General features: G+C 65.7%; 58 protein-coding genes and 2 pseudogenes. 32 read left to right on the top strand and 28 right to left on the bottom strand.

The features are described from left to right. Positions 1-130: 130 nt before the first annotated feature. A complete protein-coding gene (locus G3T14_RS04840) occupies positions 131-1,267 on the top strand; it encodes an Mrp/NBP35 family ATP-binding protein (protein WP_163640596.1) in 1,137 nt (378 codons plus the stop codon). Between the two features lie 15 nt (positions 1,268-1,282). Further along, complete coding sequence (gene mobA / locus G3T14_RS04835; protein WP_163640594.1) at positions 1,283-1,906, top strand: molybdenum cofactor guanylyltransferase MobA; 624 nt, start codon at positions 1,283-1,285, stop codon at positions 1,904-1,906. A gap of 70 nt (positions 1,907-1,976) precedes the next feature. Here mobA and G3T14_RS04830 read toward each other — a convergent pair whose 3' ends face one another. From G3T14_RS04830 to gyrA, 6 genes are all read right to left on the bottom strand, one after another. After that, positions 1,977-2,435, bottom strand: a complete 459-nt coding sequence (locus G3T14_RS04830) for a peptidylprolyl isomerase (RefSeq protein WP_163640592.1) — start codon at positions 2,433-2,435, stop codon at positions 1,977-1,979. Between the two features lie 3 nt (positions 2,436-2,438). Further along, positions 2,439-2,903, bottom strand: a complete 465-nt coding sequence (locus tag G3T14_RS04825) for a hypothetical protein (RefSeq protein WP_246732923.1) — start codon at positions 2,901-2,903, stop codon at positions 2,439-2,441. Positions 2,904-2,934: 31 nt separating this feature from the next. Further along, entirely contained in the window at positions 2,935-3,513 is a 579-nt protein-coding gene (locus G3T14_RS04820) for a peptidylprolyl isomerase (RefSeq protein ID WP_163640590.1), read from the bottom strand. 35 nt (positions 3,514-3,548) lie between these two features. Beyond that, entirely contained in the window at positions 3,549-4,049 is a 501-nt protein-coding gene (coaD, locus tag G3T14_RS04815) for a pantetheine-phosphate adenylyltransferase (protein WP_163640588.1), read from the bottom strand. Positions 4,050-4,215: 166 nt separating this feature from the next. Next, positions 4,216-5,040 (bottom strand): porin family protein, encoded by an 825-nt coding sequence (locus tag G3T14_RS04810; RefSeq protein ID WP_163640586.1) that lies wholly within the window; start codon positions 5,038-5,040, stop codon positions 4,216-4,218. A 209-nt stretch (positions 5,041-5,249) separates the two neighbouring features. Then, positions 5,250-7,994: a DNA gyrase subunit A gene (gyrA, locus tag G3T14_RS04805; protein WP_163640584.1), complete on the bottom strand. Its 2,745-nt coding sequence runs from the start codon at positions 7,992-7,994 to the stop codon at positions 5,250-5,252. Positions 7,995-8,390: 396 nt separating this feature from the next. Here gyrA and G3T14_RS04800 point away from each other — a divergent pair, with 396 nt between their 5' ends. Then, a complete protein-coding gene (locus G3T14_RS04800; RefSeq protein ID WP_246732937.1) occupies positions 8,391-9,323 on the top strand; it encodes a catalase family peroxidase in 933 nt (310 codons plus the stop codon). 63 nt (positions 9,324-9,386) lie between these two features. Here G3T14_RS04800 and ssb read toward each other — a convergent pair whose 3' ends face one another. Then, complete coding sequence (gene ssb, locus G3T14_RS04795) at positions 9,387-9,953, bottom strand: single-stranded DNA-binding protein (protein WP_163640580.1); 567 nt, start codon at positions 9,951-9,953, stop codon at positions 9,387-9,389. A gap of 202 nt (positions 9,954-10,155) precedes the next feature. Further along, positions 10,156-11,193, bottom strand: a complete 1,038-nt coding sequence (locus G3T14_RS04790) for an NADP-dependent oxidoreductase (RefSeq protein WP_163640578.1) — start codon at positions 11,191-11,193, stop codon at positions 10,156-10,158. A gap of 129 nt (positions 11,194-11,322) precedes the next feature. Between G3T14_RS04790 and G3T14_RS04785 the strand changes: the two genes are divergently transcribed. Further along, entirely contained in the window at positions 11,323-11,742 is a 420-nt protein-coding gene (locus tag G3T14_RS04785; protein ID WP_246732922.1) for a DUF4174 domain-containing protein, read from the top strand. Between the two features lie 67 nt (positions 11,743-11,809). Here the strand turns inward: G3T14_RS04785 and G3T14_RS04780 are convergent, their stop codons facing one another. Beyond that, a complete protein-coding gene (locus G3T14_RS04780; protein WP_163640574.1) occupies positions 11,810-12,310 on the bottom strand; it encodes a hypothetical protein in 501 nt (166 codons plus the stop codon). A 247-nt stretch (positions 12,311-12,557) separates the two neighbouring features. Between G3T14_RS04780 and G3T14_RS04775 the strand changes: the two genes are divergently transcribed. Next, positions 12,558-13,343 (top strand): phosphodiester glycosidase family protein, encoded by a 786-nt coding sequence (locus tag G3T14_RS04775; RefSeq protein ID WP_246732921.1) that lies wholly within the window; start codon positions 12,558-12,560, stop codon positions 13,341-13,343. A 7-nt stretch (positions 13,344-13,350) separates the two neighbouring features. On the opposite strand, the gene G3T14_RS04770 is transcribed toward G3T14_RS04775, so the two are convergent. The 6 genes from G3T14_RS04770 to G3T14_RS04745 all read right to left on the bottom strand — a co-directional run bounded on the left by G3T14_RS04770 (position 13,351) and on the right by G3T14_RS04745 (position 17,933). Continuing rightward, positions 13,351-13,704, bottom strand: a complete 354-nt coding sequence (locus G3T14_RS04770) for a hypothetical protein (protein WP_204262641.1) — start codon at positions 13,702-13,704, stop codon at positions 13,351-13,353. Between the two features lie 2 nt (positions 13,705-13,706). Continuing rightward, the gene (locus G3T14_RS04765) at positions 13,707-14,825 is read right to left on the bottom strand and encodes an NADH:flavin oxidoreductase/NADH oxidase (protein WP_163640573.1); all 1,119 of its coding nucleotides are present in this window, start codon (positions 14,823-14,825) and stop codon (positions 13,707-13,709) included. 166 nt (positions 14,826-14,991) lie between these two features. After that, a complete protein-coding gene (locus G3T14_RS04760) occupies positions 14,992-16,809 on the bottom strand; it encodes an ATP-binding cassette domain-containing protein (RefSeq protein WP_163640571.1) in 1,818 nt (605 codons plus the stop codon). Between the two features lie 54 nt (positions 16,810-16,863). Further along, positions 16,864-17,094, bottom strand: coding sequence for a hypothetical protein (locus G3T14_RS04755; protein WP_163640564.1), 231 nt, complete (start codon positions 17,092-17,094; stop codon positions 16,864-16,866). A gap of 81 nt (positions 17,095-17,175) precedes the next feature. Next, entirely contained in the window at positions 17,176-17,490 is a 315-nt protein-coding gene (locus G3T14_RS04750) for a polyhydroxyalkanoic acid system family protein (RefSeq protein ID WP_163640817.1), read from the bottom strand. A 125-nt stretch (positions 17,491-17,615) separates the two neighbouring features. Next, positions 17,616-17,933, bottom strand: coding sequence for a septal ring lytic transglycosylase RlpA family protein (locus G3T14_RS04745; RefSeq protein WP_163640816.1), 318 nt, complete (start codon positions 17,931-17,933; stop codon positions 17,616-17,618). Between the two features lie 643 nt (positions 17,934-18,576). Between G3T14_RS04745 and G3T14_RS04740 the strand changes: the two genes are divergently transcribed. Further along, entirely contained in the window at positions 18,577-19,770 is a 1,194-nt protein-coding gene (locus G3T14_RS04740) for a site-specific DNA-methyltransferase (protein ID WP_204262640.1), read from the top strand. Between the two features lie 10 nt (positions 19,771-19,780). Beyond that, positions 19,781-20,812, top strand: a complete 1,032-nt coding sequence (locus G3T14_RS04735; RefSeq protein ID WP_163640562.1) for an acyltransferase — start codon at positions 19,781-19,783, stop codon at positions 20,810-20,812. A gap of 31 nt (positions 20,813-20,843) precedes the next feature. Here G3T14_RS04735 and mutY read toward each other — a convergent pair whose 3' ends face one another. Further along, positions 20,844-22,172, bottom strand: coding sequence for an A/G-specific adenine glycosylase (mutY, locus tag G3T14_RS04730; protein WP_163640814.1), 1,329 nt, complete (start codon positions 22,170-22,172; stop codon positions 20,844-20,846). 127 nt (positions 22,173-22,299) lie between these two features. Between mutY and G3T14_RS04725 the strand changes: the two genes are divergently transcribed. From G3T14_RS04725 to G3T14_RS04680, 10 genes are all read left to right on the top strand, one after another. Then, positions 22,300-22,584 (top strand): TM2 domain-containing protein, encoded by a 285-nt coding sequence (locus G3T14_RS04725; RefSeq protein WP_163640560.1) that lies wholly within the window; start codon positions 22,300-22,302, stop codon positions 22,582-22,584. A 93-nt stretch (positions 22,585-22,677) separates the two neighbouring features. Then, positions 22,678-23,163 (top strand): DciA family protein, encoded by a 486-nt coding sequence (locus G3T14_RS04720; protein WP_163640558.1) that lies wholly within the window; start codon positions 22,678-22,680, stop codon positions 23,161-23,163. Between the two features lie 92 nt (positions 23,164-23,255). Continuing rightward, positions 23,256-23,909 carry a thioredoxin domain-containing protein gene (locus G3T14_RS04715; protein WP_163640556.1) on the top strand — a complete coding sequence of 218 codons (654 nt, stop codon included), beginning with the start codon at positions 23,256-23,258 and terminating at the stop codon, positions 23,907-23,909. Positions 23,910-24,101: 192 nt separating this feature from the next. Next, on the top strand, positions 24,102-24,479 hold the full coding sequence (locus G3T14_RS04710) for an AtpZ/AtpI family protein (RefSeq protein WP_163640554.1): 378 nt from the start codon (positions 24,102-24,104) through the stop codon (positions 24,477-24,479). Between the two features lie 90 nt (positions 24,480-24,569). Continuing rightward, on the top strand, positions 24,570-25,325 hold the full coding sequence (locus G3T14_RS04705; RefSeq protein ID WP_163640552.1) for a F0F1 ATP synthase subunit A: 756 nt from the start codon (positions 24,570-24,572) through the stop codon (positions 25,323-25,325). A 90-nt stretch (positions 25,326-25,415) separates the two neighbouring features. After that, on the top strand, positions 25,416-25,643 hold the full coding sequence (locus G3T14_RS04700) for a F0F1 ATP synthase subunit C (RefSeq protein WP_018044493.1): 228 nt from the start codon (positions 25,416-25,418) through the stop codon (positions 25,641-25,643). 95 nt (positions 25,644-25,738) lie between these two features. Continuing rightward, positions 25,739-26,302, top strand: a complete 564-nt coding sequence (locus G3T14_RS04695; RefSeq protein ID WP_163640550.1) for a F0F1 ATP synthase subunit B' — start codon at positions 25,739-25,741, stop codon at positions 26,300-26,302. 113 nt (positions 26,303-26,415) lie between these two features. Next, positions 26,416-26,901, top strand: a complete 486-nt coding sequence (locus G3T14_RS04690) for an ATP F0F1 synthase subunit B (protein WP_204262649.1) — start codon at positions 26,416-26,418, stop codon at positions 26,899-26,901. A gap of 137 nt (positions 26,902-27,038) precedes the next feature. Further along, positions 27,039-27,962 carry an ABC transporter ATP-binding protein gene (locus tag G3T14_RS04685; RefSeq protein ID WP_163640546.1) on the top strand — a complete coding sequence of 308 codons (924 nt, stop codon included), beginning with the start codon at positions 27,039-27,041 and terminating at the stop codon, positions 27,960-27,962. Next, positions 27,959-28,720, top strand: coding sequence for an ABC transporter permease (locus G3T14_RS04680; protein WP_163640544.1), 762 nt, complete (start codon positions 27,959-27,961; stop codon positions 28,718-28,720). Before G3T14_RS04685 ends, G3T14_RS04680 begins: the two co-directional genes overlap by 4 nt. A 6-nt stretch (positions 28,721-28,726) precedes the next feature. On the opposite strand, the gene G3T14_RS04675 is transcribed toward G3T14_RS04680, so the two are convergent. Next, a complete protein-coding gene (locus tag G3T14_RS04675; protein ID WP_163640542.1) occupies positions 28,727-29,491 on the bottom strand; it encodes an alpha/beta hydrolase in 765 nt (254 codons plus the stop codon). A gap of 467 nt (positions 29,492-29,958) precedes the next feature. On the opposite strand from G3T14_RS04675, the gene G3T14_RS04670 reads away from it, so the two are divergent. The 4 genes from G3T14_RS04670 (at position 29,959) to G3T14_RS04655 (ending at position 35,592) form a co-directional block, all read left to right on the top strand. Beyond that, positions 29,959-31,437, top strand: a complete 1,479-nt coding sequence (locus G3T14_RS04670; RefSeq protein WP_163640540.1) for an HlyD family efflux transporter periplasmic adaptor subunit — start codon at positions 29,959-29,961, stop codon at positions 31,435-31,437. After that, entirely contained in the window at positions 31,434-32,684 is a 1,251-nt protein-coding gene (locus G3T14_RS04665) for a hypothetical protein (RefSeq protein ID WP_246732920.1), read from the top strand. The genes G3T14_RS04670 and G3T14_RS04665 overlap by 4 nt, the downstream gene beginning before the upstream one ends. 5 nt (positions 32,685-32,689) lie before the next feature. Further along, positions 32,690-34,678 (top strand): cellulose synthase catalytic subunit, encoded by a 1,989-nt coding sequence (locus G3T14_RS04660; RefSeq protein ID WP_348645208.1) that lies wholly within the window; start codon positions 32,690-32,692, stop codon positions 34,676-34,678. Positions 34,679-34,761: 83 nt separating this feature from the next. Beyond that, positions 34,762-35,592, top strand: a complete 831-nt coding sequence (locus tag G3T14_RS04655; protein WP_163640538.1) for an FkbM family methyltransferase — start codon at positions 34,762-34,764, stop codon at positions 35,590-35,592. A 57-nt stretch (positions 35,593-35,649) separates the two neighbouring features. On the opposite strand, the gene sfsA is transcribed toward G3T14_RS04655, so the two are convergent. Continuing rightward, positions 35,650-36,360, bottom strand: a complete 711-nt coding sequence (sfsA, locus tag G3T14_RS04650; RefSeq protein ID WP_163640536.1) for a DNA/RNA nuclease SfsA — start codon at positions 36,358-36,360, stop codon at positions 35,650-35,652. A gap of 208 nt (positions 36,361-36,568) precedes the next feature. Here sfsA and G3T14_RS04645 point away from each other — a divergent pair, with 208 nt between their 5' ends. Continuing rightward, positions 36,569-37,393 (top strand): DUF937 domain-containing protein, encoded by an 825-nt coding sequence (locus G3T14_RS04645; RefSeq protein WP_163640534.1) that lies wholly within the window; start codon positions 36,569-36,571, stop codon positions 37,391-37,393. A 12-nt stretch (positions 37,394-37,405) separates the two neighbouring features. Here the strand turns inward: G3T14_RS04645 and G3T14_RS24930 are convergent, their stop codons facing one another. From G3T14_RS24930 to G3T14_RS04630, 3 genes are all read right to left on the bottom strand, one after another. Then, positions 37,406-37,660 carry a Flp family type IVb pilin gene (locus G3T14_RS24930; protein ID WP_246732918.1) on the bottom strand — a complete coding sequence of 85 codons (255 nt, stop codon included), beginning with the start codon at positions 37,658-37,660 and terminating at the stop codon, positions 37,406-37,408. Between the two features lie 124 nt (positions 37,661-37,784). After that, a complete protein-coding gene (locus G3T14_RS04635) occupies positions 37,785-38,045 on the bottom strand; it encodes a DUF3072 domain-containing protein (RefSeq protein ID WP_163640532.1) in 261 nt (86 codons plus the stop codon). Between the two features lie 111 nt (positions 38,046-38,156). Continuing rightward, positions 38,157-39,044: a branched-chain amino acid aminotransferase gene (locus G3T14_RS04630; RefSeq protein ID WP_163640530.1), complete on the bottom strand. Its 888-nt coding sequence runs from the start codon at positions 39,042-39,044 to the stop codon at positions 38,157-38,159. Between the two features lie 216 nt (positions 39,045-39,260). Here G3T14_RS04630 and G3T14_RS04625 point away from each other — a divergent pair, with 216 nt between their 5' ends. The 4 genes from G3T14_RS04625 (at position 39,261) to G3T14_RS04610 (ending at position 42,181) form a co-directional block, all read left to right on the top strand. Then, positions 39,261-39,746, top strand: a complete 486-nt coding sequence (locus G3T14_RS04625; RefSeq protein ID WP_348645213.1) for a MarR family transcriptional regulator — start codon at positions 39,261-39,263, stop codon at positions 39,744-39,746. Beyond that, positions 39,743-40,465 (top strand): response regulator, encoded by a 723-nt coding sequence (locus G3T14_RS04620; protein ID WP_163640809.1) that lies wholly within the window; start codon positions 39,743-39,745, stop codon positions 40,463-40,465. Before G3T14_RS04625 ends, G3T14_RS04620 begins: the two co-directional genes overlap by 4 nt. A gap of 5 nt (positions 40,466-40,470) precedes the next feature. Next, complete coding sequence (locus G3T14_RS04615; protein WP_163640526.1) at positions 40,471-41,862, top strand: ATP-binding protein; 1,392 nt, start codon at positions 40,471-40,473, stop codon at positions 41,860-41,862. A gap of 127 nt (positions 41,863-41,989) precedes the next feature. Continuing rightward, entirely contained in the window at positions 41,990-42,181 is a 192-nt protein-coding gene (locus tag G3T14_RS04610) for a hypothetical protein (protein WP_163640524.1), read from the top strand. 97 nt (positions 42,182-42,278) lie between these two features. On the opposite strand, the gene G3T14_RS04605 is transcribed toward G3T14_RS04610, so the two are convergent. Continuing rightward, positions 42,279-45,416 (bottom strand): efflux RND transporter permease subunit, encoded by a 3,138-nt coding sequence (locus tag G3T14_RS04605; RefSeq protein WP_163640523.1) that lies wholly within the window; start codon positions 45,414-45,416, stop codon positions 42,279-42,281. 18 nt (positions 45,417-45,434) lie between these two features. Next, complete coding sequence (locus G3T14_RS04600; protein ID WP_163640521.1) at positions 45,435-46,628, bottom strand: efflux RND transporter periplasmic adaptor subunit; 1,194 nt, start codon at positions 46,626-46,628, stop codon at positions 45,435-45,437. A gap of 99 nt (positions 46,629-46,727) precedes the next feature. Between G3T14_RS04600 and G3T14_RS04595 the strand changes: the two genes are divergently transcribed. Continuing rightward, positions 46,728-47,003 carry a hypothetical protein gene (locus G3T14_RS04595; RefSeq protein WP_163640507.1) on the top strand — a complete coding sequence of 92 codons (276 nt, stop codon included), beginning with the start codon at positions 46,728-46,730 and terminating at the stop codon, positions 47,001-47,003. Between the two features lie 109 nt (positions 47,004-47,112). On the opposite strand, the gene gmd is transcribed toward G3T14_RS04595, so the two are convergent. Beyond that, entirely contained in the window at positions 47,113-48,162 is a 1,050-nt protein-coding gene (gene gmd, locus G3T14_RS04590) for a GDP-mannose 4,6-dehydratase (RefSeq protein ID WP_163640519.1), read from the bottom strand. A gap of 71 nt (positions 48,163-48,233) precedes the next feature. Continuing rightward, positions 48,234-49,181 carry a GDP-L-fucose synthase gene (locus G3T14_RS04585; protein WP_163640517.1) on the bottom strand — a complete coding sequence of 316 codons (948 nt, stop codon included), beginning with the start codon at positions 49,179-49,181 and terminating at the stop codon, positions 48,234-48,236. 473 nt (positions 49,182-49,654) lie between these two features. Between G3T14_RS04585 and G3T14_RS24625 the strand changes: the two genes are divergently transcribed. Both G3T14_RS24625 and G3T14_RS04580 read left to right on the top strand, forming a co-directional pair. Beyond that, positions 49,655-49,828 (top strand): hypothetical protein, encoded by a 174-nt coding sequence (locus G3T14_RS24625; RefSeq protein WP_204262639.1) that lies wholly within the window; start codon positions 49,655-49,657, stop codon positions 49,826-49,828. Between the two features lie 79 nt (positions 49,829-49,907). Then, a pseudogene (locus tag G3T14_RS04580) lies at positions 49,908-50,201 on the top strand (transposase); the annotation flags it as partial. Between the two features lie 270 nt (positions 50,202-50,471). On the opposite strand, the gene G3T14_RS04575 reads toward G3T14_RS04580, so the two are convergent. Beyond that, positions 50,472-51,491, bottom strand: coding sequence for an IS110 family transposase (locus G3T14_RS04575; protein WP_163640808.1), 1,020 nt, complete (start codon positions 51,489-51,491; stop codon positions 50,472-50,474). 123 nt (positions 51,492-51,614) lie between these two features. Here G3T14_RS04575 and G3T14_RS04570 point away from each other — a divergent pair, with 123 nt between their 5' ends. Together G3T14_RS04570 and G3T14_RS04565 are read left to right on the top strand one after the other, a co-directional pair. Continuing rightward, positions 51,615-51,872: a hypothetical protein gene (locus tag G3T14_RS04570; RefSeq protein WP_163640515.1), complete on the top strand. Its 258-nt coding sequence runs from the start codon at positions 51,615-51,617 to the stop codon at positions 51,870-51,872. Between the two features lie 26 nt (positions 51,873-51,898). After that, positions 51,899-52,402 (top strand): annotated as a pseudogene (locus G3T14_RS04565) (hypothetical protein); the annotation flags it as partial. 44 nt (positions 52,403-52,446) lie between these two features. On the opposite strand, the gene G3T14_RS04560 reads toward G3T14_RS04565, so the two are convergent. Next, complete coding sequence (locus G3T14_RS04560) at positions 52,447-52,689, bottom strand: hypothetical protein (RefSeq protein WP_163640513.1); 243 nt, start codon at positions 52,687-52,689, stop codon at positions 52,447-52,449. A gap of 392 nt (positions 52,690-53,081) precedes the next feature. Between G3T14_RS04560 and G3T14_RS04555 the strand changes: the two genes are divergently transcribed. Continuing rightward, a complete protein-coding gene (locus G3T14_RS04555; RefSeq protein WP_163640511.1) occupies positions 53,082-53,642 on the top strand; it encodes a hypothetical protein in 561 nt (186 codons plus the stop codon). A gap of 1,255 nt (positions 53,643-54,897) precedes the next feature. Here the strand turns inward: G3T14_RS04555 and G3T14_RS04550 are convergent. Beyond that, on the bottom strand, positions 54,898-55,794 hold an 897-nt coding region (locus tag G3T14_RS04550), incomplete at its 5' end, for an IS66 family transposase (protein ID WP_163640509.1).

The raw sequence follows: 55,794 nt of genomic DNA, 5'->3' as shown, positions 1-55,794 counted from the left end.
CTCCCCATGCCGTCGCATAGATCACCTGCGCGCACGGAGTGAGGCTTCCGGGCCGATCCGTGGCGCGTCTCGACGATTTGACTGCGCCGGAGCCGTGACTCACCGTCTTCGCGCGCGAGGAGCCTGACCCTTGGCGATCACCCGCGAAGACGTGCTGAAGATTTTGTCGGCCGTCACGGTCGATGCCGGCGGCACCACCCTGCCCGCCTCGGGCCGCCTGTCGCAGGTGGTGGTCGATCCGACGAACCGGGTGATGTTCTCGATCCTGATCGATCCGAGCGAAGCCGAACGCTTCGAGCCGATCCGCCGCCGCGCCGAAGGCGCCATTCTGGCGACTCCTGGCGTCTCCGGCGTGTTCGCGAGCCTGACCTCGGAGCGCGGTCCCAACCACCCGGCTCAGTCCACCGCGCCGCCGCCGCCCTCCCCCGGCCGTGCCGCTCCGCCGCCGCGTACCGGCCCGGCGCTGCCAGGGGTTCGTCACATCGTCGCCGTGGCGTCGGGTAAGGGCGGCGTCGGCAAGTCCACCACCGCCTGCAACCTGGCGCTGGCGCTGTCGGCTCAAGGGCTCAAGGTCGGGCTGCTCGATGCCGATATCTACGGGCCGTCCGTTCCGAAGCTGTTCGGCCTGTCCGGCAAGCCCAAGGTCATCGAGGAGCGTCTGCTCGCCCCGATGGAGGGCTTCGGCATCAAGGTGATGTCCATCGGCTTCCTGATCGAGGCCGAGACGGCGATGATCTGGCGCGGACCGATGGTTCAGTCGGCGATCACCCAGATGTTGCGCGAGGTCGCATGGGGCGAACTCGACATTCTGGTGGTCGACATGCCGCCGGGTACTGGCGACGCGCAGCTGACCATGGCGCAGGCGACCCCGCTCTCGGGTGCCGTCATCGTCTCGACGCCGCAGGACCTGGCCCTCATCGACGCGCGCCGCGGCGTGACCATGTTCCGCAAGGTCGCGGTGCCGATCCTCGGCGTGATCGAGAACATGGCGACCTTCATCTGCCCGAATTGCGGGCATGCCTCCGACATTTTCGGTCATGGCGGTGCACGCACCGAGGCGGAGCGTCTGAACGTGCCGTTTCTCGGCGAGGTGCCCCTCGACATGACCATCCGCGAGAGCTCCGATGCCGGCCGCCCCGTGGTGGCGGTGGCGCCGGACGGGCCGCATGCGAAGGTCTACCGCGATATCGCGAAGAAGCTCTGGTCGAACCTCACCGGGACCGATGCGCCTCCGACCCGCGCAGCACCCCGTATCGTCATCGAATAGGTCGGGACCGTCGCCATGCCGCCGGTCCTCGGCGTCATTCTCGCCGGTGGCCTGTCGCGGCGCATGGGCGGGGGCGACAAGCCGCTGCTGACCCTGGGCGGCCGCCCGTTGCTCGACCGGGTGGTGGAGCGCTTCACTCGCCAATGCCCTGCCGGCCTGATCCTCAACGCTAACGGAGACCCGACGCGGTTCGCCGGTTTCCCCGGCATGATCGTCCGGGACGATCTGCCGGACCATCCGGGGCCCCTGGCGGGTCTCCTCGCGGCTCTGGACCATGCCGCTGCCCATTATCCCGACATCGTCGCGGTGGCGAGCGTCACCGGCGACGCGCCATTCCTGCCGCCCGATCTGGTGGAACGACTCGAGGCCGTACGCGGAAGCTCCGGGACGGAGATCGCGATCGCAGCGTCCGATGGCCGGGCGCATTTCACCATCGGGCTCTGGCCGGTCGCCCTGCGGGTCGATCTACGCCGGTTCCTCGTCACCGAAGGCGGCCGTAGGGTCGGCGCGTTCCTCGACCGGCATGCGGTGAGCCAAGTGGATTGGCCGGCCGAACCGGTCGACCCGTTTCTCAACGTCAACACGCCGGACGACTTGGCACGGGCGGAGCGTGCCCTCACCCGGTCGGCGGATCCATAGACCAAACGAAAAGAGGCGTCCGCACGATGCCGTGCGGACGCCTTTTCCTTTGAAAGAGTCCGAAGAGGCCTTACGCGGCGCCGACCGTCATCTTGACGATCTTGTCGGGGGAGCGCGGCGGCTCGCCCTTGTTGAGGGTGTCGACGATATCCATGCCTTCAACGACCTGACCCCAGACGGTGTATTGCTTGTCGAGGAATCGCGCATCGCCGAAGCAGATGAAGAACTGCGAGTTGGCCGAGTGCGGGAAGTTGGTGCGGGCCATGGAGCAGATTCCGCGCACGTGCGGCTCGGCGTTGAACTCGGCGTTGAGGTCCGGCAGGTCCGAACCGCCCGAGCCGGTGCCGGTCGGGTCGCCGGTCTGCGCCATGAAGTTGTCGATGACGCGGTGGAACGGCACGCCGTCATAGAACCCTTGCGCGGCCAGCGTCTTGAGACGCTCGACGTGGTTGGGCGCCAGATCCGGGCGCAGGCCGATGACGACGCGACCTTTGGTGGTCTCGAGGATGAGGGTTTCCGTGTCTGCCATGAACTAGATTCCTTGTCCTATGGGGCCTTGATGAGTGAAGCGGAGCGCGATCGGGCGCCCCGCGATGGCGCCGCCCAGAGCCGGCGTGACCCGCACGGGGGTACAGCGCCTGATGGCCTCCAGGGTTGCCTGCGTCAGCACCGCGCGCGCCCGGCTGTCCGGAGACTGGCTGGCGAAGGTGACACGCGGCGTGCCGATGACCGAGCCGTCGCTGCGCAGCGAGAACCGCGCGGTGATCTCGGTGCGCTCGAAGCGACCGAGGCCGGCGGGGACCTCCCAGCATGCCGCAAGGGCGGGATAGAGGTCCTTGAGCGTATCGATGGCCCCCGTTCCTGCGGGAACCGGCCGTGCATGGGCCATGCCGTCGGAGCCCTGCACGGATTGGCATAGAGAATCGCGGAGGGTCAGGGGGCCGGACGGGACAGCCTGCGCGCCGATTGCGAGGGTCGGCGCGAGAAACGCCGCCATCGCCGCTGCTGATGCGCGCCAGGCCGCCAAACTACTTCGCGCCCTGGGCCATCTGCATCTTCACGATCTTGTCGGGGTTTTGCACGGCACCGCCGGCGGAACCGGGCGCCGCCTTCTTGATCGCATCGACGGCCTCCATGCCCGAGGAGACGACACCGACCACGGTGTACTGACCGTTGAGGAAGGAGGCGTCGCCGAGGCAGATGAAGAACTGCGAGTTGGCCGAATTCGGCTCGGACGAGCGCGCCATGCCCACGGTCCCGCGGCGGAACGGCGAGGACGAGAACTCCGCCGGGATGTTGGGCAGGCTCGATCCGCCGGTGCCGTTGCCCTTCGGGTCTCCGGTCTGGGCCATGAAGCCGTCCATGACGCGGTGGAACTTCAGGCCGTCGTAGAAGCCCTGCTTGATCAGGGTCTTGAGCTGCGCCACGTGCTTGGGGGCGAGGTCTGCCCGCAACTCGATGGTGACGCGGCCGTCCTTCGTGTCGAGATAGACGGTGTTCTCGTCGGCAGCCCGTGCGGCAGGCGACAGGCCGAGCATCGCGGCGAAAGCCAGGGCACCGAGGGCGGTGCGACGGCTCGTTCCAAACGTCTTAGGTCCAAACGTCATGGGCAGGCGTTCTCTCCGAAAGGGAAGCGGGATCGTCAGGCTTTGCTGAAGCGCTGGGCGAGATGGTCGGCGACGAGCCGTGGGACGAAGGGCGAGACATCGCCGCCCATGGCGGCGATCTGGCGCACCAGCGTCGCAGTGATCGGTCGGACGCCCGTGGAAGCGGGCAGGAACACGGTCTGAACCTCCGGCGCCATCGCGCCGTTCATGCCCGCGAGCTGCATCTCGTAGTCGAGATCGGTGCCGTCGCGCAGGCCGCGAATGAACAATGTGGCGCCGTGGCGCCGCGCGGCCGTGACCGCCAGATCGTTGAAACTGACGATCTCGAGTTGCGTGCCCTCTGCATCCGCCAGCGGCATGCAGGTCGCGCGCAGAAACTCCGCCCGCACGTCGGCGGAGAACATCGGAGCCTTGCCCGGATGCACGCCGATGGCGATGACGAGATGCTGCACGAGTCGGCAGGCCTGACGGATGACGTCGAGGTGGCCGTTCGTGACCGGGTCGAAAGAGCCGGCGTAGAGTGCGGTGCGGATCATCGCGGCCCGAGGTAGAGCATTTCGCGCCGAAACGAAACCGCGGGTGTGCGGATCGGCACGGTGCATACGGCGCCGACCGGAACACGGCACGAAAAAACGGGCGCCCCGTTGGGAGCGCCCGCTTCAAAAACGCGTCCGGCCGTCAGGGGCCGACCTCGGTTCGGGCCTAGTACGTGCCGAACTTGTAGTTCACGCCGGCGCGGACGAGGCTGCCCTCGGTCCGGAAGCGGGTGTTGTAGCCGACGCCGGGGCCGCCCGTGGAGGCGACCAGCAGGTTGCGGCTGCCGAGATCGTAGCGGAGGTATTCGGCCTTCACCGTCACGGCGCTGGACTTGAAGAAGTTCAGGAACGACTCGGTGGGCAGGGCGTACTCGATGCCGCCGCCATAGGCGTAACCGGTCTCCATGCTGGAACGCGAACCGGCATAGGTGGTGGGCGCGCCGGTGGTGAAGCCGACGCTGTGGGTGACGTCGCCGTAGGCGAAGCCGCCGGTGCCGTACACCAAGACCCGGTCGAAGGCGTAGCCGATGCGGCCGCGCACGGTCCCGATGAAGCCGACTTCCGTGCGGTAGGTGTTGGTCAGACGGTTCGGGTTGAATACCGGCAGGAAGATGCTGTCGGTCTGGGTCCGCTGCAGGTCGGTGTACTGGGCGTCAGCCTCGACGCCGATCACGAAACCGCTGCCGGGGGTGAACTGAACGTTGTAGCCGATCTGGCCGCCGCCGGTGAAACCTTCCTGGGACAGCTTGACGTTGGCGCGGCGCAGGCCGGCATTGACGTTGTTCTGCAGGGCACCGATTCCGGTGGTGCGCAGCGTGTCGCTCTCCGAGAACGCGTAGCCAGCGTTGAAGCCGGCGTAAAAGCCCGTCCAGGTGAAGACCGGGACTGGGACGAACACCGGCGGGGCGGCGCGGCGCGGCAGATCCGCCGCCGATGCGGCACCGCCGAGGAGCGCGATCGCGGCGCCGGCAAGGAGAATATTCTTGAGCACGGTCATCACCCTGGGTTCAGCAACATCGTCTGAAACCGGGCATAACCGAGGCCCTGACCAGAGCCTATGACATCGCAGCAACACCGAAGCACGACGTTCGCTTGTGCAAAATTCGATTGGGCGCCACGAATTTATCTAGCCCTTTAATCCTCGCCGCTGCGAATATTTTTCGATGGCGGCAAGGATCTGCCGGCGAGGATCGGGTGGCGCTATACCGCGTCCTCTGCGGTGTCGTCTTCCCCGGTGTCGTTCTCACCCTCGATATGCTCCACCGAGACCACGCGTTCGGTCTTCTCGGTGTTGAACACGGTGACGCCCTGCGACGCGCGACCGACGATGCGGATGTCATCCACCGGCACGCGGATGAGCTGGCCGGCATCGGTCACCAGCATGATCTGGTCGGAAGGCTGCACCGGGAAGGAGGCGACGAGGCTGCCGTTGCGCGGGTTGACCCGCATGGCGGTGATGCCTTTGCCGCCGCGCCCGGAGGTGCGGTACTCGAACGAGGAACTGCGCTTGCCGAAGCCGCGCTCGGAGAGGGTGAGCACGAATTGCTCGGCGGCGCCCATCTCGTTGTAGCGCTCCAGCGACACCGCGGACGCCTCTGTCGCGCCCTCTTCCGCCTCCGTAGCCACCTCTTCGCCCTCGACCGCATCGCCGATGACGGCCCGGCGCATCTTGAGATAGCCGGCCCGCTCCTCCGGGCTCGCATCGAAGCTGTTGAGGATCGTCATCGAGATGACGCGATCGTCCTTGGCGAGGCTGATGCCGCGCACGCCGGTGGAATCGCGTCCCTTGAAGACGCGCACGTCCTCGACCTGGAAGCGGATGCACTGGCCATCCTTGGAGGTGAGCAGGACGTTCTGGTCGGCTCGGCAGATTTCCACGTGGACGATGTGGTCGCCCTCGTCGAGCTTCATGGCGATCTTGCCGGCGCGGTTCACCTGCACGAAGTCCGAGAGCTTGTTCCGGCGCACGCCGCCGCTGGCTGTGGCGAACATCACATCGAGCGTCTCCCAGGACGCCTCGTCCTCGGGCAGCGGCATGATCGTGGTGATGCGCTCGGTGCCGGCATTCATGGCGAGGATGTTGACGAGCGCCTTGCCGCGCGCGTTCGGGGCGGCCATCGGCAGGCGCCAGACCTTCTCCTTGTAGACCTGGCCCTCGTTGGAGAAGAACAGGATCGGCGTGTGGGTGTTGGCCACGAACAGGCGGGTGACGAAATCCTCGTCGCGGGTCGACATGCCCGAACGGCCCTTGCCGCCGCGGCGCTGGGACCGGTAGGTCGAGAGTGGCACCCGCTTGACGTAGCCGGCATGGGACACGGTGACGACCATGTCCTCGCGCTGGATCAGGTCTTCGTCCTCGACGTTCGAATCCCAGTCGAGAATCACGGTCTTGCGCGGGGTGGCGAAGGCTTCGCGAACCTCCAACAGCTCGGTCTTGACGATGCCCATGATGCGCAGGCGCGAGCGCAGGATGTCGAGGTAGTCGGCGATCTCGTCCGCGAGCTTCTGCAACTCGTCGCCGATCTCGTCGCGGCCGAGGGCGGTGAGCCGCTGCAGGCGCAGGTCGAGGATCGCGCGGGCCTGCACGTCAGACAGGCGGTAGGTGTCGTCCGCATTGATGCGGTGGCGCGGATCGTCCACCAGGGCGATGAGCGGAGCGATGTCGTGGGCCGGCCAGTCGCGACCCATCAGGGCCTCGCGCGCGGAGTTCGGATCGGGCGAGGTGCGGATGAGGCGGATCACCTCGTCGATATTGGCCACCGCGATGGCGAGGCCACACAGGATGTGGGCGCGTTCGCGCGCCTTGTTGAGCAGGAACTTGGTGCGCCGGGAGACGACCTCCTCGCGGAAATCGATGAAGGCCTGCAGCAGGTCCTTCAAGTTCATCAGCTCCGGTCGCCCGCCGTTGAGCGCGACCATGTTGCACCCGAACGAGGATTGCAGCGGCGTGAAGCGGTAGAGCTGGTTCAGCACCACATCGGCCATGGCGTCGCGCTTAAGCTCGATGACGATGCGCATGCCGTCCCGGTCGGATTCGTCGCGCAGGTCGGAGATGCCCTCGACGCGCTTCTCCTTCACCAGCTCGGCGATCTTCTCCATCAGCGTCGCCTTGTTCACCTGATACGGGATCTCGGTGAAGATCAGCGCTTCGCGCTCCTTGCGCAGCTCCTCGACGTGGGATTTGGCCCGCATGATGATTGAGCCGCGCCCGGTGGCGTAGGCCTGGCGGGTGCCGGCGCGTCCCAGGATCGAGGCGCCGGTGGGGAAGTCCGGGCCCGGCACGATCTCGGTCAGCGCCTCGATCGACAGGCTCGGATCGTCGATGAGGGCGATGCAGGCGTCGATGAGTTCGCCAAGATTGTGCGGCGGGATGTTGGTGGCCATGCCCACCGCGATGCCGCCGGCGCCGTTGGCGAGCAGGTTCGGGAAGCGGGCCGGCAGGACGGTCGGCTCCTCGCGCGACTCGTCGTAGTTCGGCTGGAAATCGACGGTGTTCTTGTCGATGTCGGCGAGGAGCGCGTTGGCGGGCTTGGCCAGACGCGACTCGGTGTAGCGCATGGCCGCCGGCGGATCGCCGTCCACCGAGCCGAAATTGCCCTGTCCGTCGATGAGCATCAGGCGCATCGAGAAGTCCTGCGCCATGCGGACCAGGGCGTCGTAGATCGATTGGTCGCCGTGCGGGTGGTAGAGACCGATCACGTCGCCGACGATGCGGGCCGACTTGACGTATTTGCGCTCCGGCAGGTGCCCGGATTCGTAGGCCGAATAGAGGATGCGCCGGTGCACCGGCTTCAGGCCGTCACGTGCGTCGGGCAGCGCCCGGCTCACGATCACGCTCATGGCATAATCGAGATACGAACGGCGCATCTCGTCGACGATGGAGACGGGCTTGATGTCGGAGGCGGGAGGCGTCGAACCGGCGCCGGGATTGTCGTTCTCTGCCAAGGTCTTCGATCTCTGCCTGTCGCGAGCCCGGAATGCGGCGCGGTTGCTGCCGCCGTCCGCTCACGGGGAATGGGTTCGGGCGTTTCGATCCGGTTGCGCAGAGCGAACCGGACCACGCTGGTCCTGCCGGCTTCGTATAGCCGATCCGTGCGGCGCAAGCCACCAATCGACGCATCCCGACAGTGGAGCGAAAGTCATTGACGACCAACGGCTTGCTCGCCTGACGACGCTGGCTGCGATGGCCGTGGCGCGCGGCGTGCTTGCGCAGACATCGGTCCGTCACGGTCTATGCCGGATCATGCTGTCGCGCGTGCGGCGCCAGAACGGAGAACACGTATGGTCAGATTTCGGGCAAGCTTCGGACTCGCGGTTGCTACCGCCCTGTGCGCGGCCGCCATGCCCGGTGCTCGGGCCGCCGACGGAACCACCGCCGAGCAGACCGTCGCGGCGATGAACACCCTCTGGGGCAGTCACGCGGGCTATCGCGCCAATCACGCCAAGGGCGTCGTGGTCGAGGGCAGCTTTACCGCGGCGCCGGACGCCGCGACCTTGAGCAAGGCCAGCCTGTTCGACGGCAAGCCGGTTCCGGTGACGGTTCGGTTCTCGGATTCTACCGGCCTGCCGACCCTTCCAGACGGATCCGGGCCTGCCAATCCGCATGGCATGTCGGTGAAGTTCAAGCTCGCCGATGGTGGTGAGATGGACCTCGTCACCAATTCGCTGAAGTATTTTCCCGTCGCAACCGGGGAGGAGTTTCTGGAATTGCTGACGGCGATCGCCCGGAGTGGGCCGGATGCGGCCAAGCCCACGCCGGTGGAGCGCTTCATGGCGTCCCACCCCTCGGCCCCCAAGGCCTTCGCCACGGTTCAGACCCCATCGAGCTTCAGCCGCGAGGCCTATCACGGCATCGACGCGTTCGTCTTCGTGGATGCAAAGGGCAAGAAACAGCCATTCCGCTTCCACCTCGTCCCCCCGGCGGGGACGGAATATCTCGGGGCGGACGAGGCGGCCAAGCGTGCCCCGAACTTTCTGATGGAGGATATCTCGACCGTGCTCGGCAAGGCGCCGGTGACCTTCAGCCTGCAGGCGCAACTCGCCGATCCCGGCGACCAGACCAAGGACCCGAGCCAGCCTTGGCCGGACGACCGCAAGACGGTCACGATGGGGACAATCACCCTCACCAAGACCGTGCCGGACAGCGATGCGGCCCAGAAGGCCTTGCTGTTCATGCCGGGCAATCTCACCGACGGAATCGAGGTTTCGGACGACCCGCTCATCGATGCCCGCAATCAGGCCTATGCGGTCTCGTTCGGCAAGCGCTCGCAATAGACATAAAAATGGGCGCGACACCCGAGGGGTCGCGCCCAAGCGAAAGGATTGGAACGGAGAAGCCTAGAACGGAATGTCGTCGTCGAGATCGTAGTTTGGCTTCGCTCCACCGCCGCCACTCGACGGCGCCGGCCGGCGATCGCCGCCACCGGCAGGACGACCGCCGCCGGACGCGCGGCCGCCACCGTATTCCCCGCCCCGGTCGCCGCCGCCATCGCCGCCGCGGCTGATCTGCCCGCCGCCGCCTTCCTCGTCGGCGCCCATCTCACCGCCGCCGCTGCGACCGTCGAGGAGCGTCAGCTCGCCGCGGAAGCGCTGGAGCACCACCTCGGTGGTGTATTTCTCGACGCCGGACTGGTCGGACCATTTCCGGGTCTGGAGCTGGCCCTCGATATAGACCTTCGAGCCCTTGCGCAGGTATTGCTCGGCTACGCGGGCGAGGTTCTCATTGTAGATCACCACCGAGTGCCACTCGGTCTTCTCCTTGCGCTCGCCGGACATCTTGTCCTTCCAAGACTCGGACGTCGCGATGCGCAGGTTGACCACGGGATCGCCGGAAGCGAGGCGCCGCGTCTCGGGATCGCGCCCGAGATTGCCCACCAGAATCACTTTGTTCACGCTGCCGGCCATGCCGCTCACTCCTCTCGGTCGATCTCACAAGACGTCGATTGCGACCCGCGCCCGTTCGGAGCCGGATCGCCTCGCTGCCGCCTGTCATGGGCCGTCGCGAACCTGCCGGCAATCGCCGGGATGCCGGTTGTCCACGAGACTCGCAAGCCGGTGGGCAGCCTCGATGTTCTATCTTTGTTCGGATTGACCGACAAGCCAGCGCTCAGGCGATCTTGACGATCAGCTTGCCGAAGTTCCGGCCTTTCAGCAGGCCGGCGAAGGCCTCGGGCGCAGCCTCCAGTCCGTCGACGATATCCTCGCGGTGGCGGATGCGTCCGTCCCGCAGCCAGCCGCCGACCGCGTCGAGGAACGCGGCCTCCTGCGAAGCGAAATCCCACACGATGAAGCCCTGCAGGTGAAGGCGCTTCGACAAAACCGCCCGCATCAGCAGCGGGATACGGTCGGGGCCGGCCGGCAGGTCGGTGGCGCTGTAGCCCGAGACTAGACCGCAGACGGGAAGCCGGGCGAAGGTGTTGAGGAGCGGCAGCACGGCATCGAACACCGCACCGCCGACATTCTCGAAATAGACGTCAATGCCCTTCGGACAGGCGGCCGCGAGATCGTCGGCAAAACTCTCGCTGCGATGATCGATGGCCGCGTCGAAGCCGAGATGCTCTGTCAGATAGGCGCATTTTTTAGGGCCGCCGGCGATGCCGACGGCACGCGCGCCCTTCAGCTTGGCGATCTGCCCGACGAGTGAGCCTACCGGACCGGTGGCGGCGGCCACCGCCACGGTCTCGCCGGGCTTCGGCCGGCCGATCGTGAGGAGGCCGGTATAGGCGGTCATGCCGGGCATTCCGAGGACACCGAGTGCCGTCGTGACCGGCGCCGTCTGCGGGTCGAGCTTGCGCAGGCCGTTGCCATTCGAAGTGTAGAAATCCTGCCAGCCGCCGAAACCGACCACGCTGTCTCCGACCCGATAATCGGGGTGATGCGAGGTCACGACCTCGGCCACCGTGGCGCCCACCATGGTGTCGCCGATGGCGACGGGCTCGGCATAGGATTTGGCCGCGCTCATCCGCCCGCGCATGTACGGATCGAGGGAGAGGAAGCGGTTGCGCAGCAGAACCTCGCCCTGCTGGGCAGTCGGCATCCGCGTCTCCTCCAGTCGGAAATGACTTTCGTTCGGCTCTCCATGCGGGCGGGCGGCGAGGACGATGCGACGATTCACGGTGCTGGCGGGCAAGGCGGGTCCTGTCATGTCGGCTCCTGGTACTGGAGGATTGGTACGGACATGGGTCCCGCCCGACCGATGCGCAAATCAGCCGATGGTGCCCGCTGCCTGTTCCGGGCGTTGTCAGGATCATCGGGTGATCGAGCAGGAGCGACGATGGCGAGTGGATGGATGGTGCTCTGCGCAACGCTGTTGGCCGGCGGCGCGACCCTCACCGGGATCGGAGCGACGCGGGCGGCCGACGATCCTCTCGGAGCCTATCGCTGGACATCACGCGTCCTGGTGATCTCGGCCACCGATGGCGCTGATCCGCGGCTGGTAGTTCAGCGTAGCACCGTTGCCGCCGCCAAGGCCGGGATGGCGGAGCGCGACTTGGTCACCATCGAGATACTGGGACAAGGGGATTCGGCCCGGCGGCTGAGAGACCGGCTCGGACTGCCACGGGATGGGTTCCGGGTGCTGCTTATCGGCAAGGATGGCGGCGCAAAGCTCAACCGGGACGAACCGATTCCAACGCGGACGTTGTTCGATACCATCGATGCCATGCCGATGCGGCGCGAGGAGAGCCGCCGCTGATGGCCTTCAAGACGAAAAAAGGGGCCGCGAATGCGGCCCCTTTCCTGTCTGATGTCGGATCGTGCGATCAGTCGCAGCGCTCGACCAACACCCGACGATAGCCGTACGGCGTCCAGCGAACGCGAGGCACGGTGTAGCAGCCGCCACCGTACCCATACCCACCGCCGTAACCGCCATAGCCCACGGGAGCGTAGCCGCCGCCGTAATATCCACCGTAGCCGCCGCCGTAGCCGCCATAGAGACCACCGGCAGCGAGACCGAGGCCAACGCCGAGACCCAGGCCACCTAGGCCATAACCGTAACCGCGGCCGTAGCCGCGACCATAGTAGCCTCCGCGATAACCGCCGAAACCACCGCGGTAGCCACCGAAACCAGCGTTGCGGAACCCTCCGCCGCCGAAGCCACCACGAAAGCCACCACCGCGAAAGCCGCCGCCACCAAACCCACCGTGGCCAAAGCCGCCACCGTGGAATCCACCACCGCCGAAACCGCCACGGGCTTCAGCACCGGCCGGGATCATGGCGAGGGCACCGATCATCGCGGCCGAGGCCAGAACAATTCGTTTCATCTCTGCGATCTCCGAGAGCCTAGAGCATCCCCATCGGAGTCAAAACGCGGACACCCCGCCAACGGTTCATGTTGCATTTGATCTTCCCGGTATCGTGAACCGATCGCCGCTGACCGGCAAACTGGCGCCGGCGCGTCAGCCCCTTGAAAGATGCCGGGATTTCGGGCGAGGAGGTGGCTTCCGCGCGCCGTCGATCGGTTGCCCGGACCGTATCCTGGAACCGAGTCGCCAGAGTCAGGTCAACCCGATGATGTCACGCCACCGGACGAACGGTCTTCCGCTGCATCGGGCCGGTCGGCTCCTGGCGGTCGCGTGGGTGGCAGTCGCGTGGGGCTATTCCGCTCCGGCGTCGGCCGCCCCGGCCGCGGCGCCATGCCGGGCGGTGCAGTCGGCCGGCGAAGCCTACACCGTCTGCACCGTCGATCTGCGGCGCGAGCGCGTTCGGGTGTTCTGGCTCGGAGCCGATAGCCTGCCCTACGGCTCGCTCTCGACCCTGGCGCAGAAGCAGGGTCCCCGCCTCAGCTTCGCGATGAATGCGGGCATGTACGACAAGGGCCAGGCTCCGGTCGGGCTCTATGTCGAGGACGGGCGCGAGATGAAGGGGGTCTCCACCGCCAATGGCCCCGGCAACTTCCACCTCAAGCCCAACGGCATCTTCTACGTGAAGGGCGACCGGGCCGGAGTAATGGAGACGACGCGCTATCTCCGCGTCCAGCCCAAGCCCGATTTCGCCACGCAATCCGGCCCGATGCTGGTGGTGGACGGCCATATCCACCCGAAGATCTCCGCCGACGGCCCGAGCCAGAAGATCCGCAACGGCGTCGGCGTGCGCGATGACGGCCGCACCGCGGTGTTCGCGATCTCCGAGCGCCCGGTGAGCTTCGGCGCCTTCGCCCGCCTGTTCAAGGACGATCTCGGCTGCCGCAACGCTCTGTTCCTCGATGGCAGCGTATCGAGCCTCTACGCGCCGTCCATGGGCCGGTCCGACCTCAGCCGTCCGCTTGGACCGATGGTGGGCGCGATGGCACGCTGAATTCGCGTCACACCCGCTTGGCGCGCTTCCCGAAGGCGACGGAGAGCCGTGAGCGCACGCCCTCGGCGATCTCGGTGCGGGATTCGATCCGCACCGCCGGCATCTCGGCGCCGATCGGGCTGGTCGGCTCGAAAGTGAAGAGGAGGTGGCGCACGCCCATCTCCAGGGTGAGCACGCCGTCGGATTGGGTCAGATCCTCACCGAAGACCTCGATGAGCGGGCCGTCCGGATCGCCCTTCTCCATCTGGATGATGAAGTAGCCGGCCGGCTCCTCCTCGTCGTCCGCCCCGGAGATGAGGCAGATTCCGTTCTCGAGATCGAGGCGGACGCGCTCCACGTCGAAGGTCGTCACATCGTCCATGATCAGCGCTGTCCGTGCAGGGTGGCGGTGAACAGGTCCTTGAACTCCCGCGGCTGCGAACGCCAGTATTGCTTGGGAGCCCGCACCTGCGCGCCGAGCTCGGCTGCCGCGTGCCACGGCCAGCGCGGATCGTAGAGCAGGCCACGCGCCAGCGCGATCGCATCGGCCTTGCCCTCGGCCAGGATCGATTCGGCGTGTGCGGCTTCCGTGATCAGCCCGACCGCGATGGTGGTGAGGCCGGTCTCAGCCTTGATCCGCTCGGCGAAGGGGACCTGATAGCCCGCCGAAAGCGGGATCTTCTGCTGGGTCGAGAGCCCGCCGGTCGAGACGTGGATCGCCGCCGTGCCCCGGCGTTTCAGGGCATGGGCGAGTTCCACGGTCTCGTCGAGGGTCCAGCCGCCCTCGACCCAGTCGGTGGCCGAGACGCGCATCCACACGGGCTTACCCGCCGGCACCGCGTCGCGCACCGCCTCGAAGCATTCGAGCGGGAAGCGCATTCGGTTGGCGAGGCTGCCGCCATACTGATCGGTGCGCTGGTTGCCGAGCGGCGACAGGAACTGGTGCAGCAGGTAGCCGTGCGCCCCGTGCAACTCGAACCCGTCGATGCCGATCGCAAGCGCCCGGCGCGCGGTGGCGACGAAACCGTCCCGGATCCGCTTCAGGCCCTCGGCGTCGAGGGCGTGGGGCGCGACCTCACCGTCGCCGTGGGCGATCTCCGAGGGGGCTTCGGTGCGCCAGCCGTCGGGAGCGTCCGGTGCGATCTGGGCACCGCCATCCCACGGCGCCCGGCTCGAAGCCTTGCGACCGGCGTGGTTGATCTGGATCGCGATCGGGATCGGTGCGTAGCCGCGCACCGCGTCGAGCACCCGGCCGAGCGCCCGCTCGGTCTCATCGGAATACAGGCCGAGATCGGTGGGCGAGATGCGGGCTTCGGGCGAGATCGCGGTCGCCTCCAGCGTCAGCAATCCGGCCCCCGACATCGCCATCTGACCCAAATGCATCAGGTGCCAGTCGCTGGCCTGACCGGCATGGGCGGAATACTGGCACATCGGGGCCACGATGATGCGGTTGTCGAGTGTGAGGTCGTCGAGGCGCAGGGGCTCGAACAGGCGTGCGGTCATGCGGGGCTCCGGCGTGCGGTCGAGCGCATAGGTGGTGCAAGCGCGCCGGCTTGGCTAGTGCGCCGGCTCGAGAGGGGCTAGCGGTTCCTGGAAAAACCGATGCAAACACAAAGATCTACGGGAAGACCGAAGACCGGCTCGGCTTTGCGATCACCGCATCGCGGCGTCACGCGTCGCGCAGCATCTCCAATTCGAGCCAGCGATCTTCCGCGGCGCCGAGCTGGGTTTCGGCTTCGGTCAGCAAGGCCGAGGCCTTGGCGAAGCGCGGGGCGTCGCGGACGTAGAGTTGCGGGTCGGCCAGGACCGCGCGCAGCTTGCCGATGTCGGATTCGAGCTTCTTCATCCGCTCGGGCAGCGTCTTCAGCTCGTGCTGGTCCTTGAAGCCGAGCTTGGACTTGGCCGAAGCAGGCGCAGCCTCGGTGATCTTGGCGCGCTCGCGCTGTTCCGCGCGGCCCGCCTTGGTGGTGGAGGCGACCGTGCGGGCCTGAACCCCCTCCCCGCGCTGGGCGATCATGTCGGTATAGCCGCCGGCATACTCGATCCAGGCGCCCTCGCCCTCGCTCACCAGAACGCTGCCTACCACCCGGTCGAGGAAGTCGCGGTCGTGGCTCACCAGGATCAGCGTACCGGAATAGTCGGTGAGCATCTCCTGGAGCAGGTCGAGGGTTTCGAGGTCGAGGTCGTTGGTGGGCTCGTCGAGTACCAGCAGGTTGGCGGGCTGCGCCAGCGCGCGCGCGATGAGCAGGCGATTGCGCTCGCCGCCGGACAGCACCCGTACCGGAGTCCGGGCCTGCTCGGGAGCGAACAGGAAGTCCTTCATGTAGCCGATGACGTGGCGGCTCACCCCGCCCACCGTCACCGAATCGCCGCTGCCGCCGGTGAGCACTTCCGTCACCGTCATCGATGGCTCCAGCACCGCGCGGGTCTGGTCCAGAAGCATCATCTTGAGGTTCGTGCCGAGCGCGATGGTGCCCGAATCGGGGGGGAGCTGCCCGGTCAGCAGGTTGATCAGCGTGGTCTTGCCGGCGCCGTTGGGGCCGACGATGCCGAGACGGTCGCCGCGCATCACCCGGATCGAGAGATCGTCGACGATGCGGCGCTCGCCGTAGGATTTTGCCGCACCCTTGGCCTCGACCACGAGGGCGCCCGAGGCATCGGCCTCCGTCGAGGTCATGGTCGCGGTGCCGACCGGGCGGCGATCCTCGCGCCGGTCCTTGCGCAATTGATGCAGGTTGCCGAGGCGCCGCACATTGCGCTTGCGGCGGGCCGTGACGCCGTAGCGCAGCCAATGCTCTTCGTCGGCGATCTTGCGCTCCAGCTTGTGCCGGTCGCGCTCCTCCTCTTCGAAGAACGCATCGCGCCACGCCTCGAAGGTGGAGAAGCCCTGCTCGATCCGGCGTGTCGTGCCCCGGTCGAGCCAGACCGTGGTTTTCGAGAGCGCCGACAGGAAGCGCCGATCGTGGCTGATCAGGATGAGCGCGCCGCGCACGCTTTTTAGCTCAGCCTCGAGCCATTCGATGGCCGGCAGGTCGAGATGGTTGGTGGGCTCGTCGAGCAGCAGGATGTCGGGTTCGGGCGCCAGCGCCTGGGCGAGCGCCACCCGCCGTCCCTCGCCGCCCGAGAGGCGCAGAGGATTCTCTTCGCCCGTCATCCCGAGGCTCTCGAGGAGGTAGCGGGCGCGGTAGGCATCGTCCCCGTGGGTGAGCCCGGACTCGACGAAGTCGAGGGTCGTTGTGAACCCCGAGAAATCCGGCTCCTGCGCCAAGTAGCGGATTGTGGTGCCGGGCTGGACGAATCGCACGCCCTTGTCGGGCTCTACGAGACCGGCTGCGATCTTCATCAGCGTCGACTTGCCCGAGCCGTTGCGGCCGACGAGGCAGGTGCGTTCGCCAGGTGAGATCGCGAGTTCGGCGCGCTCGATCAGCGGTGTGCCGCCGAAAGTGAGCGCGACGTCTTGAAGGGTGAGAAGCGGGGGAGCGGCCATGGCCGGGCTTATGGCAGTGCCGGCGCCCGCAAACCAATGGTTCGGTGCGCCGACCTACATCGTCGGGTTGGCGGGGCCTGTCGGCGAAGGATCCGGCGCAATGGCGGGCCCGACATCGGGGTCGTTCATGGGAATTTCGGTCGGCGTGACGTCGGGCGCTTCTGTGGGCGTCTGGCCGGGGATGTCGGTTCCGGGAAGGTCCGGGCTCGTCGGAGCCGGCGTCTGCGGCGCCTCGTAGGGCGTCTCGGGAACGGGCGTCTCGGGAATCGGTCCGGGGTTTGACATGCAGGCTTCCTCTCGCGAGCGGGGCGCCCCTTAGAGGCGGCCCCTTGCAACGGCCCGCCCGCGAGGCGGTTCCGGTGCGCCCTACTTCTTCGTCAGGAGGAGGTTGCCTTCCTTGCCGAGCTTCTTCTGGATCTGCTCGGCGAACAGGGCCAGCAGCAGCGGCAGGCGGACCTCGATCCGGACGGTCCCGGGCCGTACGTCGACGTTTCCATCGACCTTCTGGCCCATCGCCGCCATGGCGAAATCGAGCCGGTCGTCGGTCCAGGCGAGCTTGTCGACGGCGATGCCGGCCTTGTCGAACAGGCCGTTGGCCTGGGTGATGCCATCCGCGATGCGCCGGCGTGCCTCGGCGAGCCCGAGTTCATGCGGAATTTCGACGATCAGGGGCTTGGCCATCATGTACCTGCGCGTGGTGCCTTGAGCAGTGTCGAGTTCGGCGGACCTCGTTTCGAAAGAAACGATGCTCGCGCTCGAAATGGGCACGGCCGACGCTGAGACAACGCCGGCCGAAGACAAAAAGCTCAGTTGAGCACGCTCAAGGCGACGTAGGTCGTCCCGCCCATGCCGAGCGCGCGCGCCGGTCCCTTGGCGAGATCGATGATCCGGCCGCGCACGAACGGACCGCGATCGTTGATACGGACCACCACCGATCGGCCATTGCGCTTGTTCTCGACCCGGACCCGGGTGCCGAACGGCAGGCTGCGGTGTGCGGCGGTCATCCCGTTCGGGTTGAACCGCTCGCCATTGGCCGTCTTGCGGCCGCTCCCATACCAAGAGGCGGCTCCGCTTTGCGCCATAGCCGGCTGGCTGGCGCTTGCGAGTGTCACGACGGTACCCATAATGGCAACGATTCCGCGAACAGGCTTGATGTTCATCCGCATTCCCTTTGTTGTTTCGATTGGCCGGCAAAATGAAGCGGATCGGGGCCAAAATGAGACGTCAGGAAATGAGGCAAGAGCTGCCATGTTTGAGGATAGAATGATTTTTTAATCTGCGGTTGTATCTTTAAGTATTTGTGAATGGTCGATTTCAGATAAATTCGCCAATGATTGCACCGGAATGCTTGATCCGTGTCAGGTCAGGCGCGACCCATGGGCGCCCGTACCCACGGCCGGGAATTCAAGCCTGCGCGGAGCGAAACCCTGCCATGCATGACCGTTCGGCAGCGAAAAATGGAAGATTTTCCTCGCCATGGAGCCATTTCGGTGCGGCTCGCGTGGTGACGCTCCGACAACGCGGCCGCATCCGCTCCGGAACACGCGCGGAGCATCGATCATGCTCGCTCGGTTCGTCTTGGACGAGACGTGGGGTTTGCGGCGATGGTGCGCGGAATACTAGAGGATTAGTCTGAGGGGCATCCGAACGACGCACCCGGCAAAAACTGCAGCCCCAAATCGAGACGCATTCTCACAAACCCGGCAACTCGCTCTTTACGTTAACCGGGCCAAGGTCTGCCGGTCAGTCGCGTAACCGGTGTTTGCCATGGCTTCCCCGCGTACCGTGGTTGCCGGCACCGTCGCCCGGAATAATGTCTCGCGTACCGGGCGACTCGTGTCGGCGCCGCGGATGGGTCTCGTACCCCCCGCTCAGCGTCTTCCCCTCGACGAAATCCTCGTCGGGGATTGCATCGCCGCCATGAATGCCCTGCCGGCATCCAGCGTCGATTGCGTCTTTGCCGACCCGCCCTACAATCTCCAGCTCGGAGACGGCTCGCTGCTGCGGCCGGACCAGAGCCGTGTCGACGCCGTCGACGACGACTGGGACAAATTCTCGACCTTCGCGGCCTATGATGCCTTCACCCGGGAATGGCTCACCGCCGCCCGCCGGGTGATGAAGCCGAACGCAACCCTGTGGGTCATTGGTTCCTACCACAACATTTTTCGCGTCGGCAGCGTGCTCCAGGATCTCGGTTACTGGATCCTGAACGACATCGTCTGGCGCAAGGCCAACCCGATGCCGAATTTCCGCGGCAAGCGCTTCACCAACGCTCACGAGACTCTGATCTGGGCCTCTCGCTCGGCGGAATCGAAGGGTTACACCTTCCATTACGAGGCACTGAAAGGCGGCAACGACGACGTCCAGATGCGGTCGGACTGGTTCATTCCGCTCTGCACCGGCGACGAGCGCCTGAAGGGCGCCGACGGGTTGAAAGTGCATCCCACCCAGAAGCCAGAGGCCCTGCTCGCCCGCACCCTGCTCTCGGCCACCAATCCCGGCGACGTGGTGCTCGATCCGTTCTTCGGTACCGGCACCACCGGGGCGGTGGCCAAGCGCCTCGGCCGCCACTTCATCGGCATCGAGCGCGAAACCGTCTATGCCGATGCGGCGCGTGTCCGCATCGATGCGGTTGAGCCGCTGTCGCAGGCAGCCCTCCTGGTGGCGCCGACCAAGCGCGCCGAGCCGCGGGTGGCGTTTCTGAGCGTGATCGAGGCCGGCCACATCCGTCCCGGCGAGACCCTGAGCGACGCACGTGGCCGCCACACCGCCATCGTGCGCCCGGACGGCACCTTGATGGCCGGGCCGGCCACCGGCTCGATCCACAAGATCGGCGCCCTCGTCCAGGGATTGCCGGCCTGCAACGGCTGGGATTTCTGGCACGCTCAGCGCGCCGGCAAGCCGGTGATCATCGACACTTTCCGCGCCAAGATGCGCGCGGCGATGGGGTCGGCTGCCTGATCATCCGCAGATGTCGCTCGGCGGTGGGGATAACGGAACGACGCGCCGGGCCAACAATTTCGGCTCGGTGCGGCTGGTCTTCGCCGCCCTCGTCGTGGTCGCGCACGCGCCGGAACTTATCGACGGCAACCGGTCGCGCGAGCCGCTGACGCGCTTGTTCGGAACCCTGTCCTTCGGCGAACTCGCCGTGGACGGATTCTTTCTGGTGAGCGGCTACCTCATCGTCGCGAGCTTCCTGCGCGCGCGTTCCGTTGGTGACTTCCTGTGGCGACGGATCCTGCGGATCTATCCGGCCTTCATCATCGCATCCCTGGTCTGTCTTTTGGTCGTCGCGCCTCTGGCGGGCGGCAATCTCACGGAGGTGAAGCCGCTTCGCGCCTTGGGACGAATGCTGTCGCTGTCGGTACCGGAGGTACCGGGCGCCTTCGCCGGCCTGCCCAATCCGGCGCTCAACGGGGCGATGTGGAGCATTGCCTACGAATTCCGCTGCTATCTTCTGGTGCTGATCCTCGGATGCCTCGGAGTGCTCCGGCACCGGGGCGCATATCTGGCCGTGCTCACTGCTTTCGCCGCACTGTTCGTCGCCCGTACCGACCTCCCCAGCCTCACGATCCTGAAGAGCCTGATCGGGTATCCGCCGGAGGCGATCCGACTCACTTTCGCGTTCCTGTGCGGCGGAGCGTTCCACGTGTTTTCCGACTGGATCCGGCTCGACCGGCGTGGCGCGGCAATCGCCGCGCTACTGCTGGGTCCGGCCATGACCGTCCCGGCCCTCGCCGAGCCGGCCCTCATCGTTCTCGGGGGCTACCTGACGTTCTGGTTCGCCTGTGTGGTGCGGCCCAACCCGCTCAGCCTGGCCACGAACGAGACCGATCCGTCGTACGGGCTCTATCTCTACGCATGGCCAGTGCAGAACCTCCTCGTCGCCGGCTTTCCGGACCTCTCGCCGATTGTGGGCGGTCTCGCGACGCTGGTCGCCGCCGGTCTGCTCGGGCTGGTGAGCTGGCACCTCATCGAGAAGCCGGCGCTCGGCTGGCGCTGATCCGGCCTTTCACGGGCGGACGCGCCTTTCGTCAGAGTGGGCGCGTCCGGGGGCGTCCCCGTTTGCGCGGTGCGGTCGGCGCAACGTCTGCATCGGCCCCCCCTTGCTCGACCATGCCGTCGAAATCCGAATCGATCGGGTCCGGCGCCACGGCTGGCGCCACGCGGGGTGACGGCTTCGGCACCGGGCGGAACGTCGGCTTCGGCGCAGCTGGCGGCGGTTCGGGTTCGGCGAAGAGCGGTGCCGGCGCGACCACCCGCATCGCCTTGGCCTTCGGCACTTTTACCACGTCCGGCTTCGGGTCGAAGGCATGGGCAAGTACCTTCTTCATCACACCCGGAAGCGGTTCGTCGTCGAGGTCGCGACGGGGGGTGAAGCGCATGCCGGGCGGCGGCACCGTGCTCAGCGAAACCCGGGCGCAGAACACCGTGAGCTCGAGCGGGAAATGGGTGAAGGTGTGGCGAACCAGCCCCGGCAGGCGCTTCCAGCGGGCATCGAGCGGCGCGTCGAGTAGCGCCTGGGCCGGGTCGTACGCGGCCTCCCAAGGACTCATCGGCGGCTCGGCCATGGAGCCGAGCAGCCCCTCGGGCGGGCGCGTACGCAACAGGATCGCTTCGTCGCCGGCCCGGATCGCCACGAAGGCCGCACCGCGCCGGATCGTGCCCTTCACTGCCTTAATCTTGCGCGGAAAGGTCTCCTGCAGTCCGAGGCCGCGCGCCCGGCATGGGGCCATCCACGGGCACAGGGCGCAGGCCGGACGCTTCGGGGTGCAGATCGTCGATCCGAGGTCCATCACCGCCTGAGCGAAGTCGCCGGGCCGGTCGGCGGGCACGAGCGCCTGGGTCCGCACACGCACCTCGGCGCGGGCCGCCGGCATCAGCGTCTCGATGGCGAAGAGCCGGGTCATCACGCGCTCGACATTGCCGTCGACGGCCGCCTCCTGCCGGTCGAAGGCGATGGCCGCGATCGCGCCGGCCGTGTAGGCGCCGATGCCGGGCAGCTTGCGCAGACCCTCCAGCGTGTCGGGGAAGGCACCGGAGGCAGCGACGACCTTGGCGCAGGCGTGAAGGTTGCGGGCACGCGAATAGTAGCCGAGCCCGGCCCAGGCGGTCATCACCATCTCCTCGGGCGCCGCCGCCAACGCGTCGATGGTGGGAAAACGCTCGAGGAACTTCTGGAAGTAGGGTTTGACCGCCGCGATGGTGGTCTGCTGCAGCATCACCTCCGAGAGCCAGATCCGGTACGGATCGGGCGTCTGCCCGGCGAGCGCCCGCCACGGCAGCACGCGGCGATGCCGGTCGTACCAGGTGAGGAGGTCCGCGGCCCTGGGGCCTGGGAGCGAAGCGGCGGGCACTGGCATCGGCACTGACATGGCGCGCCCGTCCATACCCGTCGGGCTCGGCCGATCAAAGCGCCGCGATGTCCCTCGACGGGGTTTTGCAGGAATGATAGCCGAAGCTTGACGATATCGAGGACGCGCGACAGCCATGGCCCTGACCACTCAAGACCGCATCCTCATCGAGACCCGCGTCACCAACGAGGGGCCGAGCGTTCTGGCGGCCTATGCCTTGTGGTTCTTCCTCGGCTTCGTCTCCGCCCACCGGTTCTATCTCGGCCGTTCCGGCACGGCGATCCTGCAGATCGTCTCCTTCTTCGTGCTGGTCGGCTTCCTCTGGTTGCTCGTCGACGCTTTTCTGATCCCCGCGATGGTCCGGGCCAAACAGGACGAGCTGCGCAATCGCCTCGCCACGCAGGCGCTGGTGGGCGTCTGAAGCTCGGGGGCTTCGGGCACAGGGAACGTCATGCTAACCTCGCTGTGTCATCGATCCTGACTGTGGGACCGCACCGGAGCCTGTGAGACGCGCATGGCTCGCATCAAACCACTCGCCGAATTGCTGGAGGCCTGCATCGGCCCCGCCTTCGCCGCGCAGGGCTTCGCCTCCACCGACATCCTCGCCGCCTGGCCCGAGATCGTCGGCGAGCGATTGTCGCGCTATTGCCAGCCTTCCAAGCTCGAATGGCCGCGCCGGCGCCGCCGCGAGGAAGAGGGCCGCCCCGACCCCGGAACGCTGATCGTCCGGGTGGAGGGCGTGTTCGCCCTCGAATTGCAGCATCTCGCCCCGGTGGTGATCCAGCGCATCAACGCGCATTACGGCTGGCCCTGCGTCGGCAAGATCGTCATGCGCCAGGGCCGCGTCGACCGGATCGGGCGCCGTCCGCCAGCTCCGGTGATCGATCCCATTCGCCGCGGCGAAGTGGCGCTTGCCGTCGTCACGATCGAGAACGACGCCCTGCGCGACGCCCTCGATCGCCTCGGCACTGCGGTGATCGCCACCCAACCCAAGTACTGACGGTGTCGTCGCGCGCCTTGTCAGGACGTCCGACAAATTCTACCGCAAGCGCCAGAGAACGCGTTTGTCCGCAAGCGGAGCCTGTCCCGACCATGATCACCCGGCGCGACGCCCTGAAAGCCACCGGCCTCGCCATCGGCGCGGCGGCCCTCCTGCCCCGGTTCACGCTGGAGGCCTTCGCGCAGGACGCGAATCTCGCCAGCCTGATGGAGCCCGGACCGCTCGGCGACGTCTGGCTCGGTCCGAAGGACGCCAAGGTCACGATTATCGAATACGCTTCGATGACCTGCTCGCACTGCGCGGCCTTCCACAAGCAGACGTGGCCGACCTTGAAGGAGCGCTACATCGACACCGGCAAGGTGCGCTTCACCCTGCGCGAATTCCCGCTCGACCCGCTGGCCACCGCCGCCTTCATGCTGGCGCGCTGCGACGGCGACGCGAAATACTATCCCATCACCGATCTGCTCTTCGATCAGCAGCAGGCCTGGGCCTACGTCCAGAAGCCGCAATCGCCGGTCGATTCCCTGGAACAGATGCTGCGCCAGGCCGGCTTCTCCAAGGACAAGTTCGAGGCGTGCCTGAAGGACCAGAAGCTCTACAACGCGGTGAACACCGTGAAGCAGAAGGGCATGGACACATTCAAGGTCGACTCGACGCCGACCTTCTTCATCAACGGCGAGCGCTACAAGGGCGAGATGTCCGTCGAGGGCATGGAGAAGGTGATCAAGCCGATTCTCGGCGCTTGACGCCGCGCGCAAGGCAGGACGGGACAAGGTTTTCGCATCCGCCTGTTGGAAGCGGTTTTTGCGAATACCAGCAATGTGTTAAGGCGGATCGGGGTCGCCTTGACACCCAAGGTGGGCGAAACTATGTTGCGCCGCGCTTGAAGGAGGCGTCCCAGCCGGTTCCCTCCGCTCTCGCCAATGTGAGTTTTCGCCGTGAGCGGTAACGACGCAGGGGACGAGCGCGGGAACGGACGGGAGAAAGCGCTGGACGAAGACCTCTCCGCGAGGCTCAAACGTCTTGAGACGCAGATCGAGCGGAAGCGGCCCGGTGCCCCTCCCGATCGCTCGCTGCGTTCCGGTTCTTCCACCGGGCCCTCTCCTCTCGGCCAAGCGATGCGGCTCTCGACGGAGTTCATCGCGGGCGTTCTGGCAGGGGGCATTCTCGGCTGGATCTTCGATCGTTACCTGGGGACGAAACCCTGGGGTCTGATCGTCCTGCTGATGCTGGGCTTCGCGACCGGCGTCTACAACGTCATGCGTGTGTCGGGTTCGCTCCCGACGGCGCCGACGAAGGATCGGGATCGCCCGTAAGGCGTGGTCCCGGAGAGAAAATGCCGCTTACGCGGCTTTGGTGGCGGCGGGCGTCCTGCCCGCTCGAGAAGAAGAAGGGCGGGAGCGGCAATGGCCGTAAAGATGGATCCGATCCACCAGTTCGAGCTGAAGCCGCTCGTCTCCTTCGGCCATATCGGCCATCAGGAGATCGCGTTCACTCAGTCCGCCCTGTACATGTTCGCCGCCGTCGGGATCATCGCTCTGATCACCATCGTGGCGACGTCGCAGCGCTCGGTCGTTCCGGGCCGCATGCAGTCTATGGCCGAGATCTTCTACGACTTCATCGGCTCGACCCTGCGGCAGTCGGCCGGTCACGGCTCCGAGCGCTTCATGCCGCTGATCTTCTCGCTGTTCATGTTCGTGCTCGTCCTGAACATGCTCGGGATGATCCCCTACGCGTTCGCGGTGACAAGCCACATCATCGTGACCTTCGCGCTCGCCTTCCTCGTGATCGGCACCGTGATCGTCTATGGGTTCATGGCGCACGGCACGAAGTTTCTGAAGGTGTTCGTGCCCTCGGGCGTGCCCGGTTGGCTGCTGCCGATGATCGTCGCCATCGAGATCGTGTCGTTCATCTCGCGTCCGATCAGCCTCGCGGTTCGTCTGTTCGCCAACGTGCTGGCGGGCCACATCGCGCTCAAGATCTTCGCGGGCTTCGTTCCGGCGCTTCTCGCCGCCGGTGCCTGGGGGGCGATCTCGCCGCTGCCGCTCGCGCTCAGCGTCGCCGTCACCGCCCTCGAGTTCCTCGTCGCCGGTCTTCAGGCCTACGTCTTCGCGACGCTGGCCTCGATCTACCTCAGCGACGCGCTTCACCCCGGCCACTAAAGGCCGCGGCATCCTCTTCCGTCCCCGGTTCGCGCTCGCGGCCGGATTTTCTCTCCACGTAACGACGACACGGACACCAGGAGCAATTTGATGGATCCCTTAGCTGCCAAGTACATCGGTGCCGGCCTCGCTTGTCTCGGCATGGCGGGCGCCGCCATCGGCCTCGGCAATCTCTTCGGCCAGTTCTACGCCGGCGCGCTCCGCAACCCGTCGGCCGCCGATGGCCAGCGCGGCAACCTGCTCCTCGGCTTCGCCCTCACGGAAGCGCTCGGCATCTTCTCGCTGCTCGTCGCGCTGCTGCTCCTGTTCGCCGTCTAATCCACGAATCGAACCGCTACAGGGCCGGACGCTGAGCCCCAGAAGGGTGTCTCTTCGCGTCCGGCCCTTTTCTCCCAACGTGAGCGAAGGACGTCATGGCTCAGCCGGCCCAATCGACCGTACTGCATGAAGGCTTCGCCGCGACGCCGGCCGCCGAACACGGCGGTGGCTTCCCGCCCTTCGAGAGCCACACCTTCGCGTCCCAGCTGATCTGGCTCGCGCTGGCTTTCGGGCTGCTCTATTACCTCATGGACAAGATCGCGCTGCCGCGCATCCAGGGCATTCTGCACGACCGTGCGGTTCGCCTGTCCACCGATCTCGACGAGGCGCAGCGCCTTAAGGCCGAAGCCGATTCCGCTGGCGCGGCTTACGAAAAGTCTTTGAGCGACGCGCAGGCCAAGGCCCAGGCGATCGCCCTCGAGACCCGGACCGCCCTGTCTCAGGAGGCGGAGACCAAGCGCAAGGCGCTCGAGACCGAACTCAACGACAAGATCGCGGCCTCCGAGGCGACAATTCGTACCCGCACCACGGAAGCGATGGGTAACGTCCGTGGCATTGCCGGCGAAACCGCTGCCGCCATCGTCGAGCGTCTGACCGGACGTTCGCCGGACGAGGCGGCTCTGGCCAAGGCGCTCGACAGCGTCGCGCTTCCGCATTGAGGCGAACGCCTCTGGTAAATCGTATCGGCCGAAGCGCCTCGGTCGAGGTTGCGACAGCCTCACCTTCGGCTTGAGCTTTCGCCGGGCACTATCGAACTGGGACGACGAGCATGTTGTTGGAAGCCGAATTCTGGGTCGCAGTCGCCTTCGTCCTGTTCATGGCCGTGGTCTGGAAGGTCGGCGGTTTCAACCAGCTCACCAAGGCCCTCGATGGCCGTGCTAAGCGGGTTCGCACCGAGCTCGACGAAGCCCGCCGCTTGCGGGAGGAAGCGGCCGGCGTCCTGGCCGACTATAAGAAGCGCCGCGCTTCCGCCGAGCGTGAGGCCGAGGCCATCGTTTCGGGTGCCCGCGAGGAGGCCCAGCGCATCGCCGACGAAGGGCACGCCCGGCTGAACGAGTTCATCGCCCGGCGCACCAAGTCGGCCGAGGCCAAGATCGCCCAGGCCGAGGTCCAGGCCACCGCCCAGGTCCGCGCCGCTGCCGCCGACGCGGCGGTGAAGGTGTCAGAGGTCATCCTGCGCGAGCGGATGCAGGGCGATGCTGCCCAGGATCTCGTGCGCCAGAGCCTCGGCGAAGTCCGCACCCGCCTCCGGGCCTGACATCCAGCCAAATGCATTTTCGAGGAAGCCGCCGTGAGGCGGCTTTTTCGTTTCTGCTTTCGTGTCTCGGGCCCGATGCCCGGGCGTGCTATAGCCCCGGCCCGATCGCGTGAGCGCCACGCCGAAGCGGAGACCCGATGCAGCCGATCATTTCCATCACAAATCTGTCCAAAGTCTACGGAACCGGCCTCAAGGCCCTGACCGACATCAACCTCGATATCGCCAAGGGTGAGATCTTCGCCCTGCTCGGCCCCAATGGCGCTGGCAAGACCACGCTGATCAGCATCGTCTGCGGCATCGTCACGGCCAGCGAAGGGCGTATCCTCGCCGATGGCCACGACATCACGAAGGATTACCGGGCGGCGCGAAGCCTGATCGGCCTGGTGCCGCAGGAACTCACCACCGACGCCTTCGAGACGGTCTGGGCGACCACGAGCTTCAGCCGTGGCCTGTTCGGACTGAAGCCCGATCCGGCCCATATCGAGCGGGTGCTGCGCGACCTCTCGCTGTGGGACAAGAAGGACAGCCGGATCATGACCCTGTCCGGGGGCATGAAGCGGCGGGTGCTCATCGCCAAGGCGCTCAGCCACGAGCCGAAGATCCTGTTTCTGGACGAGCCCACCGCCGGCGTCGACGTGGCCTTGCGCCAGGATATGTGGCGCCTGGTGCGCGGGCTGCGGGCGAAGGGCGTCACCATCATCCTCACGACCCACTACATCGACGAGGCCGAAGAGATGGCCGACCGGGTCGGCGTGATCCGCAAGGGCGAGATCATCCTCGTCGAGGACAAGGTCGAGCTGATGCGCAAGCTCGGCAAGAAGCAGCTCACCCTGCAGCTCGACGCGCCGTTAGGGCAGGTGCCGTCGGCCCTCGCCGCGCACCATCTCGAACTCTCCGGCGACGGCCGGGAGCTGGTCTACACCTATGACACCAAGGGCGATGCCGGCCTCACCGTCCTGCTCGCCGATCTCGCTGCAGCCGACATCCGGTTCCGCGACCTGCACACCAGCCAATCGTCGCTGGAAGATATCTTCGTCGATCTCGTGAAGGAGCGGGCATGAACTGGTTCGCGGTCCGTTCCATCTACGGTTTCGAGATGGCGCGCTTCTGGCGCACGGCGCTGCAGAGCATCGTCGCACCGGTCATCGCCACCTCGCTCTATTTCGTGGTGTTCGGCGCGGCGATCGGCTCGCGGGTGGCCTCGGTGGAAGGCGTGTCCTACGGCGCCTTCATCGTGCCGGGTCTGATCATGCTCTCGCTGCTGACCCAGAGCATCGCCAACGCGTCGTTCGGGATCTACTTCCCGCGCTTTGCCGGCACGATCTACGAGATCCTGTCGGCACCGGTCTCGCCACTGGAGATCGTGCTCGGCTATGCCGGGGCGGCGGCTTCGAAATCGATCCTGATCGGGCTGATCATCCTAGCCACCTCGGCCCTGTTCGTGCCGCTGCGAATCGAACACCCGGTGTTCATGGTGGTGTTCCTGCTCCTCACCGCCGTGACGTTCAGCCTGTTCGGCTTCCTCATCGGACTCTGGGCAGACGGGTTCGAGAAGCTGCAACTCGTACCGCTCCTCGTCGTGACGCCGCTGACGTTCCTGGGCGGCAGCTTCTACTCCATCGAGATGCTGCCGCCGTTCTGGCGGGTGGTGAGCCTCGCCAACCCCGTGGTCTACCTGATCAGCGGGTTCCGCTGGGCGTTCTTCGGCCGATCCGATGTGAGCGTCGGCGTCAGTTTCGGCATGGCGTTTCTGTTTCTCGCCCTGTGCCTCGCCGGCGTGACGTGGATCTTTCGCACCGGCTATCGCCTCAAGAGCTGAGCGCCCTCACGGGCGGGTATTGAGGAACTCCAGCACGCCTGCTCGATGCTGGCGATCGCCCACTGCCGTGCTGTGGTCGCGGTTCGGCAGTTCCAGCGCCCTGGCGTTGGGCATCAGCGCCGCCAGCGCGGGCCCGGAGCCCGACACCGTATCCAGGGTGCCGACCGTGACGAGGGTCGGTGCCTCGATCTGCGCCACTTCGGCCCGCGACAGGGTCTGGCGCGAACCCCGCATACAAGCGGCCAACGCCCGCAGATCGCCGCCGGTCTGCTCGGCGAAGGTCCGGAACGCGGCGGCGGTCGGGTTCGAGGCCGGCGTGCCGGCCGGAGCCTCCAGGGCTTCCGCGATGCCGTCGGGAAGTCCCCTGCCCTCGACGAGATGGAGTCCGAGGCCGCCGAGCAGGATCGAGCGCACCCGCTCCGGATTGTCGAGGGCGAGATAGGCCGAGATCCGCGCACCCATGGAATAGCCCATCACGTCGGCCCGCGCGATTCCGAGGTGATCGAGGAGCCGCCGCGCGTCGCCCGCCATGATGTCGGAGCCGTAGGCGTCGGGCGCGTACAGCTTCTGGCTCTCGCCATGGCCGCGATTGTCCAGCGCGATCACCCGGCGGCCCGCCTGGGCCAGCGTTCGTACCCACAGGGTGTTGACCCAGTTCACGGCGTGATTGGACGCAAAGCCGTGAATCAGCAGGATCGGGTCCCCGGTGCCGCCCTCCGCGGGCACGTCGAGGTAGGCGATACCGACGCCCTCGGATTGGAATGTCTGCATGGGTCGGCGCCCCTTGTCGGCAGATGAACGGAAGAATCCTAATCGTCCATAGGGCGCAACGGTGCCTTGAGACAGAGCCTCACGCCACCCCGGATGAGATCCGGCGGAGAATGTTCGCGGAACGAATGTGACGGTGCAGAGCGGGCGTCGAATAGCCATGGAGCGTCCGAATCGCTGCGGCCTTTTTGGGTAAGTCGATAGTCAAACAATGCGGGTATTTTCCTAGTAAGCGTCAGGTTTTTTCTCAGACGACCTCGCTGCTGACAATCGTGTGATTCCTGAACACGTCGCTCATGCGGTCTCGCTTATTGCGCACCGCAACAAATACGATTAAGAATGTTTTAACGACCAAATCACGAAAAATTTCGCCAGATTTCAACGCCTTTAGCTGGGCGGCCGAGCTTCTGCGCCTAAAAAGTCGGAAACTATACTTATAGTTCTCCGGTGCTCCCTTTGGAGATCACGACATGCACCAAACGTCGCCCCTGCCCTCCGTCAAGCCCTCCCAGGTCTCAGCGCAGGCGAAGGCCCAGCTGGATCAGACCCGGATCGTCCGGCTCTCTTCCTACTCCGTGGCGACCGTGCTGGCTCTCCTGATGACGACCGCAACCCTGCCGCCGCTCCTGGCGGATCAGTCGGATCGCGCGGTGATCAATGCACCGATCATGCTGCTCACGGCGCCGATCGCCGGCGAGGTCACCGACGTCCTGGCGCGGACCGGTCAGCGCCTGGAACCGGGCGAGTCCGTCTTGACCCTGCAGAATGGACGCGTCGACCGGACCACCCTGATCGTGCTCGATGGCAAGGTCGAGGAATTGCGCGGTTCACTGCTGGCGGCGCGGGAGAAGAAGAACTCCGATATCGCCTACGTGGCGGCCCTCGACGTCGAGATCGCCAAGCAGGTGGAACAGACGGTTCAGCGTTTCGAAGGCGAGATCAGCGAAGCCCGCGCGCGCGTCGCGTCGTCGGATGCCGAGGGCTTGGCCAAGAAAGCGGTGGTGGATCGCCAGCAGGCGATGGTGAACCGCAACATCGCGAGCGTAGACCTGCTCCGTCCGACCATACAGCAATATGCTGCCGCACGCTTCGACAAGGATGCCGAGACGGCGAAGCTGAACTTGAAGATCACGCAGCTCAACGGCGTGAAGCAGGGCATCTTCGTCGGCAACGAGATGAACTCGCTCGCGATCCTCAATCAGAAGCGCCGCGACCTCGCCTTCGACGCCCAGCGACTGGCCATCGAAGAGGCGCAGCTCGGCTCGAGCCTGAAGAGCCAGCAGGCGCTCTTCAATGCCGAGAAGCGGCGCCTCGACAGTCTGTCCGTCGCCCAGATGCGGGCGATGAGCGGCGGTTACGTCCTCAGCGTCGGCGTAGCGCCCGGCCGCCACGTCAACCCGGGTGATTCCGTCGCGACCATGGTCGATTGCGACAACGCCTTCGTGGTCGGCATCTTCTCGTACCGGCAGGCGCAGAGCCTCGCTGTTGGCACCCGTGTCAGGGTCTCGTCGGCTGATGGCGAGCCGCGCTTCGGGGCTGTTACCGAGATCCTGCCCAAGACCAGCGACAAGACCGACGAGCAATATGCGGTGCCGTTCCCCCAGACCGAGCGTCGCGAGATGTATGTCCTGGTTGGGTTCGACAGTGCCGATCCGTCCTCCCAGCCTGCGAGCCTGCGCCGCGCCGGCCAGGCCAATTCCTGCTCGGTCGGGCAATGGGTCACCATCACCCGTGAGAACGGCTGGGTGCCGTCGGCTTCCGTCGCCTGGAAGAATGTGGCGAGCGGGTTCGGCATCCCCAGCGCCGCTTGGAACGGCGTGTCGCACGTCGCCAGCCGTGCGCAGAGCGGTGTGCGAATCCTCGTCGCCTCCCTGTTCTCGACGGGGACGGCCACGGCACGGGAGCAGACACGCAACGAGAGCCGCCGCTCGACCCAAGGCGCTTCTTGATCCGTCGCCTCCTCACCGCGGCGTTGATGTGCGTCGCGGCGGCGTCGCCGGTCCGGTCCGGTCCGCTGACACGGCATGATCTTGCCGTCCCCCTCTGCGCCGCCCTCGCTCGGGCGGTGGACGCGACCGGGGCGGCGAAGACCGGCCCTGTGTTCCTCGTCAGCTACGAGCCCGGGCCGGGCGAAGCCGAACTTGATCCGGCCCTGCGCCATTCGGCTTTCACCTACGACAATGCGCTCGCCGCCATCGCCCTCGTGGCCTGCGGCGACGTTCCCCGCGCCCGGCGGATCGGCGACGCGCTCCTCCACGGGCTCACGCACGACCGGACCTTCGGTGATGGCCGTATCCGCAACGCCTACCGGGCCGGCCCCGTTGGCGACGGCGCTGCTCTCCTTCCAGGTTGGTGGGATGCCAAGCAGAATCTCTGGGCCGAGGATTCCTATCAAGACGGGACCGCCACGGGGAACGTCGCCTGGGCGGCCCTTTCGCTGCTGACCCTCGACGAGGCGACACAGGAGCCTGCCTATCGGGCCGGGGCCGAACGTCTGCTCGGCTGGATTACCGCCAACGCGACCGATTCGCGGTTCCCCGCCGGCTTCTCCGGCGGCGTCGATGGTTTCGACCCGTCGCAGACCCGGCTCCACTGGAAATCGACCGAGCACAATCTCGATGTCCATGCCGTCGCCACCTGGCTTCACCGCCACGATGGCGATCCCGCGCAGGCCACGGTCGCGGCGACGGCCCGCGGCTTCCTCGACGCCGCCTTCGTCGCCGATCCGGGCCTGTTTCGCCTCGGGACCACTCCTGAAGGCGCCCTCCAGCCCGTCACCCACGTGGCCCTCGACACCCAGGTCTGGCCGCTCGTCGGTGTCGTGAACCCACCCGAGGCGTGGAGCAAGGCAATGGCCTATGCCGAGCACCACCTCTCGGTTCCGGGCGGATTCGACTTCAACGAGGATCGCGACGGACTCTGGGTCGAAGGCACGGCGCAGGCCGCGCTGACCCTTCGGGCGCTCGGCCATGCGGACGCGGCGCGCCGGCTGCTCGACGGTTTGAAGGCGCAGATCGCGCCCTCGGGATACCTGTTCGCCACCAACGTCGCGCGGCTCACCACCGGCATCGCCATCGGCCCGGCGAGCCACGAGGCCGACTTCTACTACTACCGCCGACCGCATCTTGGCGCGACGGCCTGGGCCGTACTCGCGGCTTTGGCCTGGAACCCTTTCACCGGCCGGATTTTGGAGTAGCCGCCGTGATCCCATCGCTTCAGTTCCCCGCACCGCAGGACGTCTGGGCGGTGCTCACCGCCGATCTCGGTATTTTCATCGGTCTCCTGGTGATGGCGGGACTGCTCGACCGGACGAACGCCATGGCGCGGGCTCTGTTCGGCGCTACGGCGGCGGTGTTCATCCTGCTCTACACGGCGTGGCGCTGGCACGAGACTCTGCCGCGCATGGAGCCGGGCCTGGAGCAGATCTGGCCCTACGTCTTCTTCGCCTCCGAGATGACGGCGATTCTCTACACGCTGATGTCGATCGTGATCCTGTTCCGGTTCAAGGACCGCACGGGCGAGGCCGACCGCGAGCAGGCCAAGCTCACCGCGAGCGGCGACTGGCCGGCCGTGGACATCTTCATCTGCACCTACAACGAACCCCTCGACGTGGTGGAGAAGTCGATCATCCCGGCGCTCGCCGTCGACTATCCCAACGTGACCGTGTGGGTCTGTGACGACACGCGGCGCGGCTGGCTCAAGGCGTATTGCGAGGAGGTCGGCGCCCGCTACGTCACCCGGCCGGACAACAAGGGCGCCAAGGCGGGCAACCTCAACAACGCGCTGAACCACACCGCCGGCCTCACCAATGCGCCGATCATCCTGGTGCTCGATGCCGATTTCGCCGTGGCGCCCAACATCCTGCGCCGCGCAGTCGGCCTGTTCCACGACCAGAGCTGCGCGGTGGTGCAGACTCCGCAATTCTTCTTCAACGCCGATCCGATCCAGCACAACCTGATGGCCGCCGATGCCTGGGTCGACGACCAGCGCATCTTCTTCGACGTGTTCCAGCCGGCCAAGGACGCCTGGGGCTGCGCCTTCTGTGTCGGCACCTCGTTCCTGGTGCGCCGCGACCGGGTCGTCGAGATGGGTGGCTTCCCGCACGACGCCATCTGCGAGGACATCAACCTCACCTATTCGCTGATGCGCCACGGCTATGAGACGCATTGGCTCAACGAGCGCCTGAGTGCCGGCCTCTCGGCAGAGGGCCTGCCGGAATACATCACACAGCGCACGCGCTGGTGCCTCGGCACCATGCAGGTCGCGTTGCTGAAGGCGGGCCCGTTCCGTGGGCGCGACTACAATCTGATGCAGCGCCTGCACTACCTTCACGGGGTGCTGAACTGGATGTGCAAGCCGTTCATCGTGCTCATGCTCGTGGCGCCGTCGATCTACTGGTTCTTCGACCTGCCGGCCTTCTATGCCGATTACCTGTCGTTCCTGCGCTACGGGCTCCCCGCGCTGTTTGCCCTGTGGATCTACAGCGGCTGGGTCTCCGGGCAGCGGACCTTGCCGTTGTTCATGGAGGTGACGCACATCATGACCGCGCTCGCCATCACGCTCACTCTCTTCTCGGCGGCGATCCGTCCGTTCGGGCGCCCGTTCAAGGTCACCGACAAGGGTGGCGACCGCACCGTCGCGATGGTGCGCTGGAAGATGGCCGCCGGCTTCGGCACGATCTCGGCGCTGTCCGCGGGTGCGATCCTGTGGTCGTTCATCTCGCCCAACGGCGCCACCGAGATCTCGCCGCTCGACTACTTCAATCTACTCTGGGCCGGAGTGGCGATGCTGTTCACCTTCGTCGCCTTCCTGGTCTGCTTCGAGCGTCCCCGTGGCTCGGAGGAATTCCCCGTGAACGAGCCGAGCAGCCTGCGCTGGAACGGCGTCACCTATCCGTGCACGCTCGCGAGCCTCGGCATGGACGTGGCCACGGTCCGGATCGGCACCGCGCCGCGCGACTTGACGGCAGGTGACGAGGTCCAGCTTTTGGTGCAGCCCACCGGCTGGGTGGAGGCGACTGTGCGGAGCCTCGGATCGGGGGCCGTGGCCCTCGGGCTCGCCCCGGCGCCGCAGCAGCGCCGCGACCTCATCCTGCGCCTGTTCACCACTGCCATCGATCCCATCGCCCGTACCGCGAGCCTGGGTGTCGCGTTGCGGGCATTGCTGCATCGCTGCTTTCGCGCCACCTGAGGCTCGCCCGCGGCGTCGAACTTGGCCCAAGCGCGACGCTCCGCGCTTGCCCCGAACGAGCGGGGCTGGCATCACCCGGCGCGATGAAGGACACGCAGCCCTACGGCACCTACGCTCCCACCGGTCTCGTCGCGCGCATTGCCGAGCGCACCGGCCGGATTTCGAACCGCACATGGGGCGGCCGCCGTCTCGCCCTGTTCCTGCGTCGGCTCGGCATCAGCCTGCTGCGTGGCAAGCCGCTCGACGTCGAGCGGTTCGGGGCCAGGATGCGGCTGCACCCCTACAACAACAATTGTGAGAAGAAGGTGCTCTTCACGCCGCAATTCTTCGATCCCGAGGAGTTCGCGTTCCTGAAGGCCCGGCTCGCAGCGGGCTGCACCTTCCTCGATATCGGCGCCAATATCGGTGCCTACGCGTTGTTCGTGGCCGCCCTTGCCGGACCGCGCGCCCGTATCCTCGCCGTCGAGCCGCAGCCCGACGTGTTTGACCGCCTCACCTACAACATCGCCCAGAACCCATTCGGCACGGTCAAGGCCGTGGCCTGTGCGGTGGCCGACAAGGCGGGCGAACTGACCTTGTTCGTCGATCCGCGAAATCGCGGCGAATCGAGCCTGAAGATCGTCGGCACCAACGAGGGCGCGCGCATCCGCGTGCCGGCGGTGACCCTGCTCGAGTTGGCGCGCAGCGAGGGCATCGCCCGTATCGACGCGATGAAGCTCGACGTGGAAGGGGCCGAGGACCTGATCCTCGAGCCATTCCTGCGCGAGGCACCGACCTCGCTGCATCCAAATCTGCTCATCGTCGAGGACGGCACCGATCAGTGGCAGATCGATCTGGCCGCCCTGCTGGAGCAGCACGGCTACCGGCGTATCCTCCAGACCCGGCTGAATCTCATCTTCGAACGCCAGGCCTGAGTGGCGGCCAGGTCGTCCGTCTCGTGGCGGGACCACCTTGATCCTGTGATCCTTTGATCACCCCGCTACGGGGATCTGGTCGGCGATGGTGACGGCGTCGGGCCCGACCCGGCAGCGATAAGCGTGAACCGCGACGCCAGCCGCACGAGCCCGCGTGAACGCCCTGTCGAAAGCGGGATCGATGTCGCGGGCCACGTCGAAGCGTGTCGCATGCATCTGCACCACCACGATCAGCATGGCCCGTCCGCCGGTGGCGACGACCTCGGCGAGGTCGTCCATGTGACGGGCGCTGCGGGCGGCGACGCAATCGGGAAACTCGGCCAAATCCGCCTGCCGCATCAGGTGGCAGTTCTTCACTTCGACGTGGCAGGGCGCCATCCCCTCCCCGGTCGCGAGGAAATCGACGCGGCTCGCGCGTCCGTAGCGAACTTCCGGCCGCAGATGACCGTACCCCAGCAGCGGTGCGAGCGAGCCTTCGCGAAACGCCTCCGCCACGAGGGCGTTCGGACGCAGGGTGTTGATGCCGACCCATTGCGGACCGCCCGGCAGGTCGGCTTCCACCAGTTCCCATGAATAGCCGAGCTTGCGCGCCGGATTGGTGGAGCGCGACAGGAGTGTCCGGGCGCCGGGGACATTGAGCCCGAGCATCGCCCCGGGGTTGGCGCAATGCGCCGTGACCTCGGTTCCGTCCGGCAGGGCCATGTCGGCGAGGAAACGCTTGTAGCGTCGTATGAGACGCGCCTCGATCAGTGGCGCGGAGAAGCGCATCGCATACCTCTATGATCCTGTCTCGAAGCCGCTGGCGACGTGAGGAAGGCCTAATTGGGCCGATCCGGTTGTCCAGCCACGATAGGGCCGATCGCGCCTGGTATCGCCCTGCGGGCTGGTAAGTAAGGCGGCAATGAGACAGACTTCGACCCTGGGCGCCCGGGGTTTCCACCGCTCGGCCAGAGACCGGTTTTGCGAGGGCGCCGTCATGTTCAACCTGTTCGATATTCTTCAGGCACAGGCAGGCCCCGGCGCTCTCGGCTTCGGTCAGCAGTTCGGACTGTCACAGGACCAGAGCCGACGCGCCATGGAGGCGCTGTTGCCGGCTTTCACCATGGGGCTGCAACGCAATGCGGCCAACGATCCGACCGGCTTCTCGCACCTGTTCAACCTCGTCGGCCCCAACGCCATGGGCATGAACGCAGGTGCGGCGACACCGCAGATGGAGATGCTGGTCCGCCAGTTGTTCGGGTCGCCTCACCTGAGCCAGGCCGTGCTCCAGCAGGCCGCCACCGCGAGCGGTGTCGCCTCGCCCATCCTCAAGCAGATGCTTCCGATGATGGCCGGCATGATCGTGGCCGGCATCGTTCATGTGATGATCAATCAGAACCAGAGCGCCGCACCAGCACCGGCTCCCGCATCCCCCTTCGGTTTCCCGGGGCAGGCCTGGTCCGACATGATGCAGAGCTTTCTTGCTCCCGCCGGCCTGTCGCCCCAAGGCAAGCCGTCCGCCGCTTCAGGCACGCGTTCGGCTGGCGGATCGAGGGGGGCGACGGCAACCCCACGGGCCTCGCTGACGTCACGCCCGGCTGCCAAGGCGCCCGAGAAGGCCGGCGGCGACGCGCCGTTCGATATGTTCCAGCAGATGTTCCAGACCGGATTGGAGGTCCAGCAGGAGAACGCCAAGGCGATGAAAAGCCTGTTCGACACGTTCTGGCAGGATCAGGGCAAGACCCAAACCGAGGTCCAGCCGCCTACCGATATGCGCGCGCCGGCCGATCCCAAGCCCAAGATGGGCCGTTCGGCGCGCTGAGACAATTTTGCGCTACGACGTCTTTCCGATGTTCGCGCCAATGTAGTTGTACATCGCACCGACGCGGTCGGCGTAGAGGTGCAGTGCCGTGACGATGGCGAGAAAAACCAACCCGACGATGAGGCCGTATTCGATCGCAGTGGCGCCCCTGGTATCGCGCCGGAACCGCGCCATTGCATTCCACAGGCCAGAGGCAAAAGGTCGGCGGCGCCCCGCGGCGTCGCCTCGCCTCGGGTTAGGGGGAACGGGCGACACCGGTTCAGTCATCGCTGGTGTCGTTCCTCGGGCGGCATCGGCTGGGGACCGCTTGTAGACGGTCTTCCTTGCCGATGGCTTAAGCCCATTTCCAAATGATGCGCATGCACGCTGCGATTGCACGCACGTATCGACCTCAGGCGCGGCCGGCTTCCTTGCGCAGGTCGTCGATCCGCCTGGAGGCTTCCGCTTTATCGAGATCGGGCTCGAACGCGTCCGGCTCCTTGGCTTCCTCTGACAGGGTCTTCAGGTAGGAGGCCTGCGCCCCAGTCATCGGCTCGCCGCCGGTGGTCCACTCACTCGGATCCTTGATCCGATTGGACGATGCCTTCGGATCGGAGTCCTGCGAAGCGATCTTCGGGTTCTTGTCCGCGTCGGAATGCTGGGTCTTGGCCATGGTCGAACTCCGGTGTTCATGAAATGTTCTCATCGAACGCGGATCTATGGCCATCGGTTCCGTGATCCCGGCGACAGCGCGGCCGCCGGGATCATCGTCTTGAGAGTTGGCTCAGGCCGCTGCGGCCTTTGGCTGAACCTCGGCGGTGTAATCGTCCATGAGCGTCTTGGTCAGGGCCGCAGGCACGAAGCGATAGGGTCCGATCTCGGCAACCGGTGTCACCTCGGCCGCCGAGCCCGTGATGAAGCATTCCGAAAAGCCGGCCATTTCGGCTGGCAGGATGCGGCGCTCGACCACGGCGATGCCACGCCGCTTGGCAAGCTCGATCACGGTCTGGCGGGTAATGCCATTGAGGAACCGGTCGGCGAGCGGCGTGTAGATCACGCCGTCGGCCACGAAGAACACGTTGGCCCCGGTGCACTCGGCGACGTTGTCCTCCCAGTCGAGCATGAGCGCGTCGGCATAGCCCTTGTTCTCGGCCCGATGCTTCGAGATCGTGCAGATCATGTACAGGCCCGCCGCCTTCGAGGCGGAGGGGGCGGTGCGCGGGTCCGGTCGGCGGTAATCGGCGATATCGAGGCGGATACCCTTCATCTTGGTCTCGGGATCGAAATAGCTCGGCCATTCCCAGGCGGCGATCGCCAGATGGATGGTGTTGTTCTGGGCGGCGACGCCCATCATCTCCGAGCCGCGCCAAGCCACCGGCCGCATGTAGGCGTCGGACAATCCGCTGGTCTTGAGGACGAGATCCTTGGCCGTCTCGATCTCGTCAGCGCTGTAGGGGATCTTGAAATCGAGAAGCTCGGCGGAGCGGAGCAGGCGCTCCGCGTGCTCACGAGTCTTGAAGATGCGCCCGCCATAGGCGCGCTCGCCCTCGAACACCGACGAGCCGTAATGCAGCCCGTGCGAGAGCACGTGAATCTTGGCATCCTTCCACGGCACCAGCACACCGTCGAACCAGATGGTGCCCTCACGCTCGTCGAACGGGATCATGGACATGGCGGGCTTCCTCGGCATGCGGGCTTGCCCTCGAAGCCGGCGCATGAACTGGGTTGGGGATCATCGGCCGGTGGGCGTGCCGCTGGTGTCGACGGCCATACCGGACGGGTTGACGGGTAGCAACGCGCCTGAAATATGTCAATAACACTGACATAACTCGAGGCCGAACCCGACGTGACATCCCGAGCGACGCGAGCGGCTGGTTCCGACGAGGCCATCGCGGCCGGCAGCGCAGGGGACGATCTCATCGAGCTTCTGTTCTTCGCCTACCGCGACTTCGTCGGCGACCCGGACCGCATCCTGGCGCAATATGGGTTCGGGCGCGCCCATCACCGGGTCCTGCATTTCGTCGATCGCTATCCGGGCCTCACGATCGCCGAACTCCTGGATATCCTGCGTATCACGAAACAGAGTCTCAATCGGGTGCTCAAGGATTTGATCGGCCAGGATTACATCGCCCAGAAGACCGGCACGAGCGACCGGCGCCAGCGGCTGCTGTTCTGCACGCCGGCCGGCACCGCCTTGGCGGGCGACCTCATCGACGTCCAGGCCCGCCGTGTCGCCCGCGCACTGGCCGAGCCCGATCCGGGCGTCGGCACCGGTCTGGCCACGGCGGAGAGTTTCCTGTTCGGGATGATCGAGCCGGACGAGCGCGCAGCGGTGCGCCGCCTGATGGCGCGCCGCATCCGGAGCGTCGCCTGATGGCCGTGCCCAGCATGAAGGCCGGCTGCGATCTGCCCGATCACGCACCCCATATTCTGGTGGTCGACGACGACCGGCGGGTGCGCGAGCTTCTCGCCCGATTCCTCTACGAGCAGGGGTTTCGCGTGACCGCCGCCGCCAACGTGCCCGAGGCCCGCACCAAGGCACAGTGCTTCGTGTTCGATGCCCTCGTCCTGGACGTGATGATGCCGGGCGAGTCCGGGTTCGACTATGCCCGTGAGGTCCGACAGACCTCGCGGGTGCCGATCCTGATGCTCACAGCCCGCTCGAACCCCAACGATCGGGTCATGGGCCTGGAAATCGGTGCCGACGATTACCTGCCCAAGCCCTTCGAGCCGCGTGAGCTGATCCTGCGCCTGTCCAACATCATCAAGCGGCGCACCGAACCCGGCGCGTCGCGGGGCGGCGAGACCGTGACCTTCGGGCCGTTCTCGTACCGGATCGACCGGGGCGAGCTCCGGCGCGACGACGAAACCATCCGCATCACCGAGCGTGAGCGCGAGATTCTGAGCATCCTGGCGTCTGCCGCGGGCGCTAATGTCGAGCGGGAGACCCTGGCGGGCAATGGCGGGTTCGCCGCCGAACGCAGCATCGACGTGCAGATCAACCGCCTGCGCCGCAAGACCGAGGTCGACCCGGCCAATCCGCTTTTCCTGCAGACGGTGCGGGGTGTCGGTTATCGCCTCGCCGTCGATTAGCGGCCATGGCTGCGACAGGCCTCCTGCGCCGGGCCGCGGCGACATTCTCCGCCCTGCCCCGGCCGCGCCGGATCTGGCGCTGGCTCAGCCGTGCCATCGGCGATGTGCTGCCCAAAGGCCTTTACGCCCGCTCGCTGATCATCATCATCGCCCCGGTGGTGCTGCTGCAATCGGTGATCGCCTACACCTTCATGGAGCGCCACTGGCAGCTGGTGACGCGCCGTCTCTCGGCCGCGGTGACGGCGGATGTTGCAGCCCTCATCGACATCTACGAGAGCTATCCACAGGGCAAGGATTCGGAGGTCCTGAGCCGGATCGCCAGCGAGCGCCTGAGCCTCGACGTCGATATCCTGAAAGGAGCTAAGCTCCCCGCCGCCGGTCCCAGGCCGTTCTTCTCCATCCTCGACGAAGCGCTCTCCGACGAGATCCGCCGTCAGATCCGGCGCCCGTACTGGATCGACACGGTGGGCCGCTCCAGCCTCATCGAGATCCGTGTCTCGATCCCGGATGGGGTCATGCGGGTCACCGCCCGGCGCAGCATGGCCTACGCCTCAAACTCCCATATCTTTCTGTTGTGGATGAGCGGCTCGTCCCTGGTGCTGCTCGGCGTCGCGATCCTGTTCCTGCGCAACCAGATCAAGCCGATCCTGCGGCTCGCCGCCGTGGCCGAGAGCTTCGGCAAGGGCCGCGAGATCGAGTTCCGCCCGCGCGGCGCCCGCGAGGTCAGGCAGGCGGGCCACGCCTTCATCGAGATGAAGCGGCGCATCGAGCGGGCGATGGAGCAGCGTACGACGATGCTCAACGGCGTCAGCCACGACCTGCGCACCATCATAACCCGCTTCAAGCTCTCGCTGGCGCTGGTGGACCAGAATGCGGAGGTGGAGGACCTTCAGCGCGACGTCGACGAAATGAGCCGGATGCTGGAAGCCTACTTGGCTTTTGCGCGCGGCGATTCGGGGGAGGCTGCGGTTCCCACCGACATGCGGGCGCTGCTGGAGGATCTGCGTACCGACGTCGAGCGCCTCGGCGCCCATGTGGAGGCGGTTGAACTCGAAGACCAGTCGAGCGTCACCCTGCGACCCGACGCCATGCGCCGTTGCCTGTTCAACCTCGCGGCCAACGCGGCGCGCTACGGCGACACCGTCGCCATCGTCGGGCGGCGCGATGCCCGGGCCTTCCTGGTTTCCATCGACGATGACGGGCCGGGCATTCCAGTCGAGCAGCGCGAGGAGGTTTTCAAGCCGTTCGTGCGGCTCGACGACGCGCGCCAGGATGCGGGTGGGTCCGGACTCGGCCTCTCTATCGCGCGCGACATCGCCCGTGCACATGGCGGCGACGTCAGCCTGCATGATTCGCCACTGGGAGGATTGCGCGCCACGGTCCGGATTCCGGCCTGAGAATTCCGGCACGCCCTCAGAAATTTGCCATGGGGGTGTCCCCAGGCGCGCGCGGCGGTGCTATGAGATCGTCCGAATGAGATTTCACCGGGCCGATCGGCCGGGTCCGACACAAGGGAGTGCCCCCATGAACCCGCTGACCCCGATCTTGATCCTGCTGCTGCTGCCGATCACCGCGATCTGCGCCGTGCTCTACACCGATACCGGAATCGAACCGGCCCTGTTCTGGGCGACGGTGAAGACCTTCATCGTCCTGTTCATCGTCGCCGGGGGCCTGTCCTTCGTAGCCAGCCGCCTCGCGGCCCGCGCCGAGGGCTGAAACCGCCTCCGCCGTTCATCGGACGGTATCGATAGTATTTTACGGCCCGGACCTCTTGGTCCGGGCCGTTTTCGTCGGATTCTGAGGTCTGCCTGACCTATTCGGCGGCGATGCGGGGCGGGAAGGCCGCGCGATCGTTGGCCGAGTGGTCCGCCAGGGCGAACGGCCCTTCCTGCGGCTCGTCCTTCTCGCCGATGAAGCGCGAGAACAGGCGTACGAACAGGCGTGAAAGGTCGTCGACCAGCACGAAGATCGCCGGCACGAAGATCAGCGACAGGCCCGTCGAGACGATGAGGCCGCCGATCACCGCGATGGCCATGGGCGCGCGGAACTCTCCACCGATGCCGAGTGCCATCGCCGACGGCACCATGCCGGCCGCCATGGCGATGGTGGTCATTACGATGGGCCGGGCTCGCTTGCGGCCCGCATCGATGATCGCGGTGGCACGGTCGACACCGGCTGCCATCTCCTCGATGGCGAAGTCGACGAGCATGATCGCGTTCTTGGTCACGACGCCCATCAGCATCAGGATGCCGATGACCACCGGCATCGAGATCGGCTTGTTGAAGATCAACAGCCCGAGGATCGCGCCGCCGATGGAGAGCGGCAGCGAGAACAGGATGGTGAGCGGCTGGAGGAAGTTGCCGAACAGCAGCACCAGCACGCCGAACACCATCATCAGGCCCGCGCCCATGGCGAGGGCAAAACCTTCGAACACCTCGCCCATCACCTCGGCATCGCCGGTCTGACGGATGGTGACGCCGGGCGGCAGGTTCTTGGCCGCCGGGAGTTCCAGCACGGAAGCGATGAGGGAGCCGAGCGCGTCGGAGCCTTCCATGTCCGCCTCCAGCGCCACGCGGATTGCGCGATCGTAGCGGTCGATCGCCGTGGGGCCGCGCCCGAGGCTGAGATCGGCCACCGTCGAGAGCGGCACGGCGGCCCCCCCCTTCACCGGCACCTTGAGGGTCTCGATCTGCGAAAGGTCGCCGCGCAGGCGCTCGGGCAGCATCACCCGGATCGGAACCTGACGGTCGACCGCGTTGAACTTAGCGAGGTTGGCGCCAATGTCGCCGATGGTCCCCACCCGCACCGTTTCGGCGATGAGATCGGTGGAGACGCCGAGATCGGCCGCGACTCCGGCTTTGGGCCGGATGCGAATTTCGGTGCGGTCGAGGGGAGCGGTCGAGAGCACGTTAACGAGATGCGGCACACGCGCCGCCTCGCGCTGGAGCTGCGCTGCCGTGTCGGCCACCACCACCTTGTCGGGACCGGAGACGATCAGGGTGAGATCGCGCTGCCCACTCTCGCGCAAGGCCCAGAAGCGGATGTCGGGCTCCTCACGCAGAATGGCGCCGACCGCGACGTCCACCTGCTTCTGTGTACGGTGGCGGGTGTTCTTCGGAGTCAGGTTGATGGTGAAGGTGGCGAGCCGGACCTCCTTCTTGGCCGGCAATTGGCGTCCGCCATCGACGAAGACGCTGCGCACCTCCGGGAGGGCCTTGATCCGGTCAACCAATCCGTCGCTGACGCGGGTGGTGTCGGTGAGCCGCGCACCCGGGGGAAGCTCGACCACGAAGATGGTGCGGGCCGCATCCTCCGCCGGCAGGAATCCCGCCGGCAGCAGGCCGGTCGACATGATCGAGGCGGCAAAGCACGCGAGCCCGAGCACGAGGGTGATGTACTTGTGTCGGACGGACCAGGCGACGACGCGGGTGTAGCCGCGCATGATCGCACCCTCCCGCTCGTCTTCGGCGCCGTGGTCCCGCAAGAAGTAGGCGGCGAGCAGCGGCGTGATCAACCGCGCCACCAGCAGCGACATGAACACCGCCGCCGCGATGGTGAGGCCGAACTGCTTGAAGTACTGGCCGGCGATGCCGCTCATGAACGACACGGGGGCGAAGATCGCCATGATCGTCGCGGTGATCGCGATCACCGCGAGTCCGATCTCGTCGGCGGCCTCGAGCGCTGCGCGGTAGGGCGATTTGCCCATGCGCATGTGCCGGACGATGTTCTCGATCTCGACGATGGCATCGTCGACCAGGATGCCGGTCACCAGAGTGATGGCGAGCAGGCTCACGGCGTTCAGCGAGAAGCCGAGGGTGTTCATGATCCAAAAGGTCGGCAGCACGGAGAGCGGCAAGGCGATGGACGCGATCAACGTCGCCCGCCAGTCGCGCAGGAAGATGAACACCACGATGACGGCCAGGGCGGCGCCTTCGACGAGGCTCAGCATCGCCGAGTGGTAGTTGCCCACCGTGTTGGTGACGGAGGTATCGATCAGGTCGAAGCGTACTCCGGGATTCTTGGTGCGTAGGTCGTCGATCTTCTTGGCCACCGCCGTGCCCACCTCGGCATCGCTGGCGCCCGTCGACCGGGAAATCGCGAAGGCGACCACGGGCTCGCCGTTGAAGCGCGCGAAGGTGCGGGGCTCCTCAGAGCCGTCCACCAGGGTGGCGAGCTCGTCCAGGCGAACCTTACGGTTGCCCGGGACGATGATCGAGGTCTGGGCCAGGGTGTCGAGGCTGGCCGCACCGGCCAATGTCCGGATCGATTGCTCCTGGCCGCCGAGTTCGCCGCGCCCGCCGGCCATGTCGGCCGAGGTCAGGCGCAACTGGCGGTTGACGTCGGCCGCGGTGATCCCGAGCGCCAGCAACCGGTCGGGCTTCAGCGTAACGCGGATCTCGCGGGCGACGCCGCCGAGGCGCTCGACGCCGCCGACGCCCTTCACGCTCTGGATTTGGCGGGCGATCACGTCGTCGATGAGCCAGGACAGGTCTTCGGGCGTCATCGCCGGGGCGGAGGCGCCGTAAATCATGATCGGCAGGCCGGCGATCTCGACCCTGTTGATGATCGGCTCGTCGATGGTACGCGGCAGGTTCACCCGCACCTTCGAGATCGCGTCCTTGACGTCGTTGACCGCCCGGTCGGTGTTGGTTTCGAGCCGGAACTCGATGGTGGTGGCCGAAGAGCCCTCCGCAATGGTGGAGATGACGTGCTTGACGCCCTTCACGCCGGCGACCGCATCCTCCACCACCTTGGTGACCTGCGTCTGCAGCTCTGACGGCGCGGAGCCGGCCTGGGTGACGGTGACGGCGACGATCGGAATGTCGATGTTCGGGAACCGGGTGATCGGCAGCGCGCGGAAACTGACGATGCCCAGCACCATCAGCACCAGGAACAACACGAGAGAGGTGATCGGCTTGCGGATCGCCCAGGCGGAAACGTTCAAGCGCATCGCGACAGCTTCCGGTGATTAGCGGGCGTTGGCATCGGCGGATTTCGCGAGCGGCCGCACCGCCCTGACGCGGTCCCCGTCGCGCAGGAAGCTACTCGCACGGGCAACCACGGCCTCGTCGGCCTTGATGCCGGAGCGTGCTTCCATGAAGCCGTCGGCGGACAGGCCGGGGACGATTTGGCGAGCCTCGACGCGGTCAGCCTCGACCACGAACACGCTGGCTCCCCCGTCCGCCCCGTAGAGAACGGCCGAGAGCGGGACAACGATACTCCTGCGCCGCGATACCTCGACCTTGCCGCGGGCGAAGGCGCCGATGCGCAGAGCCGGGTCCGGATCGAGGCTGATGCGGACGCGCCCGAGGCGTGTCGCCCGGTCGACCTCCGGATCGATCCGACGGACCTTCCCGCTGAGGGTCCGGCCCTCGTCCCAGTCGAGGCGAACGGGATCGCCGACCTTGAGGCGCGGCATCCAAATTTCGGGGACCTCACCCTCCAGTTCGATCTCGCCGCGGGCGATCATGCGGAACATCGGCTCGCCGACAGCGGTGGCCGTTGCGCCGACGCGGGCGGTGCGGCGGCTGACGATACCGCCTTCGGGCGCCCGGATTTCGGTTCTGGCCCGCCTCAGGGCGATCTCGGAGGCCTGCGCCTGCGCGGTGGCGAGATCGGCCTGCGCAAGCTGGAGCCCACCGCGCGCGGCGGCCAGACGCCCCTCCCCGCCCTGCGCGGCCGAGACCCGCTGCTCGAGAGTCGCTGCGGTTGCGTTCCCGGTCCGGACGAGGCTGCGCGCGCGCTCAAGGGAGAGGTTGGCCTCGGTCTGCGAGGCTTCGGCCTGAACGATCTGGCTCCGCGCCTGGACGATGGCGGCCTCCGCCTTGGCGATGGCTGCGGCGTTGGCCGCCTCCTGCGTCACGATCATCTCGCGGGAGAGACGGGCGAGCGGCTGGCCGCGTTCGACCCGCGCACCTTCCTCCACCAGGAGCTCGGTGATCCGGGTGCCTTCGATTTCGGGGGCCACGAGAATCTCGTCGCGCGGGACCAGGGTCCCGCTCACAACAGCCTGCTCGACCACTTCGCGAAAGGCGGCGGGTACCACCGTGACGGCCGGCGCGACCAGGGTCGGATCGGGTACCGCTGCCGTCTCGGCGGCAAAGGACCTGCCCGAGAAGAGCGCGGCAGCCGCGACAAGCGGGAGAAGACGCGGAAATCGCATGACGGGGTTCGCTCGATCGGCACTGACGGACGCGGTCGTGCAGGGCGAGCCCGGCGTTTTCAAGGCGCCTCCGGTCGCGCGTGCGCAAGCGCCAGGAGAGTGTCCGATATCGCCGTCGATCCGACAACTGCGCGCCGCAACCGTTTTACCGCGGGCGCGTTGCCCCAGCAACTGATGTCACCAAAGCTAGGCAGGTGTTCGATGACGATCTTCGAGATCAAACAGAAGAGCAATGGTGCAGTCCTGTGGACCGGCGCTGCGCTCGACGCGACGTCCGCGCTCGACGCGATGGCGCGTGAAGCCGGCTACATCGACTATGCTGCACTGCCCGCCGACATTCGGGCTGCCGGACCGATCGCATCGCGGATCGACTGACAATACAGCTTTCCTTTTTGACGAACGAAGAAAGCCTTTCGCCCCGAATCCGGGACGGAAGGCGTTTCTTTTTTTTGATTGATCGGTTCGGTTGTTAAACTGATAGCGATTATTTCTGGGCCCTGGCTGCGGCGAGGTCCGACAGGACCATTTCCTCGACCAGTTCCGGGAATGCCACGGTGTGGACCCAGCCGAGTGTTTCGCGGGCTTTAGTCGCATCACCGAGCAACTGCTCAACTTCCGTCGGGCGGAAATAGCGCGGGTCGATCTTCACTAGAACGTCGTTGCTGGCTGCGTCGATGCCTTCCTCTTCGACACCTGCCCCGCGCCACGTGATCGTTCGACCGACGACGGCGAAGGCGCGTTCGACGAATTCGCGCACGGTATGCATCTCACCGGTGGCAAGCACGTAATCGTCGGGCTTGTCCTGCTGCACGATCCGCCACATGCCATCGACATAATCGCGGGCATGGCCCCAGTCGCGCTGGGCGTCGAGGTTGCCGAGGAAGAGGACCGCCTGCTTGCCGACCTCGATCGCCGCGACGGCGCGGGTGATCTTGCGGGTCACGAAAGTTTCGCCGCGGGTCGGACTCTCGTGGTTGAACAGGATGCCGTTCGAGGCGTGCATGCCGTACGCCTCGCGGTAATTGACCGCGATCCAGTAGGCATAGAGCTTGGCTACCGCATAGGGACTGCGCGGATAGAACGGCGTCGTCTCGCTTTGCGGAACCTCTTGGACCTTGCCGTAGAGTTCGGACGTCGAGGCCTGGTAGAAGCGGGTCTTCTCGCCCAGCCCGAGGATGCGGATCGCTTCGAGGACACGCAGGGTGCCGATGGCGTCGGAATTGGCGGTGTATTCCGGTGTTTCGAAACTGACCGCCACGTGGCTCTGGGCGCCGAGGTTGTAGACTTCGTCCGGCAGGGTTTCCTGCATGATCCGGATCAGGTTGGTGGAGTCGGTCAATTCGCCGTAATGCATGTGGAAGTTGGTCGCTTTGACGTGCGGGTCTTCGTAGAGGTGATCGACGCGACCGGTGTTGAACGACGATGACCGCCGTTTAATGCCGTGGACCACATAGCCCTTGCTCAGCAGAAGCGCTGCCAGATAGCCGCCATCCTGGCCCGTGACGCCGGTGATCAGTGCCGTTTTCGCTGTCATTGGCGTGCGTAGCTCCTCGGGTGGCCGAGCGAGCGGCCGAGTGTTGCGATACGACCGAAGGTCGCTTCAAGTCATGCGTCGGGATGATGGGTCTTGAACCAGTCGTAGGCGTCCAGAATGCCATCGCGCAGGCCAATCCGTGCCCGCCAGCCGAGACCGTTGATCAGGCCGGTATCCAGGAGCTTGCGGGGCGTACCGTCGGGTTTCGTCGTGTCGAAGGACAGGCGTCCCTCCCAGCCCAACACGTCGGCAATGGTCTCGGCCAGAGCACGGATGCTCACCTCATCTCCGGAGCCGACGTTGACCGGGCCGTCGGCCGAGTAATGCGTCATCAGGAACACGCATGCATCGGCGAGGTCGTCCACGTGCAGAAACTCACGCAGCGGCGTTCCGGTACCCCAGAGCGTGATTCCGTCACTGCCGCTGCGCTGGGCCTCGTGCACCTTGCGCAACAAAGCCGGGAGGACGTGGCTGCCCTTCAGGTCATAATTGTCGGCGGGCCCGTAGAGGTTGGTCGGCATCGCCGAAATGAAATCCGCACCATACTGACGGCGATAGGCCTGACAGAGCTTGAGGCCCGCGATCTTGGCGATGGCATACCATTCGTTGGTGGGTTCGAGTGGGCCGGTGAGCAGTGCCTCTTCGGTGATCGGCTGCGGCGCGTGCTTTGGATAGATGCAGGACGAACCGAGGAAGAGCAGCTTCTCGACGCCGACCGTATGCGCGCTGTGGATCAGGTTCGCCTCGATCACGAGGTTTTCGTATAGGAACTCAGCGGGCTGGCTGTCATTGGCGCCGATGCCGCCGACTTTCGCGGCCGCCAGGAACAGTGCCTCCGGGCGGCGATCCGCCATCCAGCGCTCGACGTCCGTCTGTCGGCAGAGATCGAGTTCGGTGCGGGAGGCCGTGAGCACCGTGCAATTCTCACGCGCGAGCCGGCGCACGAGCGCGGAGCCGACCATGCCGCGATGCCCTGCAACGAAGACACGCTTCCCGGTGAGATCGTACGAGCCCGTCATGAAGCCGCCATACCCTCCGGTCGCCTGCCGACCCAGGCGTCACCGCCTCGGCCCAGGAGATCTCATGTCTCCGCCCTTCGGTAGCAGAGACTTACTGCGTCGGATATCGCGGCTGCCCCCGCGAGTCGATCCTCCTGATCGGAACGAAAAGCCCCGCGAGCCGGGGCGGCTGCGGGGCGAGTCTCGGGTTGCAGGGTGACCACAGCGCGGAGCGGGCAGAACTGCGCTGTGGTCGGCGCCAGCCGTTTCGGCCGACGCCCCAGTTCTGACGCAGCCGGCCGGAAGCTCATCCTCCGTTTGGGGCATGGACGGGCGAAATAACGCGACAACCGGGCTTCGATCTTTCGCCCGCCCGCTGCATCGCATCGAAAATTCGCACTGCGGGACGCCGTATTTTGGTAGACGAAAATCTTTTACTGAGCGATTTTGTTTAGACGCTGACCCAGATCGGCAGTTGTAGTGGGGATGCCGCCATGCGGATATTTCAGGTGAGCCTGGCCGGTTCTGGCGCAGTGCTGTGGATCGGTGGAGCGATGACCGAAAACAGCGCACTCGAGATGATGGCGCATGAGGCTGGGTATCGCTGCTTCGCGGCCGTCCCGAGGTCACATGTCGACGACGTGCGCGTGGTCGAGCTTCATCTCTGAGTCTGCCCGAGATCGAGTGATCCTCCCCCGACCTCACGGACATCTATGATACGCTCGTTGCGGGCGGGGAAGGTGTTTGATGGCCAAGACGAGACGCGAGTTCACACCCGAGTTCAAACGCGAGGCGGTGGCGCTGCTGGAGAGCAGCGGCCGACTACAGATGCTGATCGCGGCTGAACTCGGGATTCAGCCCTGCATGCTGAGGCAGTGGCGCACGGTGCTGATGGGAGGATCCCCACCACAGCGGGCAGCAGGATTGCCGGGAGCCGCGCCTACGAGCCCGGTTGCTTCTCCTTCCGACCAAGCCGCTGAGCTTGCCCGTCTGCGGCGTGAACTCGACCGGACGCGCATGGAGCGCGACATCCTAAAAAAACGTATGCCCGCCCCGTCTGCAAGGTAGTCGATGAAAGTGCCTATGACCGGTCTGCACAAACGTATCCGGCATGTCGGCACGGTGGCGGCCGCCAAGATGGAGCGCCGCACGTCCCAGGCCTCATAAGCGGACCGGCCTCTCCAGGCCGCTTTTTTGCCAGGCTGCCGGAACGCCGCTCGACCGTCAGGCCATCTTCACGGTCCTCCCGCAGACCTCGTGGACCTGCGCCGAGCGGTCGCGCTCCGGCTTAGGTCGACCTCTCTCGATGCCCTATGCGAAGGCCGGCTCCGGCCGCCGTTCGAAGCTCACTCCTTTCCGCAGCGTCGCCCAGGCGATTCTGGCGAGCTTGGCGGCGAGCGCGACGACCACGACGTTGTAGTGCGCCCGCACCAGCAGACCGCGCAGCCATCTCCCGGTCGGGTCCTCGACCTTGGACAGTGAGGTCAGCGCTGCGCGCGCCCCGTGGATGAAGAGCTCACGCAGATAGGCGTTGCCCCGCCTGACGATCCCGAGCAGCTTCGGTTTGCCGCCGGTCGTATGCTGTCGGGGCACGAGGCCGAGCCAAGCCGGCAGGTCTCGGGCGGACGCGAAGGCGCTTCCATCGTCGACGGCTGCGCGCAAGGCCGTGGCGGTCATCGGCCCGACGCCCGGGATCGACACCAGGCGACGTGCCGCCTCGTCGGCGCGAGCATGCGTGACAAATTCCCGGTCGAGAGCGTCGATGCGGCCGTCGAGGCTCACCCATTCCTCACGGATCTCGGCGACGAGAGATTGAATGCGTGCACCGATCGGCATCTCGGAATCCCTCAGCAGAGTTCCAATCGCAGTCTCGAACTTGCGCCGTCCTTGCGGGAAGACGAGACCGCGCTCCAGCAGGATCGCACGGAGCTGGTTCATGAGCATGGTCCGTATGCCGACCAGCCGAGACCGGACCCGGTGCAGGCTCTGCATGTGGAGCTGATCCTGCGCCTTGAGGAGCACGAAGCGCATCGTTGGGCGCGTCGCGGCCTCGGCGATCGCCTCGGCATCGCGGTCATCGTTCTTCTGCGCCTTGACGGAGGGGCGGACGTACTCGGGCGACATCAGCCGAATCGTGTGCCCCTGCGCGGCGAGCAACTGCCCCAGATGATGAGCGCCACAGCAGGCCTCCATCGCAACAATGCAGGCCGGCGGCTTGGCCGTCAGGCCGACGATCGTTTCACGCCGCGCCCGCCGGCGCAGCACCACCGCCCCGGCTGCGTCGAGACCGACGAGGCTGCAACTGTTCTCGCCGAGATCGATACCCAGCACGGCGACCGAACTCTTTGCCATTTCCAATCCCTCCATTCAGCCAAGGCAGCAGCATGCCACCAACGGTTCGGTGAAGGGCGGGCCATCCTATAAGCGATCGGCCTCTTTGTGGGAGATGCCCAAGTGACGTTCGCTTTCTTCGAGCAGCATGCGGGCACCTGGCCGGTGCGTCTCATGTGCCGCGTGCTCGACGTCTCTCACAGCGGCTACAACGGCTGGCGATCACGCTCTGAGAGCGCCCAGGCGACGTCCAACCGTCAACTCATCGACGACGTCCAGCGTATGCACACCGGGTACATCGAAGGCGACATCAATCGGCAGCGTATCCACTCGGCCCTGCGCTACATCACACCCGAGCAAGCCGAACGGAACGCGAGCTAACCCCGTGTCCGTGAGGTCGAGGAAGGATCAATGCCTTGGAGAAGGCTCTGCACGAGCATCGTCCCCTCCAGGGCGGCGGCCTCGTGCACCACAGCGACAGGGACTCGCGATAGCTTGCTCTACGCTACACCGAGCGGCTCGCTCAGGCTGGTGTCGAGCCGTCCGTCGGCAGCGTCGGCGACAGCTACGATAACGCGCTGGCCGAGACGATCGACGGGTTGTTCAAGGCCGAGGTGATCCATCGGCGTGGACGATGGCGTTCATTCGATGCCGTCGAGTTCGCCACCCTCGACTGGGTAGTCTGGTTCAACACCCGTGGTCTTCTCGAACCCATCGGCAATATCGCTCCCGCTGAGGCCGAAGCGCGCTACTCTTATGCCCAGGCCGAAGTCCAAGCCTTGGCGGCCTGTTCCAAACCAAATGGCCTCCGGGAAACCCGGTGCGGTTCAGGGCAATCCCAAGCCATTCACTTGTCCAAGCCCTGGTCGCTGTTCAGACAAACCGAGCCACCTCTTGCTGTATCCCAATAAGACCGAAATCGAACGATACTGAGCGTCAGATCTCGGCCACGCGCTCAGTAATGATCTGTCGGCTGCGACTCATCGAGTGCTTCCCAGGCCAAAGCGGCCTCGGCAATTCGGGTGAGGCTGCGGGCAAGTTGAAGTGCGATTTGGGGTGTCAGAACATAGATCCGTTCGTCGGCACAGCGTTCGCGGAGCGTCATGACCACCTCCTCGCCTTCCGTAGCGATGCACCAGGGGGTCGCGCGACGCGGGTCGGTCGTCACGGACGGTGGAACGGGTTTCTCGTCGCTCATCGGCGAGGCATCCTTTCTCGCGTATCGCAATACGGGGCAACAGCGTATTTATTCAGAACAGAAAGGAAAGCCGCTCTCAGGGCGGCCTTGGCTGAGGAGAGATCATCGCTGCTCCGGTTGCTGTAGCTCCTCCCTGTTGAGCATCGGCTCGGTATCAACGCACTTGAGTTGCTCCAAGGCCCGGAGATGTCCCGATGCCGACGCCATAATCCAGTGCATGCGGTCGTCCGCAATATGGACGCAGCTTATTGGTCGGCTTCCCCTTCGTCGGCCCTACCGACAAGGCGTTGGTCCTATCCGGAATCCTGACGGCCCGCGTGCGCGGCGTGCTCCCGACCGCCCCGTTCCACGCCATTCGGGCTCGCTCGCCGTAAGCAGGCAAACCCTTCCGCGTGGACCCTGCCGCCGTCATCGCCACCGGCCGGCGCTGTCCGGCGATCGCGGCCGGTAAGTCCGAGGAGGAGACGGATAAGCGCATCGGCGCAGTGCTCCGCGACGCGGTGCCGGTCGTGTCGATCAACACCGTGAACGGGGATCTCGGCGGTGACATGCTGTGCCAGCTGGTCTGGGCGCCACTTGAGGTCGCCGCCCGGCTGTCTATTCAGGCGACGTGCATCGGCAGGGCGAACGCCTGTGCATATGCCATCAGTACGATGGCGCCGCCGACCAGCGTGGTGGCGATCGTGATGCGATCGGTCCAGGTCATTGTCAGGTTCCGTTCGGTTCGCGACTGCCCTCGCGGTGTGACCAGGTCTTATGCTCAAGATTTTGGGCTCGACGCGTACTGCCGCATCTCTGGCATGAGTGGGAACTTCGGGGAGCAGACCCGATTCTCTGGCCTGTCAGACGAAGTGCACCGGAAGCGCCGGGGCTTCTCTAAGCTGCGCCATCGCACAGCCAGAACATTTTTCACCAATCAAGACATGATGAAAGTCGCTCGATGGCTGATCTAGGCGAGTGACAGATTAAATGTAATGATGACGAATCAGGATCTGATCATATCTTCATGGATACCCAGCCGGTGGACCGTTCTCAAGATTTTACAGGCTGTGAGCATTATCGGGTTTGTAGGCTTTCGCGAGCGTTTCATTGACTCTATGAACGCGACAGGCGGGTAGCGTACGCCCGTTGCGTGCCCAGCTGGACAGACACTCGTCCACGATGATTTTACTACTGTCTGCGACCGGATCAGGTGGACAGGTTACAATGGAAGAAAAAATTATCGTACGACTGTCTCGGCGCGCTCATAATTATCTCTTTATTCGAAATTTTATTGAAGAGACGGACATCGATAGATTTTCTTATTGGTATAGGGTAGCATCAAATTTCAGTGTCGAGCACCATGATAGAGCGGATGCGCCGGGTGGGTAGACAATACAAGGGTGGCTGGACCGACGATTGGGCGATCGCGTTCATTCGCATCGTAGCCGCCAATCCGACGCATGTGGGTCCAACGCTATCGGGGTGTCGGATCTCGTCTTTCGTCGCGATCGTACAGTTCTCGCTAGGAGCGACAATAGCGAACTTCAGGGGCTGGGTCACCGGTGATCCGATGTTGGGCGCGCCACTGTTTTGGTACCGCGTCATGCCGAAGGGTGAAGTGGCGTTGCGCGAAGCCCCGCCACCCGCGGAGACGGAGCTTCACCATGCCTGATGCAACCGCTCCGAAAAACGTGATTGGAACGTTTGAAAGCGCGTCTAAGGGCTTTGGGCCTTCAGCGGAATTGCCACCCTGTTTTGTGGCGATGAGCCAAGCCACCGCTTGCATGGGCGCCCGACCAAACTACCCGACCTCCAAGACCCGCAGGCCTGGATCAGGCTCGCTTATCCGGAGCCCAACAGGCGGTCGCTGATCGACGCTCCGCGGCTCGCGCGCTGCGGCATTGAAGCAGAAGTCTCATTCTGTATCTATGAATAATATGTATACGAAACAAGGAATTTCAATGTGTTTGTCGATTCAATTCAACTCTGTATTAAGGTAGAAATCGACGACCTTATAGCCGCTCAACGACTGCACGACCGATCGGCACTTATTAGAATCATATTTATCGTAACCTTACTATATAGCGTCGTCGCCGCTTGCATTATATATCTGATTGATGGCCTAAACATGAGCTTTTTAGTGAGCATAATATTAACGATATTTATCGTAAGTCCATTTGCAATCAAGAAAAATTACAATCGAAAGATTTGTAATTGCTCAGGTGGTCAGAACGAAGCTGACACTGGGGTGAGGATTGGCAGGCCTTTCAGGGTGAGACGGATCGCTTCGAGGGCGCGAATGGATCGTCTTCGCGCGGTCTCGATGACGGACCTGACGTCGGCGTAGAGATGAGCACCCCATTCCTGGCGGAAGCCGTTGGTAATCTTGCGGTAGACAGCGCAGGGTCGTAGGGCTCGCTCCGCCTCGTTGTTGGTCGCTTCGAGACTTCGGTTCTGGATGAAGACGAAGAGGTTGGCGCGGGTCTTTTTGATCATGCGTTTGAGCTTGATCCCCGCCGGGCTTGTTGGATCGCGTGCCATGATGCAGTCGAGGCGGCGCTCGAGATCGGCCTGGTAGGTCTTGAGGGTAGAATCCTTGAGGTCCGCCCTCCGTCGCCCGATGGCGCAGGCCCGCTTGAGCAACCCCTTCAGGCTGGGGCCGAGCACCGCGTCGCCGGCCTCGATGGCGTATTGGACGTCGCGGATCAGGTGCGCCAGGCAGACCTGATGGTTCCGTCTGGCCCATCCGGCCTGGGCACTGAGGCGGTCCGAGGTCCAAAAATCGGGCCGATGGTCGCCGAGGAAGGCTTCCACCACGGCCTTCGAGCGATGGGCATCCGCGACGAAGACGGCGCTGTCACCGTGGTGGAACACCCACAGCCACCAGTTGGCGCGGCCCACCCGCACCCCGGTCTCGTCGGACGCGATGGCGGTGCCAGCGAGCAGACGTGCCTTGATCAGCGATACGGCGGCCTTGAACGATGCTGCGCTGGCCGACAGGATGTTGACCAGCGCACCTTCGCTGATCGACAAGCCGAACAGATCGAAGAGCACGTCGCGCAACCGCCCCAGCGGGATACCCTGGACCGAGCGCAGATAGATCACCAAGGCGCGGATGTTGGC

It is taken from the genome of Methylobacterium sp. BTF04, assembly GCF_010692745.1.
Taxonomy (GTDB): domain Bacteria; phylum Pseudomonadota; class Alphaproteobacteria; order Rhizobiales; family Beijerinckiaceae; genus Methylobacterium.
The sequence above is the reverse complement of the archived record's forward strand: the minus strand, read 5'-3'. Positions and strand labels throughout refer to the sequence as shown.

What these genes read in the sequence shown, in the direction of transcription:
- mobA (WP_163640594.1), top strand. Translation starts at nt 1,283, where the DNA reads ATGCCGCCGGTCCTCGGCGTCATTCTCGCCGGTGGCCTGTCGCGGCGC.
- G3T14_RS04830 (WP_163640592.1), bottom strand. Translation starts at nt 2,435, where the DNA reads ATGGCAGACACGGAAACCCTCATCCTCGAGACCACCAAAGGTCGCGTC.
- G3T14_RS04825 (WP_246732923.1), bottom strand. Translation starts at nt 2,903, where the DNA reads ATGGCGGCGTTTCTCGCGCCGACCCTCGCAATCGGCGCGCAGGCTGTC.
- G3T14_RS04820 (WP_163640590.1), bottom strand. Translation starts at nt 3,513, where the DNA reads ATGACGTTTGGACCTAAGACGTTTGGAACGAGCCGTCGCACCGCCCTC.
- coaD (WP_163640588.1), bottom strand. Translation starts at nt 4,049, where the DNA reads ATGATCCGCACCGCACTCTACGCCGGCTCTTTCGACCCGGTCACGAAC.
- G3T14_RS04800 (WP_246732937.1), top strand. Translation starts at nt 8,391, where the DNA reads ATGCCCGGTGCTCGGGCCGCCGACGGAACCACCGCCGAGCAGACCGTC.
- ssb (WP_163640580.1), bottom strand. Translation starts at nt 9,953, where the DNA reads ATGGCCGGCAGCGTGAACAAAGTGATTCTGGTGGGCAATCTCGGGCGC.
- G3T14_RS04790 (WP_163640578.1), bottom strand. Translation starts at nt 11,193, where the DNA reads ATGACAGGACCCGCCTTGCCCGCCAGCACCGTGAATCGTCGCATCGTC.
- G3T14_RS04785 (WP_246732922.1), top strand. Translation starts at nt 11,323, where the DNA reads ATGGCGAGTGGATGGATGGTGCTCTGCGCAACGCTGTTGGCCGGCGGC.
- G3T14_RS04780 (WP_163640574.1), bottom strand. Translation starts at nt 12,310, where the DNA reads ATGAAACGAATTGTTCTGGCCTCGGCCGCGATGATCGGTGCCCTCGCC.
- G3T14_RS04775 (WP_246732921.1), top strand. Translation starts at nt 12,558, where the DNA reads ATGATGTCACGCCACCGGACGAACGGTCTTCCGCTGCATCGGGCCGGT.
- G3T14_RS04770 (WP_204262641.1), bottom strand. Translation starts at nt 13,704, where the DNA reads ATGGACGATGTGACGACCTTCGACGTGGAGCGCGTCCGCCTCGATCTC.
- G3T14_RS04765 (WP_163640573.1), bottom strand. Translation starts at nt 14,825, where the DNA reads ATGACCGCACGCCTGTTCGAGCCCCTGCGCCTCGACGACCTCACACTC.
- G3T14_RS04760 (WP_163640571.1), bottom strand. Translation starts at nt 16,809, where the DNA reads ATGGCCGCTCCCCCGCTTCTCACCCTTCAAGACGTCGCGCTCACTTTC.
- G3T14_RS04755 (WP_163640564.1), bottom strand. Translation starts at nt 17,094, where the DNA reads ATGTCAAACCCCGGACCGATTCCCGAGACGCCCGTTCCCGAGACGCCC.
- G3T14_RS04750 (WP_163640817.1), bottom strand. Translation starts at nt 17,490, where the DNA reads ATGGCCAAGCCCCTGATCGTCGAAATTCCGCATGAACTCGGGCTCGCC.
- G3T14_RS04745 (WP_163640816.1), bottom strand. Translation starts at nt 17,933, where the DNA reads ATGGGTACCGTCGTGACACTCGCAAGCGCCAGCCAGCCGGCTATGGCG.
- G3T14_RS04740 (WP_204262640.1), top strand. Translation starts at nt 18,577, where the DNA reads ATGGCTTCCCCGCGTACCGTGGTTGCCGGCACCGTCGCCCGGAATAAT.
- G3T14_RS04735 (WP_163640562.1), top strand. Translation starts at nt 19,781, where the DNA reads ATGTCGCTCGGCGGTGGGGATAACGGAACGACGCGCCGGGCCAACAAT.
- mutY (WP_163640814.1), bottom strand. Translation starts at nt 22,172, where the DNA reads ATGCCAGTGCCCGCCGCTTCGCTCCCAGGCCCCAGGGCCGCGGACCTC.
- G3T14_RS04725 (WP_163640560.1), top strand. Translation starts at nt 22,300, where the DNA reads ATGGCCCTGACCACTCAAGACCGCATCCTCATCGAGACCCGCGTCACC.
- G3T14_RS04720 (WP_163640558.1), top strand. Translation starts at nt 22,678, where the DNA reads ATGGCTCGCATCAAACCACTCGCCGAATTGCTGGAGGCCTGCATCGGC.
- G3T14_RS04715 (WP_163640556.1), top strand. Translation starts at nt 23,256, where the DNA reads ATGATCACCCGGCGCGACGCCCTGAAAGCCACCGGCCTCGCCATCGGC.
- G3T14_RS04705 (WP_163640552.1), top strand. Translation starts at nt 24,570, where the DNA reads ATGGCCGTAAAGATGGATCCGATCCACCAGTTCGAGCTGAAGCCGCTC.
- G3T14_RS04700 (WP_018044493.1), top strand. Translation starts at nt 25,416, where the DNA reads ATGGATCCCTTAGCTGCCAAGTACATCGGTGCCGGCCTCGCTTGTCTC.
- G3T14_RS04695 (WP_163640550.1), top strand. Translation starts at nt 25,739, where the DNA reads ATGGCTCAGCCGGCCCAATCGACCGTACTGCATGAAGGCTTCGCCGCG.
- G3T14_RS04685 (WP_163640546.1), top strand. Translation starts at nt 27,039, where the DNA reads ATGCAGCCGATCATTTCCATCACAAATCTGTCCAAAGTCTACGGAACC.
- G3T14_RS04680 (WP_163640544.1), top strand. Translation starts at nt 27,959, where the DNA reads ATGAACTGGTTCGCGGTCCGTTCCATCTACGGTTTCGAGATGGCGCGC.
- G3T14_RS04675 (WP_163640542.1), bottom strand. Translation starts at nt 29,491, where the DNA reads ATGCAGACATTCCAATCCGAGGGCGTCGGTATCGCCTACCTCGACGTG.
- G3T14_RS04670 (WP_163640540.1), top strand. Translation starts at nt 29,959, where the DNA reads ATGCACCAAACGTCGCCCCTGCCCTCCGTCAAGCCCTCCCAGGTCTCA.
- G3T14_RS04655 (WP_163640538.1), top strand. Translation starts at nt 34,762, where the DNA reads ATGAAGGACACGCAGCCCTACGGCACCTACGCTCCCACCGGTCTCGTC.
- sfsA (WP_163640536.1), bottom strand. Translation starts at nt 36,360, where the DNA reads ATGCGCTTCTCCGCGCCACTGATCGAGGCGCGTCTCATACGACGCTAC.
- G3T14_RS04645 (WP_163640534.1), top strand. Translation starts at nt 36,569, where the DNA reads ATGTTCAACCTGTTCGATATTCTTCAGGCACAGGCAGGCCCCGGCGCT.
- G3T14_RS24930 (WP_246732918.1), bottom strand. Translation starts at nt 37,660, where the DNA reads ATGACTGAACCGGTGTCGCCCGTTCCCCCTAACCCGAGGCGAGGCGAC.
- G3T14_RS04635 (WP_163640532.1), bottom strand. Translation starts at nt 38,045, where the DNA reads ATGGCCAAGACCCAGCATTCCGACGCGGACAAGAACCCGAAGATCGCT.
- G3T14_RS04630 (WP_163640530.1), bottom strand. Translation starts at nt 39,044, where the DNA reads ATGTCCATGATCCCGTTCGACGAGCGTGAGGGCACCATCTGGTTCGAC.
- G3T14_RS04615 (WP_163640526.1), top strand. Translation starts at nt 40,471, where the DNA reads ATGGCTGCGACAGGCCTCCTGCGCCGGGCCGCGGCGACATTCTCCGCC.
- G3T14_RS04610 (WP_163640524.1), top strand. Translation starts at nt 41,990, where the DNA reads ATGAACCCGCTGACCCCGATCTTGATCCTGCTGCTGCTGCCGATCACC.
- G3T14_RS04605 (WP_163640523.1), bottom strand. Translation starts at nt 45,416, where the DNA reads ATGCGCTTGAACGTTTCCGCCTGGGCGATCCGCAAGCCGATCACCTCT.
- G3T14_RS04600 (WP_163640521.1), bottom strand. Translation starts at nt 46,628, where the DNA reads ATGCGATTTCCGCGTCTTCTCCCGCTTGTCGCGGCTGCCGCGCTCTTC.
- gmd (WP_163640519.1), bottom strand. Translation starts at nt 48,162, where the DNA reads ATGACAGCGAAAACGGCACTGATCACCGGCGTCACGGGCCAGGATGGC.
- G3T14_RS04585 (WP_163640517.1), bottom strand. Translation starts at nt 49,181, where the DNA reads ATGACGGGCTCGTACGATCTCACCGGGAAGCGTGTCTTCGTTGCAGGG.
- G3T14_RS24625 (WP_204262639.1), top strand. Translation starts at nt 49,655, where the DNA reads ATGCGGATATTTCAGGTGAGCCTGGCCGGTTCTGGCGCAGTGCTGTGG.
- G3T14_RS04560 (WP_163640513.1), bottom strand. Translation starts at nt 52,689, where the DNA reads ATGAGCGACGAGAAACCCGTTCCACCGTCCGTGACGACCGACCCGCGT.